The organism is Shewanella sp. 0m-6 (genome assembly GCF_052977325.1).
The window spans coordinates 1-57,671 of record NZ_JBRIMD010000019.1 but is presented as its reverse complement, the minus strand read 5'-3'; the positions used below and the strand labels follow the sequence as shown (position 1 = coordinate 57,671).

The 57,671-nt window shown below is 43.7% G+C and carries 46 protein-coding genes (1 of these 46 running past the window's edge); 26 read left to right on the top strand and 20 right to left on the bottom strand.

All coding sequences use genetic code 11. The annotated features are described in order from the left end of the window. The 12 genes from ACVBJC_RS14575 to panP form a co-directional block, all read left to right on the top strand. A protein-coding gene (locus ACVBJC_RS14575; RefSeq protein ID WP_447161580.1) for an OmcA/MtrC family decaheme c-type cytochrome crosses the window boundary here: on the top strand, positions 1–1,829 show its 3' portion. Its footprint begins 508 nt before the window's first position; only the last 1,829 of its 2,337 coding nucleotides appear in the window; its start codon lies beyond the left edge, outside the window; the stop codon is at positions 1,827–1,829. Between the two features lie 456 nt (positions 1,830–2,285). Next, complete coding sequence (locus ACVBJC_RS14570; protein ID WP_447170566.1) at positions 2,286–4,469, top strand: OmcA/MtrC family decaheme c-type cytochrome; 2,184 nt, start codon at positions 2,286–2,288, stop codon at positions 4,467–4,469. A gap of 355 nt (positions 4,470–4,824) precedes the next feature. Next, a complete protein-coding gene (locus ACVBJC_RS14565; protein ID WP_447161578.1) occupies positions 4,825–6,825 on the top strand; it encodes an OmcA/MtrC family decaheme c-type cytochrome in 2,001 nt (666 codons plus the stop codon). A gap of 127 nt (positions 6,826–6,952) precedes the next feature. Then, positions 6,953–7,939, top strand: coding sequence for a DmsE family decaheme c-type cytochrome (locus tag ACVBJC_RS14560; RefSeq protein ID WP_447161577.1), 987 nt, complete (start codon positions 6,953–6,955; stop codon positions 7,937–7,939). 13 nt (positions 7,940–7,952) lie between these two features. Beyond that, a complete protein-coding gene (locus ACVBJC_RS14555) occupies positions 7,953–10,070 on the top strand; it encodes an MtrB/PioB family decaheme-associated outer membrane protein (RefSeq protein ID WP_447161576.1) in 2,118 nt (705 codons plus the stop codon). A gap of 497 nt (positions 10,071–10,567) precedes the next feature. After that, entirely contained in the window at positions 10,568–11,146 is a 579-nt protein-coding gene (locus ACVBJC_RS14550; RefSeq protein WP_447161575.1) for a hypothetical protein, read from the top strand. 31 nt (positions 11,147–11,177) lie between these two features. Further along, positions 11,178–11,819, top strand: a complete 642-nt coding sequence (locus ACVBJC_RS14545; RefSeq protein ID WP_447161574.1) for a uracil-DNA glycosylase family protein — start codon at positions 11,178–11,180, stop codon at positions 11,817–11,819. A gap of 109 nt (positions 11,820–11,928) precedes the next feature. Beyond that, positions 11,929–13,098, top strand: a complete 1,170-nt coding sequence (locus ACVBJC_RS14540; protein WP_447161573.1) for a sugar diacid recognition domain-containing protein — start codon at positions 11,929–11,931, stop codon at positions 13,096–13,098. Further along, positions 13,095–13,631, top strand: a complete 537-nt coding sequence (locus tag ACVBJC_RS14535; RefSeq protein WP_447161572.1) for a prepilin-type N-terminal cleavage/methylation domain-containing protein — start codon at positions 13,095–13,097, stop codon at positions 13,629–13,631. The genes ACVBJC_RS14540 and ACVBJC_RS14535 overlap by 4 nt, the downstream gene beginning before the upstream one ends. Before the next feature lie 252 nt (positions 13,632–13,883). Beyond that, positions 13,884–15,242, top strand: a complete 1,359-nt coding sequence (locus ACVBJC_RS14530; RefSeq protein WP_447161571.1) for a GntP family permease — start codon at positions 13,884–13,886, stop codon at positions 15,240–15,242. A 128-nt stretch (positions 15,243–15,370) separates the two neighbouring features. Then, positions 15,371–16,525: a glycerate kinase gene (locus tag ACVBJC_RS14525; RefSeq protein ID WP_447161570.1), complete on the top strand. Its 1,155-nt coding sequence runs from the start codon at positions 15,371–15,373 to the stop codon at positions 16,523–16,525. Positions 16,526–17,009: 484 nt separating this feature from the next. Then, positions 17,010–18,656: a pyridoxal-dependent aspartate 1-decarboxylase PanP gene (gene panP / locus ACVBJC_RS14520; RefSeq protein ID WP_447161569.1), complete on the top strand. Its 1,647-nt coding sequence runs from the start codon at positions 17,010–17,012 to the stop codon at positions 18,654–18,656. A gap of 41 nt (positions 18,657–18,697) precedes the next feature. Here the strand turns inward: panP and ACVBJC_RS14515 are convergent, their stop codons facing one another. Beyond that, complete coding sequence (locus tag ACVBJC_RS14515; protein ID WP_447161568.1) at positions 18,698–18,835, bottom strand: hypothetical protein; 138 nt, start codon at positions 18,833–18,835, stop codon at positions 18,698–18,700. A 617-nt stretch (positions 18,836–19,452) separates the two neighbouring features. Here ACVBJC_RS14515 and ACVBJC_RS14510 point away from each other — a divergent pair. From ACVBJC_RS14510 to ACVBJC_RS14485, 6 genes are read left to right on the top strand one after another with little or no spacing between them, the layout of a single operon-like run. Continuing rightward, positions 19,453–20,430, top strand: a complete 978-nt coding sequence (locus ACVBJC_RS14510; RefSeq protein ID WP_447161567.1) for a hypothetical protein — start codon at positions 19,453–19,455, stop codon at positions 20,428–20,430. Positions 20,431–20,454: 24 nt separating this feature from the next. Continuing rightward, positions 20,455–21,450 (top strand): hypothetical protein, encoded by a 996-nt coding sequence (locus ACVBJC_RS14505; protein WP_447161566.1) that lies wholly within the window; start codon positions 20,455–20,457, stop codon positions 21,448–21,450. 2 nt (positions 21,451–21,452) lie between these two features. After that, positions 21,453–22,052 carry an LPP20 family lipoprotein gene (locus ACVBJC_RS14500; RefSeq protein ID WP_447161565.1) on the top strand — a complete coding sequence of 200 codons (600 nt, stop codon included), beginning with the start codon at positions 21,453–21,455 and terminating at the stop codon, positions 22,050–22,052. Between the two features lie 60 nt (positions 22,053–22,112). Then, positions 22,113–23,588: a transglycosylase SLT domain-containing protein gene (locus ACVBJC_RS14495; protein ID WP_447161564.1), complete on the top strand. Its 1,476-nt coding sequence runs from the start codon at positions 22,113–22,115 to the stop codon at positions 23,586–23,588. Between the two features lie 20 nt (positions 23,589–23,608). Further along, a complete protein-coding gene (locus tag ACVBJC_RS14490) occupies positions 23,609–23,779 on the top strand; it encodes a hypothetical protein (RefSeq protein ID WP_447161563.1) in 171 nt (56 codons plus the stop codon). 2 nt (positions 23,780–23,781) lie between these two features. Next, positions 23,782–24,519 carry an ETEC_3214 domain-containing protein gene (locus ACVBJC_RS14485; protein WP_447161562.1) on the top strand — a complete coding sequence of 246 codons (738 nt, stop codon included), beginning with the start codon at positions 23,782–23,784 and terminating at the stop codon, positions 24,517–24,519. Between the two features lie 289 nt (positions 24,520–24,808). On the opposite strand, the gene ACVBJC_RS14480 is transcribed toward ACVBJC_RS14485, so the two are convergent. Next, the gene (locus ACVBJC_RS14480) at positions 24,809–25,804 is read right to left on the bottom strand and encodes a zinc transporter ZntB (RefSeq protein WP_447161561.1); all 996 of its coding nucleotides are present in this window, start codon (positions 25,802–25,804) and stop codon (positions 24,809–24,811) included. A gap of 488 nt (positions 25,805–26,292) precedes the next feature. Between ACVBJC_RS14480 and ACVBJC_RS14475 the strand changes: the two genes are divergently transcribed. Then, complete coding sequence (locus tag ACVBJC_RS14475) at positions 26,293–26,637, top strand: hypothetical protein (RefSeq protein WP_447161560.1); 345 nt, start codon at positions 26,293–26,295, stop codon at positions 26,635–26,637. Positions 26,638–27,090: 453 nt separating this feature from the next. Here the strand turns inward: ACVBJC_RS14475 and ACVBJC_RS14470 are convergent, their stop codons facing one another. Both ACVBJC_RS14470 and ACVBJC_RS14465 read right to left on the bottom strand, forming a co-directional pair. Further along, a complete protein-coding gene (locus tag ACVBJC_RS14470; protein ID WP_447161559.1) occupies positions 27,091–27,576 on the bottom strand; it encodes a VOC family protein in 486 nt (161 codons plus the stop codon). A gap of 478 nt (positions 27,577–28,054) precedes the next feature. After that, the gene (locus ACVBJC_RS14465; RefSeq protein WP_447161558.1) at positions 28,055–29,776 is read right to left on the bottom strand and encodes a phospho-sugar mutase; all 1,722 of its coding nucleotides are present in this window, start codon (positions 29,774–29,776) and stop codon (positions 28,055–28,057) included. Between the two features lie 327 nt (positions 29,777–30,103). On the opposite strand from ACVBJC_RS14465, the gene ACVBJC_RS14460 reads away from it, so the two are divergent. Continuing rightward, on the top strand, positions 30,104–30,955 hold the full coding sequence (locus ACVBJC_RS14460; protein WP_447161557.1) for a pseudouridine synthase family protein: 852 nt from the start codon (positions 30,104–30,106) through the stop codon (positions 30,953–30,955). 76 nt (positions 30,956–31,031) lie between these two features. On the opposite strand, the gene ACVBJC_RS14455 is transcribed toward ACVBJC_RS14460, so the two are convergent. Together ACVBJC_RS14455 and ACVBJC_RS14450 are read right to left on the bottom strand one after the other, a co-directional pair. Next, a complete protein-coding gene (locus ACVBJC_RS14455; protein ID WP_447161556.1) occupies positions 31,032–31,787 on the bottom strand; it encodes a cytochrome b/b6 domain-containing protein in 756 nt (251 codons plus the stop codon). Positions 31,788–32,159: 372 nt separating this feature from the next. Further along, positions 32,160–32,831, bottom strand: coding sequence for a glutathione S-transferase (locus ACVBJC_RS14450; protein WP_447161555.1), 672 nt, complete (start codon positions 32,829–32,831; stop codon positions 32,160–32,162). 110 nt (positions 32,832–32,941) lie between these two features. On the opposite strand from ACVBJC_RS14450, the gene ACVBJC_RS14445 reads away from it, so the two are divergent. Next, positions 32,942–35,236: a U32 family peptidase gene (locus tag ACVBJC_RS14445; RefSeq protein ID WP_447161554.1), complete on the top strand. Its 2,295-nt coding sequence runs from the start codon at positions 32,942–32,944 to the stop codon at positions 35,234–35,236. Between the two features lie 230 nt (positions 35,237–35,466). Next, positions 35,467–36,315: a mechanosensitive ion channel family protein gene (locus ACVBJC_RS14440; protein ID WP_447161553.1), complete on the top strand. Its 849-nt coding sequence runs from the start codon at positions 35,467–35,469 to the stop codon at positions 36,313–36,315. Between the two features lie 54 nt (positions 36,316–36,369). Here the strand turns inward: ACVBJC_RS14440 and oleD are convergent, their stop codons facing one another. From oleD to ACVBJC_RS14410, 6 genes are all read right to left on the bottom strand, one after another. Further along, entirely contained in the window at positions 36,370–37,467 is a 1,098-nt protein-coding gene (oleD, locus tag ACVBJC_RS14435) for a 2-alkyl-3-oxoalkanoate reductase (protein WP_447161552.1), read from the bottom strand. Positions 37,468–37,473: 6 nt separating this feature from the next. Next, positions 37,474–39,195, bottom strand: coding sequence for an olefin beta-lactone synthetase (gene oleC / locus ACVBJC_RS14430; RefSeq protein ID WP_447161551.1), 1,722 nt, complete (start codon positions 39,193–39,195; stop codon positions 37,474–37,476). Positions 39,196–39,200: 5 nt separating this feature from the next. Next, positions 39,201–40,130: an alpha/beta fold hydrolase gene (locus ACVBJC_RS14425; RefSeq protein WP_447161550.1), complete on the bottom strand. Its 930-nt coding sequence runs from the start codon at positions 40,128–40,130 to the stop codon at positions 39,201–39,203. 132 nt (positions 40,131–40,262) lie between these two features. Further along, positions 40,263–41,312, bottom strand: coding sequence for a 3-oxoacyl-ACP synthase III (locus ACVBJC_RS14420; RefSeq protein ID WP_447161549.1), 1,050 nt, complete (start codon positions 41,310–41,312; stop codon positions 40,263–40,265). Between the two features lie 260 nt (positions 41,313–41,572). Beyond that, a complete protein-coding gene (locus tag ACVBJC_RS14415) occupies positions 41,573–42,889 on the bottom strand; it encodes a methyltransferase (protein ID WP_447161548.1) in 1,317 nt (438 codons plus the stop codon). Positions 42,890–42,997: 108 nt separating this feature from the next. Then, on the bottom strand, positions 42,998–44,176 hold the full coding sequence (locus ACVBJC_RS14410; RefSeq protein ID WP_447161547.1) for a chemotaxis protein: 1,179 nt from the start codon (positions 44,174–44,176) through the stop codon (positions 42,998–43,000). A gap of 274 nt (positions 44,177–44,450) precedes the next feature. On the opposite strand from ACVBJC_RS14410, the gene ACVBJC_RS14405 reads away from it, so the two are divergent. Continuing rightward, complete coding sequence (locus ACVBJC_RS14405) at positions 44,451–44,690, top strand: DUF1289 domain-containing protein (protein WP_447161598.1); 240 nt, start codon at positions 44,451–44,453, stop codon at positions 44,688–44,690. A 100-nt stretch (positions 44,691–44,790) separates the two neighbouring features. Here the strand turns inward: ACVBJC_RS14405 and ACVBJC_RS14400 are convergent, their stop codons facing one another. The 6 genes from ACVBJC_RS14400 to ACVBJC_RS14375 all read right to left on the bottom strand — a co-directional run bounded on the left by ACVBJC_RS14400 (position 44,791) and on the right by ACVBJC_RS14375 (position 53,389). Next, complete coding sequence (locus ACVBJC_RS14400; protein WP_447161546.1) at positions 44,791–45,153, bottom strand: YajD family HNH nuclease; 363 nt, start codon at positions 45,151–45,153, stop codon at positions 44,791–44,793. Between the two features lie 79 nt (positions 45,154–45,232). Beyond that, positions 45,233–47,209 (bottom strand): BCCT family transporter, encoded by a 1,977-nt coding sequence (locus ACVBJC_RS14395; protein ID WP_447161545.1) that lies wholly within the window; start codon positions 47,207–47,209, stop codon positions 45,233–45,235. A 602-nt stretch (positions 47,210–47,811) separates the two neighbouring features. Beyond that, the gene (gene phoU, locus ACVBJC_RS14390) at positions 47,812–48,522 is read right to left on the bottom strand and encodes a phosphate signaling complex protein PhoU (protein ID WP_447161544.1); all 711 of its coding nucleotides are present in this window, start codon (positions 48,520–48,522) and stop codon (positions 47,812–47,814) included. Between the two features lie 21 nt (positions 48,523–48,543). Next, the gene (pstB, locus tag ACVBJC_RS14385) at positions 48,544–49,362 is read right to left on the bottom strand and encodes a phosphate ABC transporter ATP-binding protein PstB (RefSeq protein ID WP_447161543.1); all 819 of its coding nucleotides are present in this window, start codon (positions 49,360–49,362) and stop codon (positions 48,544–48,546) included. A 31-nt stretch (positions 49,363–49,393) separates the two neighbouring features. Then, positions 49,394–51,046 (bottom strand): phosphate ABC transporter permease PstA, encoded by a 1,653-nt coding sequence (pstA, locus tag ACVBJC_RS14380; protein ID WP_447161542.1) that lies wholly within the window; start codon positions 51,044–51,046, stop codon positions 49,394–49,396. Between the two features lie 87 nt (positions 51,047–51,133). Continuing rightward, the gene (locus tag ACVBJC_RS14375) at positions 51,134–53,389 is read right to left on the bottom strand and encodes an ABC transporter permease subunit (RefSeq protein ID WP_447161541.1); all 2,256 of its coding nucleotides are present in this window, start codon (positions 53,387–53,389) and stop codon (positions 51,134–51,136) included. A gap of 260 nt (positions 53,390–53,649) precedes the next feature. On the opposite strand from ACVBJC_RS14375, the gene ACVBJC_RS14370 reads away from it, so the two are divergent. The 3 genes from ACVBJC_RS14370 (at position 53,650) to ACVBJC_RS14360 (ending at position 56,218) form a co-directional block, all read left to right on the top strand. Continuing rightward, positions 53,650–54,150 (top strand): glycine cleavage system protein R, encoded by a 501-nt coding sequence (locus ACVBJC_RS14370; RefSeq protein WP_447161540.1) that lies wholly within the window; start codon positions 53,650–53,652, stop codon positions 54,148–54,150. A gap of 337 nt (positions 54,151–54,487) precedes the next feature. Continuing rightward, the gene (locus tag ACVBJC_RS14365; RefSeq protein ID WP_447161539.1) at positions 54,488–55,072 is read left to right on the top strand and encodes a hypothetical protein; all 585 of its coding nucleotides are present in this window, start codon (positions 54,488–54,490) and stop codon (positions 55,070–55,072) included. Between the two features lie 327 nt (positions 55,073–55,399). After that, positions 55,400–56,218: a DUF2797 domain-containing protein gene (locus tag ACVBJC_RS14360; protein WP_447161538.1), complete on the top strand. Its 819-nt coding sequence runs from the start codon at positions 55,400–55,402 to the stop codon at positions 56,216–56,218. A 166-nt stretch (positions 56,219–56,384) separates the two neighbouring features. On the opposite strand, the gene ACVBJC_RS14355 is transcribed toward ACVBJC_RS14360, so the two are convergent. Next, entirely contained in the window at positions 56,385–56,798 is a 414-nt protein-coding gene (locus tag ACVBJC_RS14355; protein ID WP_447161537.1) for a hypothetical protein, read from the bottom strand. Positions 56,799–56,871: 73 nt separating this feature from the next. Continuing rightward, positions 56,872–57,444 carry a DUF4136 domain-containing protein gene (locus tag ACVBJC_RS14350; protein ID WP_447161536.1) on the bottom strand — a complete coding sequence of 191 codons (573 nt, stop codon included), beginning with the start codon at positions 57,442–57,444 and terminating at the stop codon, positions 56,872–56,874. Between the last annotated feature and the right edge of the window lie 227 nt (positions 57,445–57,671).

Sequence of the window (57,671 nt, the reverse complement as noted above, 5' to 3'; positions counted from 1 at the left end):
GTAAGACGGCCTGCATCGAAGTACTCGCTCACGGTGAATATCGCTACACCTTTTCTAAAGCGCTCAACCAATACGAGCAAATTGAAGGCTTAGATACCGAGTTTAAAAGTGAGTTAACTCACCGCATCACGCTAGAACTAAAGCCGACCAATGTAGTCAGTAACGCAACCTTAATTAACACCCATTACGATTTCATTCCAGCTCTTGATCGCGAAGCCGAAGCGGATGAAACCCGTAACTTGGTAGATCTACAAGAATCATGCATTCGCTGCCACAATGACAACTACGAGCACGCATGGGCACCTAAGCTATCAATGCATGGTGGTAAGCGCATTGAAATCGAGAACTGCGCCGTCTGCCATACCACCTATTCAGGTGATCCAGAAACTGGCGCGACTATCGATATGGGCTCTATGCTGCACCAGATCCACAAAGGTCAATACTTTATGATTGGTTATGGCGGAAAAGCGCACGACTACAGTGAAGTCACCTTCCCAGCAGATGCTAAAGCGTGTCAATCTTGTCATATCGAAGGCGAAAACGCGCCAGCTCAAGCGGAGCAGTTTCACTTCCATAGACAGGAAGCCTGTCTAAGTTGTCACGAAAAATTCGCAGCGCCTGAATGGGATGGTACAGCCCGTGGTCTATTCCACTCTGAGCAGTTCCCACAATACGTTGAACGTGATTGCGCAGCTTGTCATGCCGATGACAGTAACCCTATGGGCGCGGCGAAGTTCCATTTAAGAAGTGAGTTGGAACGCGCAATAGTTAAACAAGACTTTAATTTCGAAGTCACTAATAGCGCAATATCGTTTGATGATGCAACTGACGCAACCTTGTCATTTACCGTCACATTTGATACTGCACTTGAGTCATCGCCTAGCGAGTTGTCGTTCTTTAAAGACCTAAACGTAATTGCAGCAGGCTCGACAGAAACTGATTTCAATAACTATGACAGAAGCCATAAAAATAGAAAGTCGTGGAATGTTGCTTCGTCTGCATTAATTGAAAGTGGCACCGTTTCTGTTAAAACTGAAGATAACAAGTCATACGACTATGCCATCAACAGTGTAAATGCTGCTGATTTTGGTACTCAAAACTCAGGTAGCCTATTAGTCGGCGCGCGTTTATGTACGAACCCAGATAGTGAAGAGGTATTAGCCTGTGACGATGAAGGTGTTATATTCACCACCATCAATGCTGACTCAACAACATTTGGTATAATTCAAGATAGTCGCCGCGTTGTATCTTCCGATAACGCTTGTCAGGGTTGTCATGATAATAGCTTAGACATTACTAAACATCATCCAGCAAAATCTAGCTCATGTGTAGCATGTCATTCGCCAGAGGCGACCGTATTGAATAATGGATCATTTACTGATGGCTCTTGCGCTTCATGCCACACAGCAGAATTAACCCAACGTCATAATGGCCGTGAGCTTAACAACGCTTTTGACTATAAAGTCTTAATTCATACGCTTCACGCAAACAAGCGTGACTTACGTCAAGGCAGTGAACAGATCACCTTTACCAAGCATTATGGTGATTGTGCTTCTTGCCATGATAAAGGGCAATTAGCAATGAGCGATACCGCAACGTTACCAGCGGTTATGGCAAAGCTTGACGGAGAAAATGTTGAGTACTCTCCAATTGCAGCTGCTTGTGGCTCATGCCACACAAAAGAAAGCTTCGGTGCTCACGTAGAATCTAACGGTGGCGTATTTGGTACCCCACGTGGTACTTATGACGGCACAGAAAGCTGTGCAACTTGTCACGCTGAAGGTAAATCTTTCGGGGTAGACAAAGTACATCCAACTAACTACAAATAGTCTTTAGCGTCCCCGTGATTAACGGGATAGCAGACTTAACTCCACAGCAAAGCGAGAAGTTTATCTTCTCGCTTTTTTTTATGTCTAAGAAGCAATCAACCACGAGCATATTATCGCCACTATGTATCGGTAGCATAACGAAAAAACATCCAAGCAAAGAGGTGAAAACTTAAGCGCCAACCAACCAACATTTATGCAACAAACGGAGTTCTATTTGCGAGCAATTCTTAAGCGATAATTAAATTAGTCCTAAAAACACTCTTTTCTGACTACCTCTAAAGAAATAGTCAGATCTCAATCACATAAAGGGGTTAAAACACCTGCTAATTGCTTCCCGCTTAGTTAGCCTTAGAAATGGAAATAAAATTCCACACATTAATTACGGGTTAAAGAGAGTCATTCTCATACAACTAATGTAATTGGTGATGAATAAAACTATTGCAGGGACAAAAAATGATGAAAAAATTTAATCTAAGCGCTGCTTCAAAAGCATTGCTTACAGCCGGATTGCTATCACTAGCAATGACAGGTTGTAGCGGTGATGATGGTAAGAACGGTGAAGATGGTAAGCCAGGTCCAGTTGGCTCTCCTATTGGTGAAGTATCACAAGTTAAAGCTGATATCACTTCAGCAAGTGTGAGTGAAGATGGCTTCTTAACAGTAAACTTCAATCTAGCTGATGCTAATGGCGCAGCTGTATTTGGTTTACAACAAAACGATATCGGTGCAGTTTCATTTGGCCGCATGGGCAATGAAGACGAAGTTGGCACGACGGATATCGAAGGCTCTCCAAGAGAAGTCTGGTTAAGCTACTTCAACAAAGACAAAGGTGAAGGCCATTACACGGGTTCTTCATACTTCCAAGGTAAAAACTGTGAAGATTGTCTAACAGACAATGGCGACGGTAGCTACACACTAGTATTAAACAAAGCCGTTGATACTTTAGATAAATATGCTTATGACGCAGAAGCAACTAACGGCCTTTATTTAGGCGTTAAATCAGCAAACGATGCTGGTTCAACACTCGTTGATAATAGCTTCTTCTATTGGCAGCCGAGTTCTGATACAGCTCAAGAACAACCAAAAGCTGTTATTGCAAATGAAACATGTCAATCTTGTCACCGTCCAGGTCAAGATGGCGCATTAGCGATGCACGGCGGCAAGCACGTTACTCTTGAATCTTGTACTTTCTGTCATGCTGATTACAACAGCTACATGAAGCAAGACAAAGATGAAGATGGCAATGCTGTTGGCGAAGCATATCAATTCGATGGTTCAATTAAGGGAATGGCTCACGAAATTCACAGCCACTCTTACTACAACGGTATCTACCCACAATCTGCATCTAACTGCTTAACTTGTCACCAGCCTGACGAGAACCTAGCAATGGCGGATGCTTGGAAAGGTGATATCGATACAGCTACTTGTATGAACTGTCACAACAGCCCATACGCAGTACCAAGCTGGCACTGGGACAGCGAGAATAACCAAATCGCTGATAGCAAAAAGAACTGTGTAAGCTGCCACAATGATCCTGATGGATACCGTGGTGCTGAGCGCGGTCACTATGCTCAAAATGACAACGCACAAGCTGCAGTGACTAAAGTCACCTTTAACAGCATGAGCTATGATGCAGCCTCTAAGACTGTTGTTGCTAACATGACTGTCACTAACGGTGACACCACAGTTACGCTTGCACAGATCGATCCTAGCCCTTATAAATACGGTGGATACACTAGTGCTATCGTATTTAACGGTGTAGTAGATGATGACTTCGTTGTTAACTACCAAAAAGTTGGCTACGACAAATTTGCGGCCGGTGCAGAAGGCTCTATCAACGTAACCTTTACCGATGCTGACTATAAAGTTGCTGAAGTAATGGAAACTGCAAACGTTAAAGCCGCATTTAGCAGTCAATTACATGTTTGTTTTGACGGTAAAGGCGCTGTAGCTAACTGTGAAAAGGCTGAAGATGGTTCAATCTCTAACTCTGGCCCATATGCAGTATCTGACACTTTCTACTTTGCAGTAGATGGCGCAAAAGTTGAAGAATCTCCACGTGTACAACATGCTGCAATGACAGACTGTCAGCAATGTCACACGACTGACATCAAGCACCGTTTCAGCAACGATATGGATGGCTGTGCAACTTGTCACAACGGTACTCGTGATAGAAAGACATCAAGCTCTAACTTAGCTTATATCGTTCACAGCAAGCACTACTTGTATGACAGCGGTGGAAAGATGTTCTTCAAGAAGGCTGAGTGTCAAGCATGTCACGGTGAAGATGGTTTCTCGCTAAGCAAGATCAAAGGCGATGCCGCACCAGTTGCATTTGGTAAAGTTCAAACTGGCGTTGATGCAGAGAACAAGCCTGTTTATAGTGACGAGCAGCTTGTTGTTTCTCCACAAACAGCGGCTTGTGTAAGTTGTCACCAAGCACCATATGCATTGGATAGTTCAGCTGCTTCTCACATCCAATCTATGGGCGGCATCTTAGTTCAGGAAGGCGCTTCTCTAAGCACTCTGGGTATTCCAGCTTCTGAGTACGAAAAACTTGATGTACAAGAGACTTGCTCTACTTGTCATAAAGATGCGGCGATACTAGATGCTCACTCAAACTGGGGCAGCAGCCACTAGTGAGTAACACTCATAATTAACGCTTAGTATAACAAAAGGGAGGCATAGCCTCCCTTTTTAATGGGAACAATTATCAACACCCATTAAAAACTTTATTACATTTATCACTCACATAAGCTTAATAATTTCAACTTTTAACCTCTCTAACCTCTCCCCTGCATACCTCTTTAGAAATAGACAGATCTAGGTCACATCTTGGCACCTGTTATGCAGATTTTAGCCCTACATTACGTTAGCCTTTCCTTGGGGAATCTTATTTCCAGCATTGACTTAAAACGGAAATTAAAAAATTACAGTCGGCCTCACTAAATCGAGCCACACGTTTAAGACAGTGCCAAACCTATGCAGGGAAAAAATGATGAATACTAATAAATCTAAAATTGCGCTGCTTCTCGCAGCAGGTGCTGTCTCTATGGCCCTTACCGGCTGTGGTGGCGACGATGGCAACGACGGTAATCCTGGTAACCCAGGTGGCCCCGCTGCCGATGTAATCAATGTACTTAATCTAAAAGTGACCGATGTCACTTATGCCGATGGCGTTCCGACAATCAATGTGTTTGCGACAAACGAAGAAGACCTACCTGTTGTAGGTTTAACTGCGCTTGAAGTGAAAAAAGTGGTACAACTTATTCCACAGGGTGCTACTGGTGCGGGTAATAGTGCAGAGTGGCAATACATTGGCTCACAAAAAGAATTTGAAGATCAAAAGAATGGTAACTATAGCTTTACCATTCCTGTTGAAGGCTACAACTCTGAGCTAACTCAACGCTATAACGTCATTGCAAGTGCTTCAACCCTAGCTGACGGTACGACTACAGTACCTCGCACTGAGCTGTCACAAGACTTCTCAGGCGAAGGCTACGAAGCGACATACACTAAAGATGTTGTTGCGACTGCAAGCTGTAACTCATGCCACGCTGAAGGTAAGAAAATTTACCACGGCTATACCACTTCAGAAACCTGTGCTGCTTGTCATACACAAGAGATGGCTGATGAAAAAGGCAAACCTCAAGTTGCTTACAATCACTTAATCCATAACGTACACAACAATGCCAAGATGTACGGCAGAAACATGGACAAGAGTGCCGATAAAGCCAACGCAATCGTGCAAGATAACTGTACGACTTGTCACGTAGCACCAGAAGAAGGCAGCGACGAGTTAAGCGAATGGGGTAACTGGTCACGCGTTCCAACCATGGAAACCTGTACTAGCTGTCACGTTAACATTGACTTTAAGGCTGGCCAAGGTCACTCACAGCAAGCTGACAACTCAAACTGTATCGCGTGTCATAACGCAAGCTGGACAGAAGAGTTGCATACTGAAGGTTTTGCACAAAAGAAAGCTTTCATCGAGCAGTATGGAATGGAAGCAAGTTTGTCTGCAGTAAAAACTGACTCAGGTAGTGATACAACTCTAAGTGTTACGATTACCGATGCCTCAGGTACTGCAATTGATGCCGCAACGATTGTTGCGAATATCGAGCAGCTAGAAACCATCACTAACGTTGGCCCTAACTACCCAATCATGGGTTACAACAGCAATCCTATCAATGGCGAGCATAAAGTTCTTATCAACTTAGCCAAAGACGGCGCAGTAACATCTGATACTCAAATCGTTGACGGTAAGTTCGTTACCGTTATAGCTGATCTACCATATGGTGAAGGCGATACTGACACGGCGTTTAGCTTAATTGGTCTATCTCTTTGTAACGACGGTACAACGGCCGTTAAGTGTGAAGAAGATGTATCACGTACCAGTATGAAAGCGGCGATGGCACATGGCACCTTATCTGGTGAAGCACCAAGCGTGCGTCATACCGATTCAGTTAACTTTAAAGCGTGTGAAAGCTGTCATGGCACTGAATGGGAACTTCATAAAGAGTACCATGCAGGCTTTGTTATGACAGAACAGCTAGGTCGTGAAGTTAATGGTGAAATGGTTGTTGGCGTAGATGGTTGTGCTACATGTCACACACCAGATGGTACTTATGCAAGCGGTGCAAATATGGGCGCATTAGAGCTAAAACTTCATAAAGTTCATAGCTCTGGTGATTATGCTGCTATTGCAGGCATGACTTGTGATCAGTGTCATAACGACCTAAATCTTGATGCCTTCAAGAAAAAAGGCGCATTAGCAACTGCAGGCGGTGCTTATACAACACCTATCGCAGCCACCTGTATGTCATGTCATACCTATAGCGAAGAGTCTCTAAACAAGTTTACCGCTCACGTTGAAGGTCAAGGCGCTATTGTTAACAGCTTTAACAAACAAGCGGTTAATGACGCTGCGCAGCTGGAAACGTGTTTCTTCTGCCACGCGCCTACTCCAGGCGATCACACTGCGGTAAAGATGTAATTTGCGCAACACTCAATGACTCTCGTTGTTAACGACTTAGTTAACGCTTGAGTCCAAGAGTTTTGAAAAAAGGGGGAGGCCTCTCCCCCACTTTCTCTTCAAAATTGTGCAAGTTTAGGAAGCTATTATGAAGATCAATAAAAAATTAAAAACCCTACTGCCAGCCTTGATGGCGACGGCTGTACTGTCACTTGGTTTTGCTCAGACGGCGACTGCGTCAAAGTGGGATGCTAAGATGACACCAGATGAAGTTGAAGCCACACTGGATCAGAAATTCGCCGAAGGTAAGTACTCACCAAAAGGTGCTGACTCTTGCCTTATGTGCCACAAAAAATCTGAAAAAGTGATGGACCTATTTAAGGGTGTTCACGGCTCAGTTGATTCAAGCAAGAGCCCTATGGCTGGCCTTCAATGTGAAGCGTGTCACGGCCCAATGGGTAAACATAACCGCGGCGGTAACGAGCCAATGATCGCTTTTGGTCCTGATTCAACACTGAGCGCTGAGAAGCAAAACAGTGTTTGTATGAGCTGTCATAAAGACGACAAGCGTATGGATTGGAATGGTGGACACCACGACAATGCAGACGTTGCTTGTGCTTCTTGTCACTCGGTACACACAGCCAAAGACCCTGTTCTTTCTAAGAACACTGAAATGGAAGTGTGTACTAGCTGTCATACTCAGCAAAAAGCGGACATGAACAAGCGTTCAAGCCATCCAATGAAGTGGGCGCAAATGGTGTGTAGCGATTGTCATAACCCACACGGCACCATGAGTGATTCAGATTTAGTTAAGCCTAATGTTAACGAAACCTGTTATTCATGCCATGCAGAGAAACGCGGCCCAAAACTGTGGGAGCATGCACCCGTTACTGAAGACTGCGTGACATGCCACAACCCACACGGCAGCGTTAACGAAGGCATGCTAAAGACTCGTGCTCCACAGCTTTGTCAACAGTGCCACTCATCGGCACATAGCGGTCAAGCGCTATTTGGCAACACTGAACAAGGTTCAACTGTTGGCGGTAACGCAATGACTGGTGGACGTAGTTGTTTGAACTGTCATAACCAGATCCATGGTTCTAACCATCCATCTGGCCAACTATTCCAGCGCTAACGGAGACGAGAAGATGAAATTCAAATTAAATTTAGTCACGCTCGCTTTGCTTACCAACGCCGGAATGTTTATGTCTGGTGCAGCTATCGCAGCTGATGGTTATGGCATTCAAAATGCGAACACCGAAAAAGTAAAATTCGACAAGTGGGTGTGTAAAAACTGTAAAGTCGAAAAAGGCACTGTAGGTACTGTTGGCGTAGGCGCGGGTTATAGCGACAGCGATGATATTCGCTCCGCGAATGCCTTTGCAACTGAAGGTGGCTTTGTCGGTAAAGTTGACGCTGATGTGAAATACACTGGCGAAAATGGCTACCAAGCCACTATCGAAGCTGACAATTTAGGCATGGAAAATGGTCGTGCCGAGATTAATGTCGGTAAGCAGGGTCAATACAACTTGAACCTAAATTACCGTCAAATCAAAACTTACAAAACCGATGAGGCGATGAGCCCTTATCAAGGTATTGGCGGTGATGATCTAACGCTTCCTGGCGATTGGGTTCATGCCGGTAGCACACAAGACATGACCAGCTTGTCTTCAAGCTTAAACCCACTTGAGCTTTCACTTAAGCGTGAACGTGCAGGCTTAGGCTTTGACTATACGTTTTCAAATGAGCAAGGTGAATCATTATGGAGCACCTACGTTAATTATCAACGTGAAGACAAAACTGGTCTTAAACAAGCATCTGGTAGCTTTTACAACCAGTCAATGATGCTTGCTGAACCTGTGGATTACACCACAGATACTGTTGAAGCTGGCGTACGCTTCTCTGGAGACAACTGGTTTACTTCGGTTAATTATAACGGCTCTATCTTCAAGAATGAGTATAGTGAACTGTCGTTTGAGAATGCGTTTAGCCCAACCTTTGGCGCGCAAACTACTGGCTACATGTCACTCGATCCTGATAACGAAGCCCATACGGTATCTGTTCTTGGTCAATATGTTGCTGGCCGAACAGTGATGAATGGCCGTTTTTACTTAGGCCAGATGACTCAAGATCAAGACTTCAATACATCGGGTTATGGTTATCAATTGCCAAGTGAATCACTTGACGGTCGAGTCGACACGCGCGGCGCCACCCTAAAAGTGGTTTCTCGTATTAATCGTCAACTGCGTTTAAACGCAAGCTATGATTATAGCGACCGTGATAACAAGACCAATGTTGAAGAGTGGACGCAGATCAGCATCGATTCTACTACGGGTCAAGCGGCTTACAATACGCCATACGACATCACCACTCATAAAGCTAAGCTGGGTGCAGACTACCGTCTAGCGCGTGGCCACAAGCTTGAAGGTGGCTTTGACTACCGTAAGGATGAACGTAACTATTCAGATCGTGAAACCACTGACGAAAGCACACTTTGGGCTAAATACCAGCTCAGTGCATACGCCAACTGGAACATGTGGATCAAAGGTAGTTACGGTCAACGTGATGGCTCTAAGTATCAAGCGTCTGAGTTGACATCTGATGAGTCAAACGACCTACTGCGCAAGTACAACCTTGCCGATAGAAACCGTACTCAAATCGAAGCACGTGTTACCCATAATCCAACTGATAGCTTAACGCTAGACTTTGGTGCTCGTTATGCGCTTGATGATTATAACGAAACTCAAATCGGTCTGACCGAATCGAAAGATATGAGTTATGACGCAAGTGTCAGTTACCTAATCAATGATGATATGACAGTAACGGCTTTCTATAACCGTCAGAACATCGATTCAGATCAAGCAGGTAGCACTAACCTTGGTGCACCAAACTGGTATGGTGTAGTTGAAGATCAATTCGACATTATCGGTGCAGGCTTTAGCTACAACAACTTGATGGAGCAAAAGCTACGTCTAGGTGTTGATTACACATACTCAGACTCAAACAGTAACACTCAAGTGACTCAGGGTATTACCGGTGATTATGGTGATTACTACGCTAAAGTGCATAACGTCAATGTTTACGCCTTATACAAAGCAACAGAGAAAATGGATCTGCGCTTGGACTATAAGATGGAAAACTATAAAGACAACGATGCAGCCAATGACATTGCAGTAGATGGCATTTGGAACGTGTTAAGCTTTGGTAATAATAGCCACGACTATAATGCACATTTAATCATGCTAAGCGTGAGTTACCGTTTGTAATTCAAGTAAACCTCGGTACATCAAAAAACCCGCTTAATGCGGGTTTTTTATTGCCTATAATCGTCGCTATTGTCTTCGTGCTTGGCTTCTCTGTGTGACCGTTGCAAAAAATTTACATCAACCATAACTCTTCCATAAGTGCTTATCTACCACGAAGCGCTTCGCTTTCACCGAGTTCTCGGAGGAAAAGCTTAAAGATAAAACTCAACGAGCTTAGCTTTTGTCTTCGTGCTTGCCCTCTCTGTCTTTCATGGATAGCCACTTTTGCCCTAATACTGTTTAGCTAGCGCAGACACTATAGAGTGACCAGTCAGCCCAAACACCGCAAACAATTAAGTGAAATCCCAAACAATTAAATGAAGTCCAGAACAATTAAGTGAGCTCGATCACCGCAAAGATAAAAATTCGCGCTAAAAGCTCGCGTCATCTCCATTCAACTTGAACTTATCACTGCTTTAGTAGATCTTAATATCATCATATTCATTTAAAGACTTCTCATGACTCGTTCAACATCTATTTATAAAGCTGCTCTTCTTACAATCTTTATTGCACCACTTCCCGCATTTGCTATGGCGTCTGACACCACCAACGTGTTGCTGCTCGCTATAACACTTGGCGGTTTCAGCTTGTTTAATTTACTGCTCAATGCATTGTTTTACTTTACGGGTAAATATCACAGCCGTAACTTTGCCAAAATGCATACGCTTGTCGCCATTATCCCGTCGGTTATTGCGTTGTTTGTCGCACTGATTTATTTTGATACTGCTGGTGCTATTTCGATGAATATTGGTGTGATTATTATTGCCATCGGACTGAGCTTATTACCACTTCAACTGAACTTGTCAGCCACTAAAGCACCGACTAAAAACAGTGCGTTAATTATTGTACTCGCCGCTATCTCGCTTTTAATCGCTGCTTATTTCGTTACACCTATCGCCATTTTTGCAATTGCATGCGCCCATGTCGCCTTGATTAGCCAAGCCGACATTAAAGTGAAGTTCTTAAGCCTATCAACCCTTGCTATTGGCTACGGTTACCTAGGCTATTGGGCTTACCAAATCATTCAATATAGCTAGGTAATTAGCAGCAAAACCAAAATTAAATACTATGCCTAACGAACCTAGTTTCACACAACTTCAAGTAGATATTGCACGATGCCAGATTTGCGCAAAGGCTTTGCCGCTTGAGCCTATGCCTATTGTTCAGTTAGGCAAACAAGCCAAAATCCTGATAGCAGGCCAAGCACCAGGACAAAAATCACATGATAAAGGCCGCCCCTTTGATGATGCTAGTGGCGAGCGCCTGCGGACATGGCTTGGTGTGACTAAAGCACAGTTTTACGACCCTAACTTGTTTGCCATTTTACCTATGGGCTTTTGTTTTCCCGGTAGTTACACCACTGCCGATAAAAAAAGTGGTGATAAACCACCCCGTCCAGAATGTGCCCCAAAATGGCGCCAGCAAGTATTAGATCAACTAGAACATATTGAATTGACATTGTTAGTCGGAAAATATGCCATAGAGTGGCACCTAAAACAGAAACTCAGCGTCACAGAGTCGGTAGCTAACTGGCACACATTGTGGCCAAACACCTTAGTGATGCCGCATCCCAGTCCAAGAAATAATATTTGGCTTAAACGAAACCCTGATTTTGAACAGCTGATTATCCCTCAATTACAAAAGCGTGTTGCCCTGTTAATTGCCGCAAGCCAAACGCAGCGCACAAATGCCTATCAAGCTCACAAATAACTTATAAAGTAATGCCACATTTCATCAGTTTAAGGCACTGTAGCAATACTTTACGCCGATCACCATTAGGCTAAAACGTCGATTATTTCAAGCATTAGTGAGGCTAAACGTGTACTTTTTAGATGGTTCTTTGGCACGGCAAATCGTTAAGCGCACCATGAAGATCATTGGTCACAATATTAATGTGATGAATAATCATGGCGTGATTTTGGGTTCGGGTGAATCCCACCGCATTGGTGCTATCCATGAGGGTGCACTACTTGCGATTAGCCAGCAGCGAACTGTTGAGATCAGCACACAAAGTACTGGCACGCTACAAGGTGTTAAGCCAGGAATTAACCTGCCCCTGCACTATAAAGGCGAGATTATTGGCGTAATAGGCATAACCGGCGAACCTGAAAAATTACACAGTTATGGTGAGCTACTCAAGATGACTGCTGAAATTATTGTTGAGCAGGCCAATACGATAGAACAAGCTCAATGGCAGTATCGACAAAAAGAGGAGTTGATCATTGAGTTGATTAAATCGGAAGGGCCATTTACGTCTCATCAGCGTAACTGGGCTTCTCAGCTTAATATCGATCTTGATGCACCCCGTGTGGTTGCCGTTATTCAAGTACAGACTGATGAAGAGGAAACCGCGGCTAACTCGATGCTAAAGCAAGTATTGCACCTGCTGGAGAACCCATCGCGCGGCAATCTAGTGGCGATGACGTCGATGACTGAACTCGTCATTTTAAAACCTGCTTTCCTCGATGGAAAGTCCTGGGATCCCGAGCTTGAAAGTGAACGTATCGATCAACTCCTCAGCAGGCTTCCTAAAGAGTTCAATCGTCGTCTTAAGATCGCACTCGGACATTTTTTTCCTAAACCACAAGAGATTAATCGCTCCTACCAGACGGCATTAGAAACCTTGGCCATTGGCCAACAGATGCAGCCCGAACACAGTAAATACCTTTACGAAGACTATTCGCTACAGGTGCTATTATCCGTTCTGAAAGATAATTGGCGTGGTAAAGAACTGCTCTGCCCCTATCAAGCACTCATCAAGGCTGATAAAAATGGTCAATTGATAAAAACGCTGACCGCTTACTTGCAGCACTTTGGCGACCTGCAACTGTGTGCTAATGTTCTCTTTATTCACCGAAATACGCTACGCTATAGACTCGACAGGATCCAACAAATAACCGGCACAAATATCAATCAACTCGATGGATTATTGCAACTGTATATTGGCCAGGTGGTACTAAGAAAATCTCAAACGATAGGAGCTGTATGACCTTAACCTCTGCACGTAAACGTGGTTTTACCCTCATTGAAATAGTCGTGGTGATCATAGTACTAGGGGTTTTAGCGGTTATCGCCTTACCCAAGTTTGTTAATTTTCACGCCGACAGTAAAGTCGCAGTGCTAGAGGGTATCGCTGGAGCGATGAAAAGCGGTCTGGATTTAGTCCATAGTAAAGCGGTGATTGAAGGGGAAAATGTCGATTCTGGTAGCATTGAATATGCAGGAGTCACTATTCCGCTTTACAATGGCTACCCTGCAGTCGATGGTAACGATAGCTTCGATGAGCTTAATCGTCAGGTTCGCGCTTGGCTTGATATCGATTCAGTATCACTGACCACCATTAAACTTGATAATGATGCTGCGCCTTTCTTTGTCGACAAATCGAGCCCCAACAATCAGATTTATATATTTTTCTCCGAAGATCTTAATGATAAAAGCGTCAGCTTTAACTGTCATATTCGTTATGAAAATGCCATAAACGCCACAGAGCCCGTTATCACTGTCAAGCACAGTGATTGTTAATATAAAAGCTTTAAATAGAAAACGTTAAATAAAACTCTAACTCAAAAAGCCCTCTGCGCCTCAATTGTGCATCCGCACAAAATATTTGTATTCATCTCATCAAAATTCGTGAACATCGCCAAAGAAATATTCCTTTCACCGCCGCATAATATTTCGGCCTGAAATACCTTGGTCAGCACTGTCGAAACGGTGCGCCAACCTGGCTAAAACAACAATACCTTACATATAAAAATACCCATACAGGGATCCCCTATGAGCTTAGTACTGATCTTACTGGCTGTAATTGCGTTTATCGTTATCGCCACCTCTAAATACAAACTACACCCTTTTTTAACGTTAATTCTCGCATCGTTTCTAGCGGCCTTTGCCTACGGCCTGCCGAGCGCTGATATCGCCAAAACCATCACCTCAGGTTTCGGCGGGATCTTGGGCTACATCGGTCTCGTCATCGTCTTAGGTACCATCATAGGCACTATTTTGGAGAAAAGCGGTGCGGCAATAACCATGGCTGACGTGGTGATTAAGGTTCTGGGCAAACGCTTCCCAACGCTTACCATGTCGATTATCGGTTATATCGTGTCTATTCCTGTGTTTTGTGACTCAGGCTTTGTCATTTTAAACTCACTTAAACAGTCGATGGCCAACCGTATGAAGGTGTCGAGTGTTTCTATGAGCGTGGCATTAGCTACAGGCTTGTATGCGACTCATACCTTTGTGCCACCAACGCCTGGTCCAATCGCCGCTGCAGGTAACTTAGGTCTAGAGTCAAACTTAGGTTTGGTAATTTTCGTCGGGATCTTTGTTGCAGCAGTTGCTGCTTTAGCCGGTACACTGTGGGCCAACCGTTTTGCCAATACCCAACCTGATGGCGAAGGTGCAGAGGAGCTGTTAACTCAAAAGGATAACTTCGAAGAGCTTAAGCAAACCTACGGTACGCTTCCAAGCCCGACTCGTGCATTTGCGCCCATTTTCGTGCCTATTTTCCTTATCTGTCTAGGATCGCTTGCTAACTTCCCCTCTGCGCCACTTGGCGATGGCATGCTTTTCGAGATTTTAGCTTTCCTTGGTCAGCCAGTTAATGCCTTGATGATAGGTTTGTTGCTGTCTCTGTCTTTATTAAAGAGCAAGGATAAGATTAAAGAATTTAGCGACCGGATCAGTCAAGGCTTGGTGGTTGCTGCGCCTATTTTATTGATCACCGGTGCAGGTGGTGCATTTGGCGCCGTGCTTAAAGCCACCGACATCGGCACCTTCTTAGGCGAATCACTGTCTGCATTAGGCATAGGGATCTTTATGCCATTTGTCGTTGCTGCAGCCCTTAAATCAGCGCAAGGCTCTTCTACCGTTGCCTTGGTCGCGACCTCGGCTCTGGTTGCGCCAATGCTAGGTGATATCGGCCTTGCCAGTGATATGGGCCGCGTATTAACAGTGATGGCCATTGGTGCAGGTGCAATGACAGTTTCTCATGCCAACGATAGTTTTTTCTGGGTGGTGACTCAGTTCAGCCGCATGAGTGTTAAGCAAGCTTACAAAGCCCAAACCATGGCCACCCTCATTCAAGGTGTTACGGCAATGGCTTTGGTTTACCTACTAAGCTTAGTGTTACTTTAACGCTCTTTGCTCGATACAAATAGGCAAGCCTTGAACGGCTTGCCTACTGTACAGACATGAATCCACACTAGCATCATTACAAGTCTGTTAGCCCTTTTTTAGCCTGACTCGTTTTATAGGAATACTGCATGAAAATTGTGATTGCCCCCGACTCTTTCAAAGAAAGCCTCACAGCAATGGAAGTGGCCAATGAGATCGAGCGAGGATTTCGCACGGTTTTGCCGACAGCCGAGTACATTAAAGTCCCTGTCGCAGATGGTGGTGAAGGCACGGTACAATCCATGGTGGATGCAACCCAAGGCTCTATCGTTGAAATAAATGTGACGGGGCCTCTGGGCGATCGCGTTGCCGCTTTCTACGGTATTTTAGGTGAGGGTTACCAAGGCAGTAAAAAGACCGCTGTAATTGAAATGGCCGCCGCCTCGGGCTTGCATTTAGTCGCACCAGATAAGCGCAACCCACTTATCACCACCAGCTACGGCACAGGTGAGTTAATTGTCGATGCATTAAATCGCGGTATCGAACATATTATTATCGGTCTTGGCGGCAGCGCGACTAACGATGGCGGCGCTGGTATGGCTCAGGCCATCGGCGCGCATCTACTCGATAGTGCAGGCAAAGCGCTCTCTCCTGGAGGCGCTGCTTTAGCTGAGCTAGTCAGTATTGATTTAACCGACTTACACCCGCTTATCAAAAAATGCTCTTTTGAAGTGGCTTGCGATGTTAACAACCCGCTTTGCGGTGACAAAGGCGCATCGGCAATTTTTGGCCCACAAAAAGGCGCTACGCCAGCAATGGTAAAGCTGCTTGATGGCACGCTTAGTCACTATGCCGACATCATCGCTAAAAGTGGGTTCACAGATAATCGCGACTATGCCGGAGCGGGCGCCGCTGGAGGCATGGGCCTAGGGGTAATGACCTTTTTAGGTGCAGAGCTTAAACCTGGCATCGACATCGTTATGGAAACCGTTAGTCTCAAAGAGCTGGTTATAAACGCGGATTTAGTCATTACCGGCGAAGGGCGACTCGACAGCCAAACCTTACACGGCAAAACGCCTATGGGCGTTGCAAGTGTCGCCAAAGCGCAAGGTATTGCGGTTATCGCCATTGCGGGCTGCGTGAGTGATGATGCTAACATGTTACTTGAGCATGGCATCGATGCACTGTTTTCAATTACGCCAAGAGCCCTGCCCCTTGCAGAGGTGTTAAGCAGCGCTAAACACAATCTCTACAGCACTGCGACGAATGTAGCGGCGCTATACGCGCTATCGGCGGCGAAATAAGCTGAGCGACCCGCGAGTACCGTTCACTTAAAGAAGTAACTCAGAGAGTTTGATAACTTTAAAAGATAAGAGTCGGCCACTGAGAACATGAAGACCACGAAGCAATACTGTCCGAGTTTTTCTTCGTGCCCTCTATAAAGTAAGCGAAGCAAATGAAGTGTTCGCTTCGTGGTTTATAAGCTTTTAAAGCCAAGATCCCTGCTTAAACAGGGTTCTTGGCTTTTTGTTTACGAATCAAGTTTGGCTTAACTTACCGACATTGGCGCATAAGTTTTTTGTTTTTAGTGACCACATGAAAACGCCTTGCACTTAAGAGAAATCTATCCATCTATATCTCGGCGCTTTACAGCAACCAAGATGCCCACTTTATTTTCTACTTGATGCGCTATACAGCATAAAGTAAAGTGACCGTCCGTTTTGACCGTCCGTTTCGAAAAGCTGTTCAGCTCAGAAAGCAGCGTGATTAGTAGAGAAAGTTAGCCCCATGACAGCAAGAAAAGCCACCGCTTCAGAAGAGGCATTACTGCGAATTTTTACGGTTCCAGAAGCCCCAGATTCAACCCTGAGTGTAATTGAGCAGAATATTTCACAGAATTTAATGGGTTTCTTGCAAGAAAGTGTGGTCACGGTAGAGAAACCCCTCACAGAAGTTGAACTTGATTTTCAGCAGTATCATATTCCGGCTGCGCCGCAATTTGTCTCCGATTACGCCGACAATATGATGCAAACGCTGGTTGCACATTCGGTGCACACCTCGGCGCCAAGTTTTATTGGCCATATGACCTCTGCATTGCCCTACTTTGTATTACCTCTGTCTAAGATGATGGTAGGACTGAACCAGAATCTGGTAAAAATTGAGACATCTAAAGCCTTCACGCCACTTGAACGCCAAGTGCTCGGCATGATGCACCATCTTGTTTATGCCGAGAATGAATCGTTTTACCAAAGCCAGATGCACAGCGCCGATGTCTCTTTAGGCGCATTTTGCTCCGGCGGAACAGTCGCTAACATTACCGCGCTATGGACAGCACGAAACCAACTGCTTAAAGCGGATGGCGACTTTAAAGGCGTCGCCAAGCAAGGGCTGCTCAAAGGATTACGCCACTATGGCTATGACGATTTAGCCATTTTAGTCTCTGAGCGCGGTCACTACTCACTTGCAAAAACTGCCGACCTACTCGGTATTGGCCGAGAAAACATTATTCAAGTACCCACATCAAACGATAACAAGGTCGATGTGGTTAAGATGCGTGAAATAGCTAAGCAACTTGATAAAGACAACATTAAAGTCATGGCAATTGTTGGCGTTGCTGGTACCACTGAAACCGGCAATATCGACCCGCTAAATGCATTAGCCGATTTAGCCGCTGAGCTAAATTGTCACTTTCATGTTGATGCAGCTTGGGGCGGCGCGAGCTTACTATCCAATAAGTATCGTCACCTACTTGCAGGTATTGAGCGGGCCGATTCAGTCACCATCGATGCCCACAAACAGATGTATGTGCCTATGGGCGCAGGTATGGTGCTATTTAAAGATCCAACCTTTGCCAACGCCATTAAGCACCACGCCGAGTATATTCTACGTCAAGGCTCAAAAGATTTAGGCAGCCAAACCCTTGAAGGTTCACGCCCGGGTATGGCGATGCTAGTCCATGCTTGCCTTACCGTGATAGGCCGTGAAGGCTATGAGATTTTAATCAACAACAGCCTTGAAAAGGCGCGTTATTTCGCCGATTTAATCACCGCGGAAACCGACTTTGAACTGGTATCTAAGCCTGAGCTTTGCCTGCTCACCTATCGCTACGTTCCACAATCTGTGCAAATAGCTATGGCTAAAGCGCGTGAAATTGGCGATATAGCCTCGCTCACTAAGTTTAATGCGCTACTAGACGGTCTCACTAAGTTTGTGCAAAAAACTCAGCGTGAACAAGGTAGCTCGTTTGTATCGCGTACCCGTATTAATCCTGAAAACCACCAGCTAATGGATATCAAAGCCGTGGTATTTAGAGTGGTGTTAGCAAACCCGCTAACTAGCCATGAAATTTTACAACAGGTGTTAGCGGAGCAAGTAGAAATAGCCAATAGCGAAACGCAATACTTGCCTCAACTGCTCTTACTAGCACAAAGCTAATTCAGCTATTGTGTTGTGCAAGGCTCGATTGGCGTTTTGCTTTAATCGAGTCTTGCCGTAATAAACAGATCCGTCACCTCACCGATTGGACTCGTTTGCAGCTTACGTTTAATATCTATGATGCTAAATCCAGCGGCCTCTAGCGACTTTCTGTTGTTTTTAAATAATACAACTTTCAACTAGATTTACGAATGTGGCTATAGTTAAATTCTCCGCTGCAGCTATATATGTACTCTAGGTAGTCCACGAGCGAAATTTAAGAAACTTTAATTAAAAATACATAAAACGCATAAAATACCTAGCCCATCAGTAATTCAGTAATTCAGTAATTCAGTAATTCAGTAATTCAGTAGTTCAGTAATTCAGTAGTTCAGTAATTGAACTCAGTTATTCTACTACTGAATAACTCTTCAAATTGTGGTGCCCACTTATTCAATTACTAAATTCACTTATTCATTAATTGGATTTATCCCAAACAAATCACCACACAACAATTTAAATAAGTTTGTTTATTTGAACGGCATCACAACGCAGAAGCTACATCAATATTATTATATGCAAAATGAAAAACAACTTTTTCACTAGGACTATTAAAACAAACTAATTTACTTTTATTAGGGAATGGATGCCTTTTATTTGTTAGCCTATAGCGAACTCACACCAGAGAAAGTTACGGCGCCTCCCCTCACTAAATAATAAATCCCCAAACAAAACATATAAATAAGACCGAAAATATCAATTAAAAACTACAACCATCTAAAACAATAAATAAAACCACCAGAGTTTAGTATCAAAAATGAAATCTACATGCAAATTATTTCTGTACATTTGGCTAGTATCCTTAACTCTTGGATGCCAATCAACCAGTGTTCCAGCCTGGTATAATTCACCTCAAAAAAACAATTCAGATTTTATTATAGCTGTCGGTGAAGGAAGAAACTTAGAACAAGCGAAAAAGTCAGCACTTAGCAACATTAATGCCTCACTCTGGACTGAAGTTAATTCATCTTTTTCTATGAATGACACCCATAGAAGCATCGGAAACGAAAGTTACTCTAGCGCATATATCAATAATGCCGTCAATACGAAAACATCAAACATTGCATTTAGCGGTGTTGAATATAGTAACATAGCAAACAATGACATCTATTTTTATGCTCAAGCACAAATAAAGAAGTCGAGCGTCATCAACCAGCTAATCTCTGACCTAAATAATATCAACAAAGAGATAAAGGCGCAGCTTGATAAGTTATCGCATCAAGATCCTCTTCAGTGGTGGTTAATCAATAAAAATAGTGATTATTACAAAGATTATGCAATTGTCAGGCTAGCGATGCTCTCATCTCTATCACCTGCTACTAAAATAGATACAGCTTATATTGAAAAGATAACCAACGATTCATCACGAGTTAAATCAAGCATCTTGATTTACATCCAGCCACCATATACCAGTCCAAAAATGGCGCTTATGTTAGCTGAAAAGTTGTCGTTAGAAGGGATCCAAACAACAATAAAAAAGTCACCTAAAGCAACACATACTCTAAAAATTACTTCAAGTTTACGCCAAAGCATTATTGCTGACGCCTACATTTCAACTCAAATATCAAGCCTGCAACTTATAAACAAAAACAACAATGTCATTAGTAGCAGTGAAATAATATCAACAGGTAATTCCCTTTCCAATTACAAAATATCTAAAGAAGGTGCAGAGCGCCATTTTTCTACACAAGTCGATGAGCGCGGACTGTGGCCAGCTCTCGGTTTAACATTATAAAAATATAAATTAATGGAGTTAATAATGCTTAATAAAACAGTGGTAGCCATCAGTGTGTCTTTGTTATTAGGAGCCTGTGCTTCTAGCCCTGAGAACGTTTGTCACCCTAATACTATGGTGAACATTGAATCGTCAGAGGTTCCGACAAAAAAAAGTGCTGATAAAAAATACATTGTATTACCAGTCGATATAAATTTTGAAGAGTCAGCCTCAGACAAACTTAAAGCCACTCTAATAAACAAAATTGAATCACAACTTACAACGTCTGGTGTTCAGGTAGTTGATCGCAAGTTAGCTAGCAAACTTAAAAATGAAATAAAACTTGCAGAACAAAGTGGACGTTATAATACAAAAGGCGTACCGATAGCTGACTATGCGATTATTACCGAAGTAACGAAAAGTGATTTAAGTGCATCACATAACGAAACTCGCTACTATGAAAATAAAGACGGTGAGAGTAAAAAGATCCCAGCTAGCTGTGACTACAAAGTCGAATTTGCAGCTATTGCAAAAGTAGTGTCTCTACCTGATATGACATTGATAAAAAGAATTGAACTTGATGGTAACGACTCCTTTAGCACAGAAACAACCAACTCAAGATGCCCTATTTCAAATGCTCAATACTCAAGCTTGGCATTAGCCGCTGCAACAGAATCTATTGAACACGATGGTGAACTAAAAGAACTGCTGGCTCCAAGCGCACCAGTACTAGAATTACGTCATTGTGAAAGTGGCCCAATGGTCAAAATAGGAATGGGCTCAAAGACTAATATACAACCTGACTCTGAAGTTGCATTCGCTAATGCAATCAAAAACTCTGAAGGCGAAGTAGAAACTTTTAGTGTCGGTGAGGGTGATGTAGTTGACATTCCAATGCACGGCATTAAACCTGACTATTCTTGGGTCATGATTGATGAAGAAACAGCATTGAAAATTAAAAAAGGGGATGAGGCAAAAATGATTCCTAAGCGTTGCAACAACTTACTAGACATTAAGTGTCAATCACGGGCTTGGCTATAAACATGAAAAAACTTATATTAATATGCGCTATTACAGTGGCATTATCAGCTTGTTCTGCCACTCAAACCGTCGAGCAAGCACAGCAATTTGCTAACTGTACCTTTCCCGACGCACCAAACGCAGAAGCCCCTGCGTGGATTTGTGACGTAATGCCAACAGATTTGGCCGCCGGTGGCATGGGTTATGCCAAAAAGAGCGTCGCGGGCATGAACGTAATGCGAAAAATAGCCATTAATGATGCCAGAGTACAGCTGGCTTCACAGTTCCAAATTGACGTCAATAATATGTTTAAACAAGCTGTCAGTAGCACCGTCAATACTAACACGCTGGACGGTGCCAGTGAGAATGTAATTGAAACATTTGAAAACGTAACTAAAACCGTTGTCACGCGCTCGCTTTCAAATAGTAAGGTTATTGTCAGTCAGGCAAGCCCAAGCGGTGGCTTATATGTACTTGTGGGTATGGATAAAGAAACCTACCAGGCTAATGTCAACAAGGTGATCGACACTGCCAATCAAGATGCCAGCTTGTGGAACAAGTTCAATAACGAGAAAGCTGCCAAAGACCTATCTAACGCGCTCGAGTCACTTAAAGCAATATAAAGCAATATCTAGAGGCTATTTTCATAGCCTCTTTTTTATGCCTGGCAAACAGAGAAAACAATGAAATACTATCACAAAACCCTAATCGCCCTTTCAATTATCCCAATTGTGTTTTCAGCTAATGCAAATACCGAGAATTCGTTCACCGAGTTGGAACAGGAAAAAATCCGCATTAACCAACCAATTGAAGAGAAAATTGCTGAATTCCATCAATATGTTAATCAGTATTTGGATGAGTATGAGGCATGGCGATCGCAGTACAATGAAGCTCTCGACAAGCAGCGAACCGAGCTCATTGGACAGTGGGGGAGTGGGGAAGTTTCTGACCAAACAAAAAGCGTCGAGTACAAGGGCGGCAACACAATTAAAAAGGTCATCGACTATGAAAATAATACCGCGACCATATCGGTATTATTAGATGTTAATGCTGCCAATGAATCCACGCGCGCCATCGTACAGCAGGAGATGACTGTAGATGGGCAGACGCTCAACCTGACACAGGCCAGCGTCTCGCTTGCACAAGTCAATTATTCACGCCAGCAAGAGGGACAGGAAAAATCCTTTATTATTAAGCAGGTTGACCTGCAAATGAAGGAGTTGGATATTCAGGCTGATAGATTAATTCAGTCTAACACGGGTATACCAGAATCATTTATTTTTGAAAGAGCGCATAAGCAAAAACAGGCCTTATTGGATGAGGCTAAAGTTCGTCTGACACATATCGCAACCCTGTTTGATACTAAGCGAAAAGAGCTGGGTATTGAAGATGTTGCACTGGATTCCATTGTTTCTGACAGCAAACCAACAGCCCCACAGGCGCTCGAACAGCCATCAGTTGCCGATAAGCAAATAACTGCACTGGTTGGCGTGCAAGACAAAACCGAGATCAAACCTAGTCAGCCGAATAAACCGACTTCACTTCTGCCCCCAGCTGTCGTAATTAAGCCAGCAACCAAGAAAAAAATAGTGTCTTATACCGTAAAATTACCCAATAAGAGCTTAAACAACCGCGCCAACCAGTACTTGCCTCTGGCCACTGCAGAAAGTAAGAAATGGGGAATAGACCAAGCTGTCATTATGGCCATTATGCATAGTGAGTCGAGTTTCAGGCCCGATGCGAAATCTCATGTCCCAGCCTTTGGCCTGATGCAGGTGGTGCCTAGCAGCGCTGGACATGATGTGAATAGGCACATTCGCAACATAGATGCTCCTATGAAGGCTGAAGACCTTTATGTACCACCATTGAATGTTGAGACTGGCGCTGCTTATTTACATATATTGAATGACAAATACCTCAAGAGCATTACTAATCCGCAGAGCAGACTATATTGTATGATTGCAGCATACAACACAGGGGCTGGTAATGTAGCCAGAGCCTTCAACGAAAACCGTTCAACTAACATCCGCAAGGCCGCTGAAGTCATCAACAAGATGCCACCGGATCAGGTCTACCACCACCTGCTAAAGCAATTGCCTTACGATGAAACCAAAAATTACTTGCAGAAGGTGAGTCAACGAATCGCACTTTACCAATAATACAAACAGAGACAGAATATATGCTTAAATCTATCCCCATGATATTGATAGCCATTGGGATCTATATCGGTGTGCAATACAATGACGAGATCATCGACCTGCTCGGTCAGGATACAATAGATCAGATCGAAGAAGCCGTTGAAGATGGTAAAGACAACGTGTTAGACAAGCTAAAAGATATTAACGAGTAGAAATGAACACTAACGACAACACAGCAGAAACTCAAGGAAAACTGGCTAGAATTATTGCCCTAGTGTCCTTGGTTGCCATTGCCCTTGGTGGCTTTAATGACACCACTGACGCCCTGGTTAAAATCTATGATTTTTCATTGTCCAAATTTACCGATATTCCTTCGCAAGATAAGCTGGACAAAATTTATATCCGAGCCTCGTCCGATATTCTTGAAGAGAATTTAGGTGCTCCCGTGTATATCAAACATACTTACAATGGGGATGTGATCAAATACTATCGAGATGACCGATTTATTCTATCAGCCATCAGTAAAGATGGCGCTATTTCTGCTTACCTAGTGTTCCCTGAAGCAGGTTTTAGTGCCGACACTCTGGTCTCTGCCGGAGGCCATGATCTTCTGACTACCTCTTTTAGTCAGCAAGAATCGGTGAATGACATTCGGGCAACGCTATCTAAAACAATTACTTATTATATAGAAGAGAATACCAGCGGTGATTTCAGTAATCTTTACTCTTCCGTGAGTGGCTATAGTGAACTCAATACCACATTGAACGCCGAAAAAAGAGCGACCTTAGCTAAATTGGTCGACGGTATGCTACTGGGTGAAAATATCTCAGCTCCGGCCATCGCGGTGAGAGAGCAATTTACGCCCAACTTCTACGGCTATAGCACCTTGGGGCTAGGCGCTTTGGAGGAAGCTATTTTAACTCAATCTGAATTCCGCCTCATCAATCCATAACCCTATTAAATCTCCTGAAAATTGGGACTAACTCAGTTCTTCACTGTGACTGACAAAGGCCCAATTTTCAGCTCGTAACCTGTCCAAGATGAATCTCGGATTAGATTACAAAAATGTTCTATATTAGATTGACTCAACTGCTCTCACTAGCACAAAGCTAACCTTGTAAAAAAGTTAATATTAGGAAAAAGCTAACAACAGTTAACGATTAATTCAGTCGCGATCTGGTTAGCTGGCAATATCCAACCTTGAACTTAACATGATTTCCAGGTTGGATTTATTCTTAGAATTAAAGCCACTTACGCCAGTAAAACAAGCCCAAGAGCAGCCCCATAATACCAGTGCACATCCCGACTACAATCCAAAATGCCAACTTATACTCCACACCGGGCATTCCGCCAACGTTGATGCCCATCAAACCGGTAAAAAAGCCTAAGGGTAAAAAAACCGCAGCGACAATCGTTAACACGTAACTGCGCTGATTCAAATCATCAGCAACTTTACTTGCCAATTCATCATGAGCCATACTGGCTCGCTCCTTTACCGCATCAATATCCTCAATATGACGGATCTGGCGCTCTGCAATGCTCCGAAGGTTAAGCCGATCCAACTCATTGAGCCAGCTTAACGGCTCAGAAATCAAGCGATTCAGGGCTTCTCGCTGTGGAGCAATATAACGCCGGATCCCTATACTTTGTTTGCGCACTCGTAATAGCGCACTACGGATATCTTTAGGCTCGCCTAAAAACAATTCATCCTCAACCGTCAACAAATCATCTTCGAGTAGATCGACTGTATCGGTCGTTCTCCTCACTATGCGCTCTATCCAACTAACTAACAATGCAGCGATATCCTTTGGGCCAACATGTTCTGCTAAGTCGCTAGTCAAATCTCCGGTGGATAATAAAATTCGCTTTCGAGTACTGATCAATACGCGGCCATTAGTCCATATTCTTACAGAAACCATATCCTCAGGTTCAGCTCCAGGATTAAGATTTACACCGCGTAATATAATGAGCAGATTTTCGCCACGAGTGAGCACGTGAGGTCGATTACCTTCACTTAAGAGTCCATCGACAGCAACTTCATTTAAACCACTGCAGTCTTTAATCCATTGCTGTGCTTCAGGTTCATCATAATCAAAATGCAGCCAAAGATGTTCTTGACTCGGGGTAACGTCTAAGACTTCCCGCCAAGCAATGTTGGTCGCCCCGCCCTTGCCATCCAGCTTTAATGCGTGGATCAAACCCTTTGGTTCTTTTTCAAAATCAATCATCTGCAGCATATTATTAAATTCCAAATAAAAAACTAAACTAAATATTTTGATTATCGAAAGCTTGCACCAAAATAAGTCTAGTTGCTCTGCCATAACATTTATTAGTTAAAGCATGATATATCAATCCTATCAAGTAACACCCAATATTCAATTGCTTGCGCTAACGTATTTACCCTCATGCATTGACTATCAGACCATGCTAGTAAAATCGATAGTTAACCAAATCGATAATGAGTTAAATAAATCGTTTATTAAATCAACAGTTAATTAAATCAATAGTTAGCTAAATCGAGAATGGATTAAGTCTAGAATGAACTAAGCCGAGAATTAGCCGTTCTTGCGTAGCTTGCCCATTGCATAAAAGTCATTGAAAAATGCTCAATTGACTCCCAGCTTATTACGCTTCAACCTTTTGTTAAATATGAGCAAAGATAGAAACTGTCAACGATTGCATAAATCAGACACATCAAGGATAGATAAGGGTTAAGGGAGCAAGGATGACGGATTTAAAAGGTAATTTAAAAAGTGAGCTATTAGCACTAGGCTATCGAGTCGAACAGCAAGACAGCAAGCTCAAAGTAAAACTTGGTGGATTGGCGACCCCCATCTATATCGAACATGACATAGCCAAAAATAGGTTTATCGTGAATACCCAAGATCTTAGAAACGCTGTTAGTTATGCTTCGCAGTTTTTTGTTGCACAAATCTCTTTATCGGGCTGGCAACAAGCGCTGCTATTTAGCATGACTGCCATAGGTGGTTTCACCATAGTACTGACAGAACTCAAAGCACAAGCGCTAAAACAGCAAGTCGCTTTATTTAATCAAATAAATATCCCATAAAAATGGCCTCTGCAGATCAATAATCACCATGGTTCGATCAACTGCGGTGTACCTACAGCAGTAACGGCCCAAACGCAGCCCTAAATAGCCTTCAGTGCAACTCAAATATTGCTAACAAAAAAGGCCGACACTTGGTCTCAATGCTGGTAAATTAAGCCAAAACTTGATTAATAAACAAAAAACTAAGAACCCTGCACAAACTGGGTTCTTGGCTTTAAAAGCGATAAACCACGAAGCGCTCACTTCGTTTGCTACACTGAGGACACGAAGAAAGAAAAAAGCTCGGGGTCGCTTTTCTTCGTGCTCTTTGTGCTCTTTGTGCTCTTTGTGCTCTTTGTCCCCTAGGTGGTTCATTCTTATCTTTCTAAGTCATCAAATTTTCTCAGACTAACTTCATTAACTTACCGGCATTGGACACTTGGCCTGCCCTTTTGTAATTACCAATAAAATCAGTTACTCATATTCAGAAGAGTAAGTCTCTTGGTAAGTATGGGAGTAAAGCTCAAATAGGTTACCAAATGGGTCTTCTAGATACACCATCTTAGCTTGCTTGCTATCATCTTCTGGATGATAACGCATAATATCCATTCGGACTTTGCCACCAAACTTTTCAGTACGCTCAATCACACCGTGAAAGTCATCCGTTTGCAGACAAAAATGGAAAATACCAATCCGAGAAAAATCCACCAGGTGACGCTCTTGGCGCTGTTTCATTTCAAACAGTTCAAAACCAATACCGTCTGCCGTGACTAAGTGAGCAATATTAAACCCTTTAAAACCTTCACCAAAAACAGCAACACACATTCTACCAATTGCAGTTTCACGCTCTTCTTCTACTTGCGTGTTGCCCATGACGACTTCAAGACCTAAAGCTTTAGTATAAAACTCAACCGCTTTGTCCATATTGCCTACCATGATACCGACATGATTCATTTTCATAATTATCTCCAAAGACTAATATTTAATTCATAACTTGTTTCGATGAAGTGAGTATATGGCGCATGAAGTATTAATAAAAATTATCAATAGTTATTAAATTCATAACCACCTGTTATCATTAAATCAATAACCATTAGCTATCATCAATTCATTACACGTGCAGCGACAGCAGCCTTTTTATCAGTTCCTAGATCGTAGTCATAAGTGACACTACTCCCTTACTAGAAAAGATTAGGCGATTTGATAGCGAGGACAGCCACTGATATAACGGCAGTGGTAGAGGTGAGACCTGGTTAGATAGTTAGCGAGATGTTAGCCCTAAGGGAGGTTCACTCTCCCTCAAGGCTTACTGTGAGCAGCTAACGGCTTGTGTTCAAAGTTACGTGTTCAATATTAAGTTCTAAGAGCTAAGTGCTAGATACCGTCTCACTAAGTGCTAAATATTAATTGCTAGCATCAACTCAGCAGTAAAATAAGTTTACTTAGGCAGCGCCGCCTGATGCGCCTCAATATAGCGCGTCATTTCTACCTGCGCGCGTTGCTGAGCACTCACCAAGGTGTCTTCAGCACTCATAGACTCAACAACCTCGTAATAACACTTAATTTTAGGCTCGGTACCTGAAGGCCTTACAATCACCCGCGAGCCATTTTGCAGGCGATAAATCAGCACATCGCTTGCTGGAAGCGCAATATCTTCCTCGCTCCCATCAGAAAAGAAGCGTTTACCTAGGCTAATATCATCAGTCGATATCACCTTATGGCCTGCAATCTCTAATGGAGGATGCTCTCTAAGGTAAGCGCCGATATTGGGCGTTGTTGGCTTTAACGCAATACTCACTTGAGCATTAAGGTGGAAGCCATGTTCACGGTAGATCGTTTCTAGCCGATCCCAAATGGTTTGTCCTTGGCTGGCAAGTTCTGCGGTTAACTGCGCAAACGCAACGATTGCCGACAAACCGTCTTTGTCCCACACCATAGAGCCTACGGTGTAACCGAGCGCTTCTTCGTAAGCAAACACAAAGCGGTTATCGTCAGTCTCTTCACTCATGCCCACATTGGTTAGCCACTTAAATCCTGTCAGTGTCGTTAGGCAAGTGCCATTTAGACTCTGGGCAACCTTTGATAATAAACTCGATGATACAATCGTAGTGCAAGTTAAATGGTGATTGTCACTAGCGTGAGTTAACAGATAATGGCCAAATAGCACACCGACCTGATCGCCCGTTAGCATCTGATAATCACCAGAAGCCGTTCGGACTGCGACGGCAAAACGGTCAGCATCAGGATCGTTTGCACAGGCAAGCATGGCATTGTGCTTTTTAGCCTCAGCAATCACCATATCCATCGCCCCTTTCTCTTCAGGGTTAGGAAAGTTTACCGTAGGGAAATCACCATCAGGCTCTGCCTGCTCGGCAACCGAATACACTTGCGTGAACCCTGCATCTTTTAATACATCGAGTGCCATCTCGTTACCCACACCATGCATGGCGGTATACGCCATACTGACCAATTCAGGCTGAGTATTATTTTGCAGCACTGGGGCTAAACTCACGCCCTGGCGATAAGCATAATAAAAGTCATCTTCAAGCATGATAAGCTGACCAGCAGCTTTTGCGATCTTAAAGTCGAGCAATGGAATGGCCACGGTAGCAGCCTTATCAATATAGGCAGCAATACCACTGTCATGGGGCGGAATGATCTGCGCGCCATTACCCCAATACACTTTATAACCATTGTATTGCGGCGGATTATGACTCGCCGTCACCACGATGCCAGCTGCGGTGCCAAGGTGCAGAACACCAAAGGCCACCAGCGGCGTTGCGGCTACATTGGCAGTGAGGTAGACCTTTATGCCCAGAGCAGCCAATACACTGGCTGTGTCATGGGCAAACTGCTTTGAGTCGTGACGACCGTCATAACCAATAACCACGCCGCGAGTCGCAACATCGCTAATTTGCGCTTTAAGGTATGCGCCAAGTCCTGCTGAAGTTTGCTGCACCACCAAGCGATTCATTCGAGTCGGACCAGCGCCAACCACGCCACGCAATCCCGCAGTACCAAAGGCGAGTCGACCAGCAAAGCGCGCCTCAAGTTCTGCGCTATCATCTGAGTCCAGCAAAGCTTGCAGCTCTTGTCGCATCAATGGGTCTGGGTCACTGGCCATCCAATGTTTTACTCTTAATGATAATTGCGTATCCATCACTCACTCCATTTGCTATTTACACTGGCAAGGGGATCAAACAAGGCAAGCTATTTGATTTCCATTGCATCAATTTACGTTAATTAAACACTAAGCCTAGCAGCTCACTTGAACAAGACAATTTGCATTAAGTTTTCATCACAAATAGCCAAAGGCTTAAGATCCTCTTGAGTCATTAACCACCCTCTCTTTTTGTCTAATCAAGCTCGCTTGCCCACCGCGATATTAAGTTTTAAGCAGCATAAACCAATCAGTATAAGAAAGTGATTCGATAATCGTGTAAAATTACCAGCTTGCTAAATAACACCCTGTTGCGAACTGTTAATCATGAGCCCGTTAAAAATAGAAACCCATATCAAAGTCCAGTCCAGTGAAATTGATGCTGCTACCCTGCTCGCAGAAGATACGGGCTTATCCAAGCAAATTATTAAGCAAGCAATGCAAAAAGGCGCGGTTTGGCATAGTCATGGTAAGCAAACCAATCGCCTTCGCCGCGCGAAAAAAGCATTAAAGGTCGGTGATCAAATCCACCTCTATTACAACCAAGCAGTGTTAGATGAAAAGGTCAATGATGCAGAGTTGCTGTTCGATGAGGGGCAATACAGTATTTGGTATAAGCCTTTTGGCATGCGCTGCCAAGGTTCTAAATGGAGCGACCACACCACCATTAATCGCTTTGCTGAAACTCACCTTGAACCTGCCAGAAGCGCTTACATCATCCATCGATTGGATCTCGCCGCCACCGGATTGATAGTCTTAGGCCATAGCAAAAAAGTCACCGCTGCGATTGCTAATCTATTTGAGACCCGTGCACTGGATAAATTTTATCAAGTGATTGTTGAGGGCAAGTTCCCCGATGGCAAGGTCACAATCGACACCGATGTTGATAATAAGTCAGCGCTGTCACACGCTCATCGTCTTGAATACAACAGCGAGCTTAATCAGTCGAAAGTACAGGTAAAGATTGAGTCTGGACGTAAGCACCAAATTCGCATCCATATGGCAAGTATTGGTCACCCAGTGGTCGGTGATCGGCAACACGGCAATGGCAGCGAACTCACACCTAACCTACAGCTCACCTCTTGCCATTTAAGCTTTATCTGCCCAATGAGTGCTGAGCACAAAGTATTTGAACTGCCGCAAAGCTATCGCCCTGAGTTTCAATCGCAGCGAAAATAGCAAGTTGTAGACCGAGCATAAAAAAGCCCGCTATATGCGGGCTTCTTATTAAATGTTAGCTCATAAACTATCTAGCTTACTCGTCAACAGGTTTGTCTTTAAGGTACTTTTTACCAGAGAACATCGCTGAGACAATTCCTGGTTGATGGCGTAACTCTGCGATGACGACACCGACGATATGAATAAATATCAATAGCATGAGTAAATATGAACCATAAAGGTGCACCTTACCTATAATACTTTTATAGGGCTTTAACTGTGCCACTTTTTCTTGATTAACCCCAGAGTCATCATAGGGTTTGAGCGAGGCTGGTGCGACACCATCTTGTGCTAAATACTCAGCAACCGTCCCACCTAATGGCGGGTAATACACATCTGTCCCCGCGCGGAATAATCCTGTCGCCATAATCACAATTAACAACACAAATATTGCTGCAACAGCTAATTTACCCAACGGGTTATGACCCAGATATTGTGGATTTCCTCCCGCTTTTAACGCATTTCGATAGTCTCGGCTCTGCTTAAGGCTAGGCAGCATATGGGCGAACTTTGTATAGCGACTGCCAATAACACCAAATAGCAACCGAATCGTTAGATTGACCGCAAATAGGTAACCAATAATGATATGCAACTCTTTGAGTTTTATTTTTGCAGCTAGACCCGTAATCCCAAGTTCTGACTTAAATAACATAATCAAGCCAACAAACATTAAGCTGGTTACCAAAATAAGGTTAATCCAATGGAAAATCCTAACCGACTTGTCCCAAACGACATATTTAACCCACTTGCTCTGTTCGCTGTTCTCTTTGCCCGTCATAAATTCATCACTCATTATTTCAGTTCTATATTGCGTAAAGGAATACTGCTAAAAGGTTTACCCATCTAACCTGTGCTAACCTGTGTTAAACATCGCGCGTACATATTTGAGCGGTGCCATAAGTGCAATCACATCACAAAACTTTTGTTAATTGATGGCAAACGCGAGAAGCCGAGCGTAAGTGTAAGCGTAAGGTCTGAATATACCTCAGCCCTAATACTGACTTTGAGACTCACTTAAGAGCTCACTTTGATGGCTACATTAATGGCTTCATTAATGGCTTCATTAATGTTAGGCACTCATTATAACTCAACAGATTTAAGTTTCAGTTAATAAGCAACAACAGGCTCTTAAACATTTACTTTGGATCTAATGCGTTGAATCGTATTACAAATCATTAGCGCTAAACACTATCCCTTCACCTGTTTCTAGCCATAAGGGATGCTGAGTCATTACTTTGCTAAACATTCGACTTTGTAAATAACTATTAAGCCAATCCCTCAAGTTGGGATAAGGTGATTGCCGATACCATTGCCGCTCGACCCGAGCAAACTGACGTATAAAAGGTAACAAGGCTAAATCAACCAAACTGGGGCTATCTGAGATTAAATATTTGTGTTGGGTTAATCGTTGTTCAAGCCCCTTTAAATAGGTTTCACAGGCCTCTCTATCTTCAATAAGAGAGGCTTCATGGTAGCGTTTTGAGCAACGATACTTTTCCAAGCAAACTTTAAACTCTGTATCAAAAACCGTGATAAGCGCGAGCATCTCATCTAATGCTTGTGGATCTGCGTTATCGAGATGGTCATCTGGATCACTTAAGGTTAATGCCCACAGCATCACCTCTAGGCTCTGTTCGATAACCTTACCATCTGCTTGTACCAAAACCGGCACCGTGCCTTTAGGTGATGCTTGAAGAAGTTCAAGCGGCTTATTACTTAAGACGAGATCCCGTAATTCAACCTGCTGCCTCGAGGCATAGATAGCCAATCTTGCACGCATTGCGTATGGGCAATTTCTTAACGAGTAGAGTACGGGTAATTGTATGCTTTTATCCATTGTGACTTGCAGAGCTCCATTAGCAAATGCGAATAATTTACTTTAACGATATTCATTCGCAAAATATACGGGTAACATCCCCTCTAAATTTATGACAACAAGTGGTAACCATGGATCCGAAAATTGAATTATTAGCACCGGGCGGTGATGTCGATGCGATAAAAGCGGCCATTATTGCAGGAGCCGATGCAGTCTACTGTGGCTTAGATACGTTTAATGCCCGTAACCGCGCCGCTAATATTTCCTTTGAAGAACTGGTTGGCATTATTCGACTTGCACACCAATACCAATGTGAAATATTTCTCACGTTAAATATTGTTATCTTAGAGCAAGAGTTTAAGTCTCTCGCTAAGCTATTAAGTCGTCTGGTTAATACCACCTTAGATGGCGTTATCGTACAAGATATCGGTATGTTCCATCTGCTTACCAAGCATTTCCCGAGCTTAGCAATCCATGCATCCACGCAGTTAACCACCCATAATGCTGGCCAACTGCCTTTTCTTAAAAAGCTTGGTGCATCACGGGTAAACTTATCAAGAGAACTTAACTTACGTGAGATCACGGCGCTCACTGCAACCGGTCGTGAGCACGACATTACCACTGAGGTGTTTGTACACGGTTCTTTATGTATTGCTTTTTCAGGGCTATGTTATTCCACGTCTGCAAGTGTCGGTAACTCAGGCAATCGCGGTCGATGCAGTCAAGCATGCCGTGAAGAATATCAAACCACGCCATCGGGCAATAATTTCCCGCTAAACATAAAAGATAACTCGGCCTTTTTCGATCTCCCCGCCTTAATCGAAGCCGGAGTGCATTCATTTAAAGTTGAAGGACGCATCAAAGGCGCGAGTTATGTTCATACCGTCATTGACAGCTTTCGTAAGCAAATTGACGGCTACTTAGCCACAGGTGAGCTACTCGAAGATGGCGAACGCCTTTATAAAGTATTTAATCGAGATTTGACTAACGCCTTCTTAAAAGGCGATTTAAATCAATCGATGTTTATCGATAATCCTCGTGATCACTCGAAAAACCATCTAAAAGACAAGTTAACTAACAATGGCAGTCAATCCATCTCGGTGGTGCAGATCCACGATGCTGAGCAAGCACTGCAAGTAGAGAAAAGCCAGATCCAGGCAAGCGTGACCGATAAGATAAAGCACTTAAGCATTGAGAAGCTACCGCTAACGCTCGCCTTTGCAGGCAAGCTCGGTAGCCCCCTATCAATTAGGGTTAGCACCAAAGACTTTGTTGTGGGACAACCCCAGCTTGAGGCAAAACATTTTGTGGTGCAATCACGTAGCTTACTGGTTAACAGTGACGATGCGTGTATCGATAGCAGCGCCATTGAGAAACGTTTTAAAAGTTTAAACAATGCCGAATTTAATCTGCAACTACTCAATATCGACGACTTAGCGACAGGGTTAAGTATCCCGTTTAAAGAACTGAGCGTGCTTAAAAAACAGATACAATTTCAACTCAACCATGAAACGCCAGTATTGCCCACAGTTGAACTGCCTAAACTGGTTAATCATCCAAAGCCAATACCTAGCCAACAAGCAAAACTGTCGATATTAATCTGTGATGAGGCCGATACTGCGCTACTTGATGCCACCGACGCAGACATTTACTTTAAGCTTCCTGATGCTTACAAGCGGGGTTGCACTCAATATGTTGATTTCTTAAAAGCTAACCCACGACTCATCCCTTGGTTCCCATCGGTACTAATTGGTAAAGACTTTGATGTGGCTATCAACCTATTAGAGCAAGTCAAACCGGCACTGATTGTGACCAATAATACCGGTATTGCCTACCGAGCATACGAGCTAGGTATTAAGTGGATTGCAGGGCCGTTTTTAAACACGACGAACTCCTATGCGTTACTTGCATTACAGGAGCAGTTTGATTGTAGTGGTGCCTTTGTCTCAAATGAGATAAACCTGCAGCAGATAAAACACATTGCTCGTCCTGCCAATTTTAAAATGTTCTACAGCATTTACCACCCTATTCTATTGATGGCCAGTAGGCAGTGTTTTTTCCAACAGAGTGTTGGTTGTGAAAAGCCCCGTATCGATAATGGCTGTATGTTGTCATGCGATAAATCGACAAGCATTACCAATCTTAAAGGTGATAATTTTGCGATTGATAAGCAAAAAGCGGGCTATCCAAGTATTTACAATCAAGATCAGTTTTTAAATACTGAGATTATTAATGATCTTGCTCATCTATTCGATGGCTTTATGATTGATCTGACCAATATCGGTTTAGGTGATAAAACCGCCCCCGATAAAGTGGCGCTCATCGAGCAATTTGAGCAGCTATTGCAGGGCGAATCTCAGGTCGTCGACACGCTTAATCGTATGGTGCCGCAATCAACAGTGAGCCAGTATCACAACGGTTTATAATAACCAAAACGTCAATCCCTTCGCATGAGGGGTATTGGCGGCGTTATCATTTAAGTGATAGAAAGCATTCGTGTGATCTTAAGCTATAAAAACCGCTTGTTTAAGTCAGGCTATCGCCATAACACGATAATTTTGCTTATAATGTTTTAGATTGGTATTAATAAATCACTGCCTTACAGTGATGGCTCAGCGAACGTTATTACTTTAATTAAAATTCAAAAGAGGGCTTTGTGGAGAATCTAACACTAGTGGTCGATTTTTTATTAAACCATAAACTGTTACTTACAGTCCTAGTCATCGTCTTAATTTCACTTGTTAAGCGCTTAATCATTTCCCAAATTCGTGGTGATGTGGCGTTTCTCACTGAAATTCAGCGCAAGTGGATGTCTCGTACTAAAAACGGCACTTTTATCTTAATTCTTGTGATTCTGTTTATGCTATGGCAGACAGAAATCAGCAAATTTGCCCTGTCGGTGACCGCGATTGCGATTGCGTTTGTTGTGGCATCCAAAGAAATTATTTTGTGTTTTACTGGTTCGATTCAAAGAGCGAGTTCGCGCTCGTTTGTGATTGGCGACTGGATTGAAGTAGGCAAAATATGTGGCGAAGTGATTGAGCACAACTTAATGGCAACGGTTATTCAAGAAATTGATCTATACCACGGCCAGTATCACTTCACCGGTAAAACAGCCACCTTGCCTAATAGTATGTTCTTTAGCTATGCGGTGAAAAACCTCAACTTTATGAAGCGTTATGTCTACCATGACTTTAGTATTACTGTGGTGGAATTTTATAACTTGTACCCACTGTTCCCAGAACTCCATGAGAAAATTGAAGCACATTGCGAAGACTTTTATGAAGTGGCTAAGCGTTATAATGGCATTATTGAAAAACACGCAGGTGTCGACCTACCAGGGCCTGAGCCACATATTCATATCAATAGTGGCGTAAATGGCGAACAAAATGTTCATATCATGATTTTCTGCCCGACAGAGCAGGCTGTTCATTTAGAGCAGTTAATCAGAGAAGATTTTATGATTGCCTACCATGAGGCATTTGGTAAAGAAGAGATTATTTAGAACTTAGATAAATTGAATCTTTGCGTCTGTAATGACGCAAAGCTCTGATCTTGTTTATTGTAAAGAGGTCTTAAGTCGCTTCATCCCTTCATCAATACTCACTAAGGCGCTATAACCGAGATCATTTTTGGCTGCGCTGATATCAAAATAATGGCTGGTCGAAAGCTGCCTTGCGACAAAACGCGTCATGATTGGCTCTTGCTGCTTACCTAATAAACCATAAACAGCCTCAAGCACACACCCTGCCATATAAGCCACATGACTCGGTACTCGCTTTGTCACTGGTGCAAACCCTTGGCAGGCGAGGATTTTGTTTAGCATCTCCGCCATAGTAATCGGCTCATCGTTACTCAAATAATAGGCTTTACCAGCACAAGCGGCACGACTCGCATCTTCACTGCAAAGTTTAACCGCGGCCAAGATATGAGCATAAGCTGCATTGCCCACATAGATGGTATCGACTAGCTTGTCTTGCTTGCCCACCAGCTTCAATTTACCTGCTACTGCACGTTCAAGCACCCGTGGTACGAGATGTGGATCGTTTGGCCCCCAAATAAGATGTGGCCTTAGCGCTGTGGTGCCTAAGTGTTTGCCATTACCCAGTATGCAACCGTTAGCGTTAAGCATCATCTGCTCGGCTATCGCCTTAGACTCGCCATAATAATTCAAAAAATGTTCAGCATAGGGCGCGGATTCATCATTGCCTGCTTCATCTTCCCCAGCAAAGGTGACACTTGGCGTGCTGGTGTAAACCAAACGCTCAATATGACGCTTTTTACAGGCATCAATAATGTGGCGAGCACCGTCGACATTGGGTGAAAAATAGCTTTGTTTACTGCCCCAGACTCCCGCTTTGGATGCGACATGAAACACTAAATCACAGCCTTGCATAGCCGATAACACTGCCTGCTCGTCAGCGATATCACCTTGGATCATATCGATGCCCATTGCATCTAATGCTGGATATGCTCCGCGGGCAAACCCTGTGACTTTAATACCCGCAGCGAGTAGACGCTCACAAATGGCTTTACCTAAGAAGCCTCCCGCTCCAGTAACAAAGGCGCGATTAACCTTGTGCTTAAGCGCCGTTAACGCGGCCTGCTCTTGAGGGGGAAAATCATTCAGACTAAGCGTATCGATAACAACTGACAAAATAGATTATTCCTTGATCTGCTTTTGTGCCCAAACAGCTAATTTCTCACGGAAAATTTTAGCGTTATGACGAATATCAACAGGAAAATCGGGGTGAATTAAGAAGCGCTCAATACCTCGAGTCTGCGCATGTTGCTCGGCAATCGCTCTAAGCTCACTATAAAGCACACCAGAGAGTGAGCAGGCTACAGACTGTTTTAGCTCTATGCACACAAGTGGCGTTACCTTGCCAGCAATGTTAACGCCCACTAACGCACTGCGTTTTACGTCGCTATGAGTATTAAAGATGCGTTCGCAGGGAATAGAGTAATAACGTTTAGTCTGGTTATTGGTTGCTGGTAAAGCATCTGCATCGACTCTATGCGCCTTTCGGCCACACATCCACAATAAACCATCACTATCTAAATAACCCAAATCTCCCATACGGTGGCGAATACTGTCACCATCTTGAATTTTTGCCAGCAAGGTTGCACTGTCGCGCTGATAATAACTGCGACTCACCATGGGGCCTTTAACAACGATTTCGCCAATTGCATCAACAGATAAGGCTAAGCTGTTATGCCAGCGCGCTATCGGCTTCTCATCGATAGCTATGATGGCAATTTCAACCCCATCAATCGCTTTACCCACACAAATTCCGCCGCCGTTATCGGTTACCAAAGTTGTGTCAAACAAGGCTTGGCTTCCTATTTTGCTAATAGGTAAAGACTCGGTTGCGCCATAGGAGTTAAGCACTTCAACATCTTGATTAAGCATCAAGCTAAAGCGTTTAATCGATGAAATTGTTGCTGGCGCTCCCGCTGAAATAACACGCTCAATGCTGCTAAGTTTATGCGCTGTGGCCGCTCCCGCTTGCCCCAATCGCTCTATTAGAGCTGGGTTTACAAACATATTGCTGCATTGATACTTATCTATAGCTGCAAAGATAAATTCAGGATTGGCGGTAATCGGCTTACTGGCATCCATATCAGGCACAATTGATGCCATGCCTAATGCGGGGCCAAATAATGAAAATAGCGGGAAGGTGGCTAAGTCTCGCTCACCGGGCTTGATCCCATAATCATTTTTAAGCGCTGTAATTTGCGCCTCAAACATCTTATGAGAATAAATTACGCCCTTAGGCGTCCCCGTGCTACCGCTAGTAAATAAAATCGCCGCCATGGCATCTTGATCTAGCCATTGCATCTCAAACGGCTGAGAAGGCGCTGATTGATTGGCTTTCAATAAGCTATCTAAATGAGCAGCCCCTGTTAATGCCCGCACTATCGAGCTACCGCCGACATTGATCAGGTGTTTAACGGTCGATTTTCCCCAACCAAATAGGCGTCTAGCGATATGGGCCTTAGGGATCCCGATAAAAATATCAGGCTTAGCCTCTTCAAAACACTGCTTAAGGTTATTAATCCCCATACCCGGGTCGACTAGAATTGGAATTATTCCGGCCTTAAACAGGGCAAAGGTTAAGCAGAAAAAATCGATACTCGGCGTCACCATCAACACCGCCTTCATACCTGGCGCTAAACCATGACTGAGGAGCGCGCTGGCTATCTCATCACTTTTAGCATTAAGGGTTTGAAAGTCCATCTCTTGATAACGCAGCCCACTGACGGCTCTGCCGTTAGACTGCTGCACTGCAACTGCGAGAGAGTCAGGAAGTGTCTGTGCGGCACTAACTAAATGACGGCACAAATTTGCGCCGTCATTGTTTTGATTAACCAGTGTTGCCATCGGCTTTACGCTACCGACTCAGTGTTAGATACTGGGTCTGGGTTAGCTTGCGTATTCACTTCGGTTTCAGCCATAAAGTCTTTAATGTGGCCAATGACTTCATCGCTCGCGTCTTCAAGAATATAGTGACCACAATCGCTAAACTCATGCACCTTGGCATGAGGCATTCTTTGCTTCCACTCGGTTAAGAAGTGCTTATCGAACACAAAATCTTGCAAGCCCCAACAGATCACGGTGGGAACATCTTTGAATTTAGACAAGCTAGCAGCAATATCTGACACTAACTCATAATTGCGATCGCCAGGTTTTAGTGGAATGTCCTGCACAAAGCGCAGTGTCGAAATTCGGTTCGCCCAAGAGTTAAAGGGAGCAACGTACGCTTCGCGAATATCTTTATGCATAGGCTTACGCTTAACACCAACGTAAGATGCAGCCGACGAAAACGCATTAAAACCACGCACTAAAAACGTGCCTAGCAAAGTATTGCGGCAAATCGATAGCGCCCACGGGAATGGCTTACTCGCTGGAAGATGAAATGCGCCAGTATTAAGGATAACTAAACGTTTGATACGTTCAGGGTAACGCGCCGCGTATCCCATGCCTATCATTCCGCCCCAGTCATGTACCACCAGCGTAATGTTTTCTTTCACATCTAAGTGTTCGAGTAAGGCTTCTAAATCATCGATACGGTTTTTAAGGGTGTAGTCGTAACCACTGTCGTCAGGCTTATCAGACAAACCACAGCCGATATGATCAGGCACAATGCACTGATGCTTATCACTTAATGCACTGATAAGGTTGCGATAATAAAAAGACCAGCTCGGGTTACCGTGTACCATCACCACAGGCTCACCTTGGCCTTCATTGACGTACTGAAGCTTGTTGCCGTTTCTATCTAAGTAGTTACGTTTAAAAGGGTGCAGAGTGTCTAGCATGACGTTTCCTATCTTTGTGTTACTTGTCGAACGCTTTATTAGCTAAAGGGGGCTAGCCTGTATATGGACAAGCTTCCTATTAACGTAAGTGTGTTAACTCTTACTCGTTAGCGCTTACCCATATATAGTGACTTACCACTTAAGACCTAACATCATGCAGTTCAAACCACTGCCTATTCCTAAAAAGCTGACCTGATCGCCGCTTTTCAAAAAGCCTTGGTCATGTGCCATTGCTGCCGTAACGGGCAATGAAACCGTGCCCATATTGCCAAGCAACTTATAGGTTGGAAATTCTTTCTCTTCAGGGATATTCAATGCACTCAGTACATTACGACGATTCGACGCGCCAACCTGATGACAAATTACTTTATCGACCTGCTCAACTAACCAGTTACGCTGCTCAAGAAAGTGACTCCACGTATGACGTGCAAGCTCCACACCTTCTTTAAGCAGGGCGACACCGTTGGTGCGCATATATTCGCGATACAGTTGTGGGCCCGCTTCTTCAAGCCCCCACTGACATAAATCATAATGCTGCGGCGCCGACAAGTGACTCGCACCCAATAATTGGTGCTGGCGATTGCCTTTAAGATTTAAGCTGCCATCGGTCAACAACACCGCTACCGCACCAGAACCACCCGTTAAGGTTGCCAAAGACTGCGCGTAGTTTTGCATGGTTGGCTCTGCCAGCATCTTATCTATGGTGATATCAACGATATGACGCGCCGACTCACACGAGACCACTAGGCCAGCTTTAATTTGACCAAGCTCAATACGGTTCGCAATATCTAAAATACCCGATAGCACACCTAAGCATGCATTACTGATATCGTAAATCGCGGTATCTTTAGACACGCCAAGCTCTGCCGCAATACGACAAGCTGTTGCAGGTTCGTGTTGATCGCGGCAAACACCGGTGTAAACCACTGCGCCCAAATCACTGATCTGCACACCGGTTTCATCAATGGTTTTATGTGCCGCGGCTAAAGCACCATCAGATAAACGGTGCCCTTTTGGCCACCAGCGTCTTTCATGGATCCCTGTCAATGTAGCAATCTGCCCCATTGGAATACGAAACTTTTGATATAAAGGCGCTAAACGAGATTCTAGCTCCGAAGTCGATACAACTTCAGGCGCTAACTCGTAGGCCATACTATTAATAAAAACGCGGGAATATTTCATGAAACTGCTTATCGTCACTCACAAGATAGGCGAATTTACAGCCCATCTAGATAGTTATTTATTATTAACCAGCCATTTGAGCAAGAAAAAGCTGATGATTCAATAAAAAACCTCATTACTGAGCAGTTTTAATCCAACCTATCATAGACTTTACTTACTAAAGAGCCTCTCTTTTCGCGCGGATTCAATCACAGCTAACTTAATTACAACTTAATAAACAGTTTGTTACGATAAGATTAAATTGAGCTAGCCTGAAAAATCTATTTAAATGCGTGAATTAGCGCATTTCGCGGCGTAATACTGTTTGAACAAAATTCACTCAAGGTTACTCGGTAGCCCTGCTCTTCAAGAAAGCATACTCTGTCAAGTAACAGCCATTGTTCGACGAGCGCCCTAAATAGATGCGCCACAAGATCGATGCGTCGAGTTAAGCGCTGACGCAGTTCTCCAATCACCAAATACTCTTGCCAATCGATATCAGCAGGTAAAGCTAACCCTTTCGCGTCAGCCGCCCAACGACAAAACACCGCAAAATCATCATTTAACTGACTCTGCTTGATTGCGGGAACAGGTAAATACTCGTCAAGACCGCGCACCTTGCGCTGCAACGCATCAAAACCGAGTCGCCAAGCCATCTCCTGCAACCGGTAACCCTTATGCTTGTCGTTAGCAATAACGCTTTGCTGTAAGGGCAACTGCAAGTCTGCACGGCTTAGTTTAAGCTCACTCGCCTTAGCCACTGTCGAAAGCGCTTGATACTGCTTGGCTTGAATAAGGTGATAACAACAAGGTGAAATCACCAACTGCTTGGTACCAGCATCACTGGCATGCTGCAGTAGTTTAACATGCAAGTCGCCGCAAGCGTGTAGCGCTACGGCAAGTTGCTCAGTATGTAACTGCTCACTTTGGCCAGCAAAGGCATCTGCACAGATAAAAGTTTGTGGTAGTTGCCATTTTATTGCAAATTGCTCACCGGCTTCACACAGGCTTGGCTGCCATTCAAGACTGACCACTTGTCTTTGGTGGGCTTTTGCAATGAGCCTACCTAAGTGACCTTTTCCTGCGCACCACTCAAGCACTGGCGTATCATCAAACGGAAGTGTGGCAACAAATGCATTAATCTGTTGCCACTTACGGCCTTTAATATGGGCACTAAAATGGGGCTCATCTTCTGCTGTTAACAGTGCTGTTGATGCTAATTTTTTTGTTGAGCTTGTTGTTGATTTTGTCGCAACTCTGGAGCCAATATCAGCACCTATGGCTGATTGCAGCAATAACTCAAGCTGCCATGTTAAACCTTGAGCAAGCAAATCCTCTGACAAGGCTCCTAACAAGGCTTCATTCAATCTATTTTGACAAGCATCAATGGCATCAAGTGAGTCGTCAGTGAGTTGCCAAACCGCTTTAGCTAGTCTTGGAAAGCTTTCGCTCCAAGGCAGCTCGTTGCACTCAAAAGAGCGGCTACGCCATAGCGACTGACTCTGCGTTAACAGCGCGTCTATCTGCTTAAGTTTTTGCGCTGCGCTTAATGCAGCTTGCTTACACAAAGGTAGAGATTGAGTTGAAGTGACAGTCATCTTTTTAGCTAATTTAATGTTGCAACACACAGCGGTTTAGCGCTGCAATAAAAACGAGCACCCTATGAAGAGTGCTCGCCAGTTTAACATGTCATCGGCTAGATCCGATTAAGCTTTTTGCTTAACTTCGGGTTTTGAGGCGTTTAGCTTTTTAATTTGCATACGCTTACCTAACCACACCCCTAGGCCTAATGGCGCGAAAAACACCACCAGTAGGAAGAGTACGAAGTACAAAATCAAGCTCTTAAGAGTCTTGGTCAACTCCTGAAAAACCACCTCTACCGCATTTTGTGAAATCTGCTCTAAGTCAATCGCCGCTGCTGCGCGCTCACGAGCAACCATCGCTTCTAGGGCAATACGCTCATTCTTCACCATAACTTCTAGCGCCTGACGCTCAACCGACAACTGCTTTAGCTTATCATCGGTACTGGCACTGAGTTGATCTAATAGCGGAGTGAGCTCTTTACGCATATCAACGGCTAAACTTTGCATCATTTCAGGGCTTTGTGCCATTAACTGCTGGAACTTAGCTGAGGTATCGCTAATATTTGTTAGCGTGCGCTGAATTTCATCGGCATTAATGTTGGAATGCAAGGCATATAGCTCGGCTTTCCAGCCTAAGATTTTTGGCATCTGCTCGGCGATCATCGCCATACGGTCAGAGATATCACTCATCACCTCAGGGACGGTGCCGAAAGTCGTCACCGCATCAAACTCACTGATCTTATGGAACTCAAGCCATTCGGTAAATGCCGATTCCCGTGCAAACGCCATATCCTTTATGGGGTGGCTCGCAGCGTATTGCTTCACAAACTCTTGATTCTTTTTAAAATTAGCGCCACCTAGATTTTTAATTGTGCGCTCAAACTGATCTCGTAATTTGATGCTGGTCTCAACGGCGACGGGTTGTTGCTCTGCAAATAAGTTTTTGCCCGCTCCCGTTTCAAAAAACTGTGCCATCTGCTCGGTAAACACCCAAGTATCAATCATCGCTGCTGTTGGTGATGCTTGAAAAATCGTGTGTTGTAGATTCTGCTCGGCGTTAATCTTCCACATTAAGGTGTTTGACTTAATCGCAATACTGTCGGTATTACGCTCTATCAGATCAGCAGCGCTCTCTACCTGGCTATAAAAAACCGTACTAAAGTCGCGACTAAAAACGCGCATATTGAGTTGATCTTTTGGCAACGGCTCAATGCCGCTTTCCAATTTAATTTCTAACAGTGAACACGCACTTGTCAGCAACGCGACAACGGCTATCAAACAAAAGCGAAACATCGCTTTCATAACTCCTCCAGAAAATACACAGTTCATTAGAATTTATTTGAAATTCAATTAAAATAGTTTATTAAAAACATCAGCTTATAATTCTACCACCGGACATCAACAATACCTATCGCTATGTCTACTTACCTCATTAGCCATATTATGAATTAGCCACGTCAATACCAATGTCAAAGCCAAGCTCTAGGCCAATGAAAAGAGTTTCACTTGTAAGCTAATTCTAGCTAACTTAGAATCTGCCGCAAATTCGAACAAGAAATACAACACAAACCTTATGATGCAATCACCTTGTGTGGCCAAATGCGGCTTAAATGATGAAGATTATTGTATGGGCTGTTATCGCCATATCGATGAAATAGTCGGTTGGGGGCAGGCAAGCGATGAACGTAAAGCGCTCATTTGGAAAAATCTGGCTGAGCGCAAGGCCAAGATGCAAGGCGGGGAAAATAGTGCCATCCTCAGTCGGGCCAAATGGATTGAAGCCCAGAGCAGACTAGAACGCTCAGAGGCCGATTAATCAATCCTGTTCCTGTCCTAAATATATAAACACATCCCAGGATGAGATATTTAATACAAAAAAAGCCGCTCATTCGCGGATTTTTTAAACTCTTTACGGTCTACTTTTTCAGCATACTCTTCAAATCCGCAAATGGATTGTAAGTCGCAGCTTCAACTTTGTTTTCTGTCGTAGAACCATACTGAATAAGCTCTTCAAACTTAGAGTGCTCATTGTCATGACAATAAAGGCACAACAGCTCCCAATTAGAGCCATCTGATGGATTATTATCGTGGTTATGATCACGATGATGCACCGTCAACTCTCTTAGGTTGGCATTGTTAAATTCACGAGTACAGCGGCCACAGACCCAAGGATAAAGCTTAAGCGCCTGCTCACGATAACCCACTTCACGCTTGGCTTTATACTCTCTCGCCTCAGCTAATACTCTATCTAACTTACTTTGCCCTTGATTGGTCGACATGCTGTTTCTCATTAAAGTTTGTTACCTAGAGCCAATTGTATCACTGACCCTAGGTACTTTTCACCGCAAATTACGCGAATTATTTAGCTTCGCTACCTAAGTACTCTGAGCTTGAAAGATGTAGGTAGTGCAAGTACTTTTCGTACTGCGTCACCACATCTGCCAGTAGCTGATCTTGAGTAAAGCCCATTACATCGTAATGTTGACCACCGTGTTCTAAGAATACTTCCACACGGTAGTATTCGATATCACCGTCAGCCACTTCACTTTCGAGCGGATTGGTAATGCTAAATGCGCGGGTACGTAGACCGTAAACGAAGTCATTATGATCTTCACTTGGAACCACAAAGCGTACACGGTTATCAAAGTTTAAAATCTCAGCCGTAATTGAGCGACTTAAGAAGCTATCGCGTACTTTTGTTAATGCTGGCTGAGCCACACTATCAAGGAAGCTCTGCGCTTCTTCTTGGCTCGGATGCGATAGTAAAACATCAATATGCGACTCCCAGCTCACATTGGTCTTGGTAAACTGCACACTGGTATTATGTGATTGCACGCTGTTGATTTTTAACCAGTCATCTTTAAGCGCAATGTACAGACCGAAACACATGAGCAGCATAACGATAAGGAACGGCAATGCACTTGCTATCGCAGCAGTTTGCAGCGCTTGTAAACCACCGGCTAATAACAAAACAGAAGCAACTACACCTTGCATTAATGCCCAGAAAATACGCTGCCAAACAGGTGCATCATGATCACCACCAGAGGTCAGGTTATCGATAACTAACGAGCCTGAATCAGATGATGTTACAAAGAAAGTCACCACTAAACACAGTGCAATTGTCGATAACAAGGTTGAAAATGGCATATGTTCAAAAAACACAAACAAGGCCACCGATACGTCTGACGATACCGCGTCAGACAGATAGGTTCCGCCATTTGAAATCACTTCAATAGCGCTGTTACCAAAACCTGTCATCCAAATAAAGGTCAATGTCGATGGAACAAACAATACGCCCACCAAGAATTCACGAATAGTACGGCCGCGCGAAACGCGGGCAATAAAGGTTCCGACAAATGGTGACCATGAGATCCACCACCCCCAATAAAGAAGGGTCCAGCCACCAAGCCAATCGTTCTTCTGCTCATAAGCATATAAATTAAACGTCTTACCGACGATATCGCTTAAATACGCCCCCGTGTTTTGTACAAATGCTTGCAGTAGCTCAACTGTAGAGCCAAATAGTAATACACATAGGAGTAACAATACCGCAAGCACTAGGTTGAGCTCACTTAAACGTTTAACGCCTTTGTCTAAACCTGAAAACACCGAAACCGTCGCAATCAGACATACACCGATAATCAAAGCCACTTGCACAGTGCTATTAACCGGCACATCGAGTAAGTAATTAAGGCCTGAGTTTAACTGTAATACACCAAAACCAAGTGATGTAGCCACACCGAACATGGTACCTAGCACCGCAAAAGTATCGACAGCATGACCAATTGGACCATAAATCTTGTCACCAATCAGCGGATACAATGCACTTCGTGGCAGTAGAGGAAGCTTATGTCGATATGAAAAGTACGCCAAACTCAATGCAACAACCGCATAAATTGCCCAAGCATGAATACCCCAGTGGAAGAAAGTGATCTTCATGGCGTCTTTTGCCGCTTGAATCGTCATTGGGTCGGCATCGGGGGGAGACAAGTAATGCATTACAGGCTCTGCCACACCAAAGAACATTAAGCCGATACCCATACCCGCTGAGAACAGCATAGCAATCCAGCTCTTATAGGTGTAATCAGGCTCTGCGTGATCTGGGCCTAGCTTGATATCACCGAAGCGACTTACCATGACAAAAATAATAAAAATCAGGAAAACGGCAACACCTAAAATGTAAAGCCAGCCCGCTTTAAGTTCGAACCAGGATTGAGCTGCTTTGAAGACGTCTTGTGATTGAGTCGGCCACACGGCACAAACAAATACCATTAACGTTATTAGAATGACTGAAGAGAAAAAAACTGGTGGATTAATACTCGATTTTATCGACATAGAATTACCGCAATAAATAAAGAACACACAACATCGCCTAGCGTTGTGTGAAAGGGCCGCCAGGACTTAGAAATGTATTACCAAATATAAGCACACACCGACGGGATCATTATTTTGTGGTTTAACCCGCTGTGATACTCACCTTAGAATGATTAGAAAATCTCGAGCATCATCTGAAACTAGCTTCACCTAATATTAGGATCACGCAAACTAAAGATAGCACTGTCGATTAATTAACATCTATTACCAATAGTGATAAATACCCTTTCTTTTTAGTTGCTTTCAACAACCAAAAAATAAGTACTTACTTACCGCTAAAGGCTAACAAATCATATTGAATAGCCCAACCCAAAATTGCCGTGTAACGACATGGTTCAACTATTAAATAGAATTTGGCTCACAGGTTTTAACAACACAAAATTCACTTACACTATACATTATTTATCGAGTCGATGTTTTCGTCTATAGCGCAGAAACAAAAAAAGCAGCTTATCGCTGCTTTTCTAATTAACTCAATTCAACATTTAACCAGAATTGTGAACTCAATCTCACTGCGTTTTTTTAACAACTCAATCAAAGCAAAACACAATGACTCAAAAACCTTAAAGTTTAAGATCTTTTTCCATCTCTTCGTATGAGATATGGCGTACATCTTTACCTTTCACATAATAGATAATGTACTCACAAATGTTCTGACAACGGTCCCCTACACGCTCAACAGCACGGGCGGCCCAAAGCACATCTAACACTTCAGGAATAGAGCGCGGATCGGCCATCATATAGGTCATCAGCTGACGAATAATGCCTTCATACTCTTTATCAAGCTTAGTGTCTTCTTTGTGCAGCTCAAATGCGACATCGGCGTCCATTCGAGCAAGAGCGTCGAGGGTTGAATGCAAAGTACGTGTGGCATGACGCCCCATGTTTTCGATACTCACCAATAAAGGCTGCTGATTTTTAGAGCGCTTATCCATGGCCGCTTTGGCAATTTTTACGCAGGCATCACCAATTCGCTCTAAGTCTGTAATAGTCTTAGAAATAGCCAATACTAGACGTAAATCACTTGCTGCTGGCTGACGCTTAGCGATAATGCGCGCACATTCTTCGTCAATCGCCACTTCCATACCATTGACTTTGTGATCGCCTTCTATCACTTTTTGCGCAAGCTCGGCATCTAGCGACCCAAGGGCATCTAATGACAGCTCAAGTTGACGTTCAACCAAGCCGCCCATCGCCAACACGCGATTGCGAATATCGTCAAGCTCAGCATTAAACTGACCAGAGATATGTCTATTTAAGTTCATGTTTTCCATTGCTGTAACTCCCTATCTCTCTTAACCGTAACGGCCAGTAATATAATCTTCCGTCTTCTTCTTTTTAGGCGTCGTAAAGATGGTATTGGTATCAGCATACTCAATCAGTTCACCCATATACATAAAGGCGGTTTGATCTGACACGCGCGCAGCCTGTTGCATGTTATGCGTAACAATAACAACGGTATATTTTGATTTAAGATCGGTGATCAACTCTTCAATGGTCAAGGTTGAAATCGGATCCAATGCTGATGTGGGTTCATCAAGTAATAATACTTCAGGTTCAATCGCAATCGCCCGAGCTATCACCAAACGTTGCTGCTGACCGCCAGACAAACCAAAAGCGTTATCATGCAGCCTGTCTTTTACCTCATCCCAAATCGCAGCGCCACGTAATGAACGCTCGGCAGCATCATCAAGTTCGCGGCGATTATTAACCCCTTGCAGGCGCAAACCATAAACCACGTTCTCGTAAATCGATTTAGGGAATGGATTCGGACGCTGGAATACCATACCGACGTTACGGCGTAGCGCGGCTACATCGACCTTTTTGTCGTAAATATTTTGGCCGTGCAACATGATCTCACCACCAATATGGCAGTTATCGACCAAGTCGTTCATACGGTTAATGCAGCGAAGTAAGGTCGACTTACCACAACCACTCGGACCGATGAAAGCCGTCACCTTTTTCTTAGGGATCTTCATCGATACATCAAATAGTGCTTGTTTGTCGCCATATTTAAGATCTAAGTTGCGGATCTCTAAGGCTGTTTGTTCTTTTGTTAGGTTTTCTAGGTCTAGCATATCAGTCTTCATTACCGATTGATCTATTGAAATCATGTTATTTCCTACTGCTTAGGATAATCGTCAATTAATGCTCAAGCGAACGATATTTTTCGCGTAAGTGGTTTCGTACACCAATGGCAGTTAAGTTAAGTGCCACAATTACCGAGACCAAAAGGAACGAAGTAGCGTATACCAAGGGACGCGCCGCTTCTACGTTAGGGCTTTGGAAACCAACATCATAGATGTGGAAACCTAAATGCATGAACTTACGTTCTAGATGCACAAATGGGAAATTCATATCAATAGGCAATGTCGGCGCAAGCTTTACCACCCCGACTAACATCAGCGGAGCAACCTCACCTGCCGCACGAGCAACTGCCAAAATTAACCCCGTCATAATGGCAGGGCTGGCCATTGGGATAATAATGCGCCATAAGGTCTCTGCTTTAGTGGCACCGAGCGCCAAACTGCCCTGACGAACAGAACTTGGAATACGGCTGAGGCCCTCTTCTGTTGATACGATGACAACAGGCAAAGTCAAAATAGCGAGGGTTAACGCCGACCAAATTACACCAGGCGAACCAAAGGTCGGCGCTGGTAGTGCTTCAGGGTAGAACAGCTGATCTAGCGTGCCACCAAACATATAAACAAAGAAACCTAAACCAAATACACCGTAAACAATCGATGGCACACCCGCTAAGTTAATCACCGCAATACGGATCATCTTAGTAATGGGGCCTTTCTTGGCATATTCGTGCAAGTAGATAGCGGCGATAACCCCAAATGGCGTCACAATTACCGCCATCAACATAACCATAAACACGGTACCGAAAATCGCAGGGAATACGCCACCTTCGGTGTTGGCTTCGCGTGGGTCGTCACTGACGAACTTACCCACTCCAATAAACCACTGGCCAATTTTCCCCATCACACCTAAACGGTTGGCATAGGTCACATCTAAGATAGTATCGAGTTTTAATGTCACCTCTTCGCCACGCATGTCACGAATAATAACCGAATCTCTACCCGCTTCAGTTTTAAAGGCAAAGAACTCTTTTTCTACGATTTGATACTCGGCATTTAACTTAGCGCGCTCAGCGGCTATCTCGGCTTTACGACTGTCGGTTAAGGCGTTATCTAACTCATAACGACGAGACTGTAGACGTAAGTTTTCAAGCTCATAGTTAATTGAACCAATCACACTTTTTTGCAGAGCAAGCGCTTCATCGTTCAGTTTAACCGCTCGCTCTATATGGCTTTCAAAATCCGCTTCAACATTTTGGGATGATAATCGCTTACCGTCCTCGATAATCGCCACAGGGAAGCCATAGAAGTCACCATTTTTACTGCGCTCGATAACGGCTATATTTTCAGGCTTAGAACGAGAGATAATATCTGTTGCTAAAATCCAGCGAAAATCTAACCCAACAAACTCGCGGTTACCGGTTTTAACCAGATAACGGATGACGTTCTCGCCGACTTCTGAGTCAAACTTATGCCCAGCAGCAAGCAGGCGCTCTGTTGGCACTTCCTCTTTATCGTAGATTTCACCAATAAGTGTATAACGCTCACCTTGTTGGTTCTTCATCTCCCACTGATAAATATCAGCAGGCCAGAAGTAACTCAGACCACGCCAAGCAATTAATAGCAATAACCCGAGTACCGCAATCAAACAGATACTGACTGCGCCACTGGTCATCCAAATCCAAGGAGACCCCGATTTAAACCACTTACCCATTAGCTAAACCTCTTAAAGCGACAGGTGAACGAGTACTTATATATGTCGTCATAAAATTCATTTTCTTATCATCCATAACAATACGCTTTAAAGTGAGCTATAACGTTCACGTAGACGCTGCCTCACCACTTCTGCAATCGTGTTGAAGAAGAAAGTAAAGATAAATAGCACAAAGGCCGCCAAGAACAACACACGATAATGCGAGCTACCAATCGCAGACTCTGGCATCTCTACCGCGATGTTAGCCGCCAGTGTTCTCATGCCCTCAAACACGCTCCACTCCATAATCGCCGTATTACCTGTGGCCATAAGTACAATCATGGTTTCACCCACCGCGCGGCCAAGGCCCATCATGACAGCTGAAAAAATACCAGGGCTTGCCGTCAGCAATACCACCCGAGTTAATGTCTGCCATGTGGTTGCACCCAGTGCCAAACTGCCGTTTGATAAGTGACGAGGCACCGAAAACACTGCATCTTCTGCGATAGAGAAAATCGTTGGGATAACCGCAAAGCCCATGGCGATGCCCACGACTAGCGCGTTTCTTTGGTCAAAAGTAATGCCGAGCTCGTTGGTGATAAACATACGAGTATCGCCGTCAAATAAGGCCAACTCTAGACCAGGGCTAATAGCAAACGAGAACCAGCCAATGAAGATAATCACAGGCAGTAACATGAGCTCTTGATAGGTTTCAGGTAAGCGTTGCTTCCACTTTGCAGGCAGCTTGTACCAAGCAAAAGCGGTACTTAAAATCGACACCGGCAGCAAAATGAGTAAGGTCAATATTCCGGGCAAGTTATCTTCTATCAATGGGGCTAACCAAAGACCGGCTAAGAAACCTAAAATAACCGTAGGTAGCGCTTCCATTATTTCAATGGTCGGCTTTACGATGGCGCGCACTTTAGGCGACATAAAGTAAGCGGTATAAACGGCGCCTGCAATGGCTAAGGGGGTGGCAAAAAGCATGGCGTAAAACGCCGCTTTCATGGTACCAAACGCTAACGGCATTAGGCTGAGCTTTGCTTCAAAGTCATCCGAGCCCGACGTTGATTGCCACACATATTGAGGCTCAGGGTAACCTTCGTACCACACCTTCTCCCACATGGCGCTCCACGACACTTCAGGGTGACTGTTCGATACACTAAATAGATGAAGCTTGCTGCCAGCTTCGACGATCAAGGCATTTGATCTCGGACTAAAACCGGCAGTACCAGGATTATCTAGCCCAAAGTTCATCGAGAAGAGCTCTCTCTCACTGGTGGTATAAAGCAAGCTTAAGTCACCGTCTTCTGTAATGGTGGCAAAGCTTTTTCGATAAAATTCTGAGGCTACGCTCTTAATATCGCCATGGCCTTTAAAGTTACGGATCTCCTGGTATTGACGACCTTGCTCACCATTCACTTGAAAATACTGCTGCACAATTCCTGTGTCATAACTCACCAGTAACGAGCTAGCGCCAGCAAGTAGCGTCACATTTGTCACATTTGCCTTAGCGCGCCCCAGTGACAGCACTTGGCTAAGTTGCACAGCTTCTGCATCACGAATATCGTAAATAAATAGTTTATTGTCAGAACTTAAAATAAGTTGGCGCTGGTCTGGTGTCATCAGCTGCTGCTGAACATTAACCGGTGAGTCAGGAATAATACTATTATATGATCCCCACTCCACCTCTTCGGTCATCATATTCTCTTCACCTTCCTGGCGAGAGAGATGCCACGCTTTGTCGTCTGTCTGGTACACAAAGCTCATTTTGTCGCTACGGTAACCAAATACTAAATGATTTAGCGCGCGAGATTGTCGATCCGCGGTTAATACCTCATTGTTGTTATAAAAACGAAGTTTAGGGGTGATCAAGCGCTTATCATTTGGATAAGTGACCTCAAATTCAAGACCAGCAATAATCACCTGGCCATTACTCAGTCCCAGCGCAAAGCGTTGCTCACTTGGCGCTCCAGCCGAACTACTGACAATCTCTGTTCCCGCTGGCGTATTAATTTGTTCACTGCGTATTAGTTGAGAAGTTTGAGTGTCATAAAAATCGACTTTGCCAAGCTGAGATACGCGATACATGATCTCATTTTGCTCATCACTTCCTACCATCAGTGCAGGCTTTGGGTCGTAATACTCAGCGCTCACGACCGGTGTCACTTCGGCACTATCGAAGATTGGCTTTATCACATAAAGTAGATAAAAGAAGATCAGTAATAGCGCCACAAACACCATGATCCCACCAATGGTGACACCTATTTGGGCTGCTTTATCCTTGATTGCTCTGCGCGAAGAACCATTATTTATCAATAGGTTTTTCGTAGCAGGTCCAGGTTGAGATACCTGAGTTTCCATTAAGAACCTCGATTATTATAAAGCCAGTTAAGTTTTTTAACTGGGATTGCATTAACGACTATGCTAACACTAATGTTTTAAAACAATTTTTGTGCACGCGTAAATTTATGTGGAGCATTATATGACGCAAAAATGACACTAGTGTTACAGCGGTTAACTTATACTGTTCCGATTTTGAATTTGGCTATATTAGGCGTTAACCCCCTGCAAAACCAGGCAATAACGATCGACTATTTAGATAAATAAGGGAGTAATATCAAATGTTAAAATACCTAGTTACCCTACAAGCAAGCGATAGAGAAGGCTTAGTTGAGCAAATAGCCCATGCGGTTAGTCGCCATGGTGGCAACTGGCTAGATTCTGAACTACGTCATATCGATGGTATTTTTGCAGCGATCCTACTGCTGGAAGTCCCAGCCGCTCATTGGGATGAATTGATCGAAAATCTCGAGATGCTTGAGGGAGTATCGTTAACCTACTCCAAAACCAGTAAGCCACAGGCTAAAATTAAGCATGTAAGTTACTCCCTCGTTGCCTATGACAGACCGGGTTTAGTACATGAAATCTCAAATAAAATCAGTTCACTTGGGATCAATATTGAGCATATGAGCACACGTTACGAGAGTGCCAGCCATTCGGGTATAGCCCTGTTCAGAGCCGATTTTAATGTGGGAATGAAAGATGCGAGTGATGAAGAGCAATTGACCCAAGCGCTCCACAGCATAGGTGATGATGTACAGCTAGATAAGCTGTCAGCGTAACCTTAACACAAGCCTGACTCGCCGCAGAGTCAGGCTTGTGTTAAAAAAGGGGCTAGATGTCGGTCTCATAGTCTTCGTAGTCGTAATCTGCTTTATTGGTATTTAACTCCCCTGTACAAATCAGATAACTAAAAGCCAAGCAATGGCATCAATAACGTCGGCATTAGGCTGTAAATTGGTTACATTGACGGCAGTTAAATGCTCATGCTAGCATCGGCGGCGATCAACTCTTTAATCAACTTAAACATCTGAAAAATAAGCTTTAAAAAACCAATGAGGACGTTCTTCGTCATTCAAATGGAGTAAAATATCAACATTACTTATCTGCGCCGCATTAGTGTTTTTCCTGCTATTTGCAACGTTAGTAGTCGGTTCGACTCAACTTGTCTCATCAAAGCTAAATGCAGATAAAGAGTACAATCATCTTAAGTACCCCATTCATATTGTTCTGGTCGAAGAAAATGAGTTTGCCTATACTTATTCAGCAGAAAAAGGACAGCAGTTACAGCCACCAGGTACACATTTTACCCTTGATCTGCAGGTAGCTTTATTTAATACCTCTGCAAGAACGATAGAAATCAATCAACCACCTCTACTCGCTAAAGATATTGCTCATAGAGATTATCACTTAACCTTGAGCATGAGTTATCAGCTCGACAGTAAGCAGATCCCACAAGTCATTCCAACAAAACACATCGACACCGAAGCCAAGCATATTAGTGCAGCTGCATTTAGAAACACCATCGCAAGCTACTACTTGGCAAAAGACCTGCCTAAGTTTCAACAAGAGGCATGTGATGATTTGAAAAAACGCATTCAACAAAATCTATTAGCCCAAGGCTATCTGCTAACAACAATACATTTTGGCAATTTAACGACTCGAGACAATCCAAAACTGGAGTTAAGCCTCGGTCAATGCTAACCCCCTAAAATAAGTGTTTCCAAAAATAAGTGCCTAAACCAGGTTTACGCACTTATTTTAACCGAACCTATTCGCTCATCAATCCCGGCTTACTTTGCGACTTGTCCTCGCGCCTTTAAATCAGCGAGAATTATTTTTGGCGCTTACAAGTCAGTACCATGTATCCCCATATCATAATCATTGTAATGTCATAGCTCTGAACTCTGAGCCATAAGCTAGATGTCATTGCAATCAAGCATTCCCACACTAGCAATCGAAAAAACCATTCCAAAGCTGGTATAACAATCTGTTAGACTAAGCGTAAATCTTAAAAAGAATTAAAATGTCATGCTTGGAACCTTAAGAAAAATGCGCAGCCACTTGGATGAGAATCATCTAGTGCAATATCAGCTACCTGTTGGCGAAGAGTTACTGGATCTAAATCCATTAATTGGTCAACAACTGACATTAACTCATACCGGTAAAATCCTCTGTTGTAGCTGTGGTAAGAAAACTAAAAAGAGCTATTCACAAGGCCACTGCTATGTTTGCATGCAAAAACTTGCGAGTTGTGACATGTGTATTATGAAGCCAGAAACGTGCCACTACGCTGCGGGCACCTGTCGTGAGCCATCTTGGGGTGAGGCTAACTGCTTCGTACCACACTATGTGTACTTATCAAATACCTCAGGTGTAAAGGTCGGTATTACCCGCCATACCCAGCTACCTACCCGTTGGATAGATCAAGGTGCAACTCAAGGCCTGCCTATTTTTAAGGTAGAAACACGCCTACTTTCAGGTTTAGTTGAAACCGCGCTAGCTGAAATGATTGCCGATAAAACTAACTGGCGCACCATGCTTAAGGGCAACGCCGATGACTTAGATCTAAAGCAACAGGCTGCAACGTTAATTCCCCATATAGCAGAGCGTTTAAAAGAGATCACTGCAGAGCACGGCGAGTTTGCAGTGTCGAAGCTTGACGAGCAAATTCAAACAATTAACTACCCAGTTAGTGTGTTTCCAACCAAAATCAGCTCTCATAACTTTGATAAAAACCCTGAAGTATCGGGAGTATTACAAGGTATTAAGGGCCAATATCTAATCTTTGATACTGGTGTGATTAATGTGCGTAAATTTGGCTCTTACGAAGTCAGTGTGAGTTATTAACCCTAGCTCACAGCTATAACGTCAAACAAAAATGCCCTCTAAGCAGGGCATTTTTATTGCTGAGGTGAAGTTATATTCATTGCGCGTTGATTATCGTCTAAACGGCTAAATCTAAGCCACTAAATCCAAACTGCCGTTCTAAGTGGCTGGATCTAAGTGGCTGGGTTTAAGTGGCATCAGGAAACTGCCCTAAGATTTGCAGCTTACCTTTTTTGCTTACGCCAACCACACCTAGAGTTTGGCTACCGACGCTATCATAAGTAAGCTCAATTGATTTAAGCTCTCCCTTAGGGACACTGATACTCCGGCTCGACAACCCTTTTGTAAGGATCCCGAGGTTATCAACCTCCTTCTTACTGCCATCAGCCATTATCAATACGATTTTATGTAAGTTAACCGTCCCCTGAATGCACTTCATCTTTATGTGACTAACCTGCTTTTCAGTTTTTTTCGGTGTGACGGTATCGGTTTCCGTTTTGTAGCTGACCGTTTTTTCACTGATCTGGCTCCACTGTCCAGCGTAGGCGTTTACGCTACACACAAACCCAAAAATCAAGGCTGGAACAATTAAAAACTTCATCGTAATCTCCCTTTACTCTTACTATTCAAATTATCAGTTACGGTGCAAAAGCCTGGGCTTACCAAGCAGACTTTTAAACAACCGGCACAGGTTTTAGCATAGTCGAAAGCAACTGTTCAAAACGTTGCTCTCTTTGTTCAGGGGTTTTATCTAGCTCAGTAAAACCTTGTGCGAGCACTCGCCAAACCGGCATTGGATTATTAGGCGTAAATAGCGCTACTAACACTGAGCCTTTTTCATATTTATCATCGACCCCTTGCGTAGATAAACCTGCAACTAAACCTGCCCGTTTTAATATTTCTTTATCACTCATTTCTGACTCTAACGCCAAGCCAAATCCAACCAATACACCTGGAGTTTCATTGGCTCTTGCTAAATGATACCCCTTGGCCTCCATAGACTCCGTAATAGCATGCTGCATATGATTGATAACGACTTGATTATCGATTTCGTCACTAGCATGTACAGCAAACATAGTTGGGTGCCAGGCAAAGGCTGTAGAAGATTTGTTTAATAGAGCAAGGTTCCCTGTCGTCACCATCGTTGTGCGTGTCGCAGCCATTTCAGCTTCGACATTGTCAGAGCTTGTACAGCCAGCTAAAAAAGACAGCCCGAACACTATCAAAAAGATATATTTTTTAATCATAAGTTGAAAATCCCTCTATTTATCTTGCACCAGCGTAACAGGTTAAACATTAACCTAACCTGACTTGCAGTGCACTGTCGACCATTAACGGTTGATTTACGAGCGCCTTTAGACTGATTTTATTCACAAATAAAAAAACCGACTCCTTTGAGTAATGCCGTTCACTTAAGGTGAACGGCATTTTTATTTTTGGCATACCGTTGAGGCCTTGGTTTTACTGTTCTGGG

Excerpts from the sequence above, each read along its gene's own strand:
- ACVBJC_RS14570 (WP_447170566.1), top strand. The coding sequence starts at position 2,286 with ATGAAAAAATTTAATCTAAGCGCTGCTTCAAAAGCATTGCTTACAGCC.
- ACVBJC_RS14565 (WP_447161578.1), top strand. The coding sequence starts at position 4,825 with ATGATGAATACTAATAAATCTAAAATTGCGCTGCTTCTCGCAGCAGGT.
- ACVBJC_RS14560 (WP_447161577.1), top strand. The coding sequence starts at position 6,953 with ATGAAGATCAATAAAAAATTAAAAACCCTACTGCCAGCCTTGATGGCG.
- ACVBJC_RS14555 (WP_447161576.1), top strand. The coding sequence starts at position 7,953 with ATGAAATTCAAATTAAATTTAGTCACGCTCGCTTTGCTTACCAACGCC.
- ACVBJC_RS14550 (WP_447161575.1), top strand. The coding sequence starts at position 10,568 with ATGACTCGTTCAACATCTATTTATAAAGCTGCTCTTCTTACAATCTTT.
- ACVBJC_RS14545 (WP_447161574.1), top strand. The coding sequence starts at position 11,178 with ATGCCTAACGAACCTAGTTTCACACAACTTCAAGTAGATATTGCACGA.
- ACVBJC_RS14535 (WP_447161572.1), top strand. The coding sequence starts at position 13,095 with ATGACCTTAACCTCTGCACGTAAACGTGGTTTTACCCTCATTGAAATA.
- ACVBJC_RS14530 (WP_447161571.1), top strand. The coding sequence starts at position 13,884 with ATGAGCTTAGTACTGATCTTACTGGCTGTAATTGCGTTTATCGTTATC.
- ACVBJC_RS14525 (WP_447161570.1), top strand. The coding sequence starts at position 15,371 with ATGAAAATTGTGATTGCCCCCGACTCTTTCAAAGAAAGCCTCACAGCA.
- panP (WP_447161569.1), top strand. The coding sequence starts at position 17,010 with ATGACAGCAAGAAAAGCCACCGCTTCAGAAGAGGCATTACTGCGAATT.
- ACVBJC_RS14510 (WP_447161567.1), top strand. The coding sequence starts at position 19,453 with ATGAAATCTACATGCAAATTATTTCTGTACATTTGGCTAGTATCCTTA.
- ACVBJC_RS14505 (WP_447161566.1), top strand. The coding sequence starts at position 20,455 with ATGCTTAATAAAACAGTGGTAGCCATCAGTGTGTCTTTGTTATTAGGA.
- ACVBJC_RS14500 (WP_447161565.1), top strand. The coding sequence starts at position 21,453 with ATGAAAAAACTTATATTAATATGCGCTATTACAGTGGCATTATCAGCT.
- ACVBJC_RS14495 (WP_447161564.1), top strand. The coding sequence starts at position 22,113 with ATGAAATACTATCACAAAACCCTAATCGCCCTTTCAATTATCCCAATT.
- ACVBJC_RS14490 (WP_447161563.1), top strand. The coding sequence starts at position 23,609 with ATGCTTAAATCTATCCCCATGATATTGATAGCCATTGGGATCTATATC.
- ACVBJC_RS14485 (WP_447161562.1), top strand. The coding sequence starts at position 23,782 with ATGAACACTAACGACAACACAGCAGAAACTCAAGGAAAACTGGCTAGA.
- ACVBJC_RS14480 (WP_447161561.1), bottom strand. The coding sequence starts at position 25,804 with ATGCTGCAGATGATTGATTTTGAAAAAGAACCAAAGGGTTTGATCCAC.
- ACVBJC_RS14475 (WP_447161560.1), top strand. The coding sequence starts at position 26,293 with ATGACGGATTTAAAAGGTAATTTAAAAAGTGAGCTATTAGCACTAGGC.
- ACVBJC_RS14470 (WP_447161559.1), bottom strand. The coding sequence starts at position 27,576 with ATGAAAATGAATCATGTCGGTATCATGGTAGGCAATATGGACAAAGCG.
- ACVBJC_RS14465 (WP_447161558.1), bottom strand. The coding sequence starts at position 29,776 with ATGGATACGCAATTATCATTAAGAGTAAAACATTGGATGGCCAGTGAC.
- ACVBJC_RS14460 (WP_447161557.1), top strand. The coding sequence starts at position 30,104 with ATGAGCCCGTTAAAAATAGAAACCCATATCAAAGTCCAGTCCAGTGAA.
- ACVBJC_RS14455 (WP_447161556.1), bottom strand. The coding sequence starts at position 31,787 with ATGAGTGATGAATTTATGACGGGCAAAGAGAACAGCGAACAGAGCAAG.
- ACVBJC_RS14450 (WP_447161555.1), bottom strand. The coding sequence starts at position 32,831 with ATGGATAAAAGCATACAATTACCCGTACTCTACTCGTTAAGAAATTGC.
- ACVBJC_RS14445 (WP_447161554.1), top strand. The coding sequence starts at position 32,942 with ATGGATCCGAAAATTGAATTATTAGCACCGGGCGGTGATGTCGATGCG.
- oleC (WP_447161551.1), bottom strand. The coding sequence starts at position 39,195 with ATGGCAACACTGGTTAATCAAAACAATGACGGCGCAAATTTGTGCCGT.
- ACVBJC_RS14425 (WP_447161550.1), bottom strand. The coding sequence starts at position 40,130 with ATGCTAGACACTCTGCACCCTTTTAAACGTAACTACTTAGATAGAAAC.
- ACVBJC_RS14420 (WP_447161549.1), bottom strand. The coding sequence starts at position 41,312 with ATGAAATATTCCCGCGTTTTTATTAATAGTATGGCCTACGAGTTAGCG.
- ACVBJC_RS14415 (WP_447161548.1), bottom strand. The coding sequence starts at position 42,889 with ATGACTGTCACTTCAACTCAATCTCTACCTTTGTGTAAGCAAGCTGCA.
- ACVBJC_RS14410 (WP_447161547.1), bottom strand. The coding sequence starts at position 44,176 with ATGAAAGCGATGTTTCGCTTTTGTTTGATAGCCGTTGTCGCGTTGCTG.
- ACVBJC_RS14405 (WP_447161598.1), top strand. The coding sequence starts at position 44,451 with ATGCAATCACCTTGTGTGGCCAAATGCGGCTTAAATGATGAAGATTAT.
- ACVBJC_RS14400 (WP_447161546.1), bottom strand. The coding sequence starts at position 45,153 with ATGTCGACCAATCAAGGGCAAAGTAAGTTAGATAGAGTATTAGCTGAG.
- ACVBJC_RS14395 (WP_447161545.1), bottom strand. The coding sequence starts at position 47,209 with ATGTCGATAAAATCGAGTATTAATCCACCAGTTTTTTTCTCTTCAGTC.
- phoU (WP_447161544.1), bottom strand. The coding sequence starts at position 48,522 with ATGGAAAACATGAACTTAAATAGACATATCTCTGGTCAGTTTAATGCT.
- pstB (WP_447161543.1), bottom strand. The coding sequence starts at position 49,362 with ATGATTTCAATAGATCAATCGGTAATGAAGACTGATATGCTAGACCTA.
- pstA (WP_447161542.1), bottom strand. The coding sequence starts at position 51,046 with ATGGGTAAGTGGTTTAAATCGGGGTCTCCTTGGATTTGGATGACCAGT.
- ACVBJC_RS14375 (WP_447161541.1), bottom strand. The coding sequence starts at position 53,389 with ATGGAAACTCAGGTATCTCAACCTGGACCTGCTACGAAAAACCTATTG.
- ACVBJC_RS14370 (WP_447161540.1), top strand. The coding sequence starts at position 53,650 with ATGTTAAAATACCTAGTTACCCTACAAGCAAGCGATAGAGAAGGCTTA.
- ACVBJC_RS14360 (WP_447161538.1), top strand. The coding sequence starts at position 55,400 with ATGCTTGGAACCTTAAGAAAAATGCGCAGCCACTTGGATGAGAATCAT.
- ACVBJC_RS14355 (WP_447161537.1), bottom strand. The coding sequence starts at position 56,798 with ATGAAGTTTTTAATTGTTCCAGCCTTGATTTTTGGGTTTGTGTGTAGC.
- ACVBJC_RS14350 (WP_447161536.1), bottom strand. The coding sequence starts at position 57,444 with ATGATTAAAAAATATATCTTTTTGATAGTGTTCGGGCTGTCTTTTTTA.